Origin of the sequence: Microbacterium sp. Cr-K20 (genome assembly GCF_000708325.1) — a bacterium.
Taxonomy (GTDB): Bacteria; Actinomycetota; Actinomycetes; order Actinomycetales; family Microbacteriaceae; genus Microbacterium.
Genome location: NZ_JARE01000042.1, coordinates 1 through 56,702, shown reverse-complemented (window position 1 = coordinate 56,702; position 56,702 = coordinate 1). Strand labels below are relative to the sequence as shown.

Genomic DNA, 56,702 nt, shown 5'->3' with positions numbered 1-56,702 from the left:
GCGGTGCCGTGGTCGTCGGCGAGCTCGCGCACCAGGTCGAGCGTCTCCACCTGGTAGCGCAGGTCGAGGTGGTTGGTCGGCTCGTCGAGCAGCAGCACCCCGGTCTCCTGCGCCAGCGCGGTCGCCAGCCACACGCGCTGCAGTTCGCCGCCCGAGAGCTGGTCGACGGGGCGCGAGGCCATCGTGCGGAGCCCGGTCAGTTCGAGCGCCCGCGCGACGGCGGCGCGGTCGGCGTCGCTGACGCCCGAGAAACGGCCCCGATGCGGGTGGCGGCCGTACGCCACGACGTCGGAGACCTCGATCCCGGACGGATGCGGCCGCGACTGCGAGAGCATCGCGACGGCCTTGGCGAACTCCTTCGCCGAGAGGGCCGCGGCATCGCGAGTCTCGTCGCCGCCGATGCGCACGCTCCCCGCCTCGATGCGGTGCAGGCGGGCGAGCGCGCGCAGGACGGTCGACTTGCCGCTGCCGTTCGGGCCGATGAGGGTGGTGACCCGTCCGGGTGCCAGGCGCAGCGAGACGTCGTGCACGACGCGGGCTCGACCGTAGCCGAGCACGAGGGATTCGCCCTGCAGGGCGTGGGACGCGGTCGTCGTCATGTCAGCCCCGCATCGCGACGCCGCGGCGCCAGTAGCCCATGAACGCGACCTGCCCGCGGTCGACGCCGAGGTCCTTGACGAGGTGACGGCGCAGGGTGGTGACCACGCCGCTCTCCCCCGCGATCCAGAAGTAGCGCTCGGCCGGCGCATCCGCCCGGTCGATCTCTTCCCCGAGGCCGGAGTAGTCCGGCGTCTCCCAGAGCAGATCTTCGCCGTCGATGTCCTTCACACGGATCTCATCGGCGGCGTCGGCGTCTCCGAGGTAGCCGAGCACGGCCGGGATCAGGCGCAGGCCGTGCGGGTCACCGGCGTCGCGCGGCAGCCAGTGCACCTCGACGCCGGACGGCACGTCGATGCGCAGGATGTCGGCGGGAGAGGGCACCTCGATGAAGGCCACTCCGCGCAGGTCGCGGGGCGCGTCCTCCAGGATGCGGGCGATGGCGGGAGCCGCCGTCTCGTCGCCGGCGAGCACGACCGACGCCGCGGTGCCCGGCGCGAACTCGGCCCCACCGTGCGCATCCACGTCGACGCCGCGACGGGGCCCGACGAGGTAGAGCTCCTGGCCGACCGCCGCCTGGCTCGCCCACAGCGATGCGGGTCCGGTGAGCCCCGGCTCGAGGTGCAGCACGAAGTCGACGTCCACCTCGGTGCCCGCGGCGGGATCGACCCGCAGCTCGCGCACGGAGTAGGTGCGCATCGAGCCGCGCTCCTCCTCCGGCACCGCGAGGAACGACTGCCACCAGTTGTCCGAGGCCCGATCGAGTTCGGGGAGGATGCCGGATGCCGGCGGGAAGACCAGCTTGATGCGGCTGTCGAACACCTCGCCGGGCGTGCCGAAATCGCTCAGGTCGTCGCCACCGAATGTCACGCGCACGAACGAGGGCGAGACGCGGACGACCGCGCGCACCTCGGCGCGGGTGAGGATGTAGGTCGGACGCTCGGTCGCGGTCGTCTCAGCGGACATGATGCCTCCCGATGGGTGTGACCATCGGCTTGCCGGAGACCGGGTCGATGGTGATCTGATTGGCGAGGCCGAAGACCTCTTCGACGAGCTGTGCGGTGACGATGTCCTGCGGGGCGCCCGTCGCGTGCACCCGCCCGTCTTTCATGGCGACCAGCTCGTCGGCGTAGCGTGCCGCGAGGTTGAGGTCGTGCAGCACCATGACGATGGTGGTGCCGCGCGAGACGCTCAGGTCGGTGAGCAGGTCGAGGACCTCGACCTGGTGCGCGACGTCGAGGAAGGTCGTCGGTTCATCGAGCAGCAGGATGTCGGTCTCCTGCGCGAGGGCCATCGCGATCCAGACGCGCTGCCGCTGTCCGCCGGAGAGCTCATCGACGCTGCGGTCGGCCAGGTCGGTGATGCCGGTCGCATCGAGGGCATCGGCCACCACCTCGTAGTCGTGGGTGCTCCACCGCGCGAGCATCTTCTGGTGCGGGTGCCGTCCCCGACCGACCAGATCCGCGACCGCGATGCCCTCGGGCGCGACCGGCGACTGCGGCAGCAGGCCGAGGATGCGAGCGACCTCTTTGGTGGGCCGGGCGTGCACGGACTTGCCGTCGAGCACGACCTGTCCCTCGGTGGGCGAGAGCAGGCGGGCGAGCGAGCGCAGCAGCGTCGACTTGCCGCATCCGTTGGCCCCGACGATCGTCGTGATGCGGCCGGGGGCGATCTGCAGGTCGAGGCCGTCGACGACGGTGCGGTCGCCGTAGGCCAGACTCACGCCTTCGGCGGACAGACTGTGCGAGACGGTCATAGCGAACCCCCGGAGCGGTTGGTGCGGATGAGGAGGTAGATCAGGTACGGAGCGCCGACCACGCCGGTGACGACGCCGACCGGATAGCGGGTGCCGAAGGCGAACTGGCCGATGAGGTCACCGCCGAGCACGAGCACGGCCCCGACGAACGCCGACGGCAGGAGCAGGTTGGCACCCGGCCCCGTGATGCGGGCGGCGATGGGTCCGGCCATGAACGCGACGAAAGCGATAGGACCGGTGGCCGCCGTCGCGAACGCCAGCAGCGCGACGGCGCCGAGGATGAGCAGCAGGCGCGTGGCGTTGACCCGGATCCCGAGGCCGGCCGCGGAGTCGTCGCCGAGCTGAAGGGCGCCGAGCGCGCGGCCCTGCGACAGCATCAGCGGCACGATCACGGCCGCGGCGATCGCCATCGGCAGCACCCGCTCCCACGACGCATTGTTGAGGCTTCCGGTCAGCCACTGCATCGCGGTCTGGATGTCCCAGTTCGCGGCGCGCGACAGCATGTACGAGATGACGCTCTGCAGCATCGCCGCGACACCGATGCCGATCAGGATCAGGCGGGTGCCGGCGAAGCCGCCCTTGATCGAGAGCAGGTAGATCGCGAAGGCCGTGACGACGGCGCCGCCGAGGGCGAGCAGCGACACGACCGGCCCGTTCACCGAGAGCACGACGATGCCGAAGACCGCGGCCGCCCCGGCGCCGTTCGAGATGCCGATGATGTCGGGCGAGGCGAGCGGATTGCGCAGCATCGTCTGGAAGCAGACTCCCGCCATGCCGAAGCCGATCCCGGTGAGCACGGCCAGGATCGCCCGCGGCAGCCGCAGGTCGCCGACGGTGAAAGAGGCCCCGGGGACGGTCTCGCCCAGGATCACGCGGATGACCTCGTCGAGCGGGTAGAACGTGTTGCCGACCATGAGGGCGACCGTGAACAGCACGAGCAGCAGGATGCCGAGCACGATCGTCGCGATCGCGTGGCGGCGGTGGCGCGCGCGACGGCCCGCGACGATGCGCGCGATCCGGGCGGATGCCGGCTCGTCGACGCGGTCGAGGGTGTGTTCGGTGTGCTCGGTCGTGCTCACAGCTCACGCACCTTCTGCCGACGGACGATCCAGATGAAGAACGGGGCGCCGACGATGGCGGTGATGATGCCGACCTGGATCTCCTCCGCCGAGGGCGAGATCACGCGGCCGATGATGTCGCTCGCGGTCAGCAGCGCGGCACCGGCGATGGCCGAGAACGGCAGCAGCCAGCGGTGATCGGTGCCCACCAGCATCCGGCACATGTGCGGGACGATGAGGCCGACGAATCCGATGGGCCCGGCGATGGCCGTCGCCGCTCCCGCGAGGATCACCGCACCGAGCGCCGATATCAGGCGTGTGCGGAACACGTGCTCGCCGAGACCCTTGGCCATGTCGTCGCCGAGCGCGAGCGAGTTCATACCGCGCGAGCACAGGAAGCAGATGAGGGCACCGACCGCGAGGACGGGCGCGGTGAGCGCGATGCGCGGCCACTCCGCCCCGCCGACACCGCCGATCTGCCAGGACTGGAACGTCTGGAGCAGGTCGACGCGGGGCAGCATGACGGCGCTGATCAGCGAGGCGAAGGCCGCCGAGGTGGCGGCACCCGCGAGCGCGAGCTTGAGCGGCGTCGCGCCCCCGCGCCCGAGGGAGCCGACCGTGTAGACGAACACGGCGGCGATCCCGGCTCCGGCGATCGCGAACCCCATCTGCCCGTAGGGGTTGCTGAGGCCGAAGAAGGCGATGCCGCAGACGACCGCGAGCGAGGCGCCGTTCGAGACGCCGAGGATGCCGGGGTCGGCGATGGGGTTGCGCGTCACAGCCTGCATGGTCGCACCGGAGAGGGCGAGCGCGGCACCGACGAGGAGGGCGAGCACGGTGCGCGGGATGCGCTTGACGATCGCGGCCTGGGAGATCGTGTCGGTGTGGCCGCCGAGGGCCGCGACGATGTCGTCGAAGGAGACCGCGCGCACGCCGAACGAGATCGACAGGATGCTGAGGACGACGAGCACCACGACCCCGATGAGCAGCCAGAAGGTGCGCACCAGCGCCGGGTGCCGCAGGTCTGCGGCACCCGGCACGGGGGCGATGACGGTTGCTGAGGTCACTGAGGATTCACTCCGCTGATGCGGATCGAACGGTTACTTCGCGAGCGGTGCAGCCAGCAGTGCGAGGTAGTCGCTGAGGCCCCACGGGATGGACAGCGGCGACGGGTTCGCGGATGCGGCGACCGGCGTCGCGTTGGGGAGGATCGCGATACGCCCCTCGGCGATGGCCGGGATCTTCGACAACAGCGGGTCGGCCTGGAGCTGAGCGATGAGCGCGTCGTCGCCGTAGGTGACGAACAGGTCCACGTCGGCGAACTTCGCGACCTCTTCCGCGCTGACCGTCAGGTCGAACTTCTCGGTGTCTGCGGTGTCTTCCACGATCGACGGGAACGGCAGACCGAGGTTGTCGTGCAGGTACCCGGGACGCGTGTCGATCGCCGTGTAGTAGCCGATCTGGCTCAGGTCGGCCGGGTCGAGGTACGCGAACAGGACCTTCTTGTCCTTCAGGATGCTGTTCGCCTCGAGAGCGGTCTCGGCGTCGGCGTGCAGCTCGTCGATCAGTGCTTCGCCCTCATCCTCGAGGCCGAGTGCCTTCGAGTTCATCTCAATCATGTCGTCGACCGAGGTGCCCCAGGCGACCTCGGGGAACGCGATGACCGGAGCGATCTTGGAGAGGGTGTCGTACTCCTCCTGCGTGAGGCCGGAGTATGCCGCGAGGATCACGTCGGGCTCGGTGTCGGCCACGGCCTCGTAGTCGATGCCGTCGGTCTCGTCGAACAGGACCGGGGTCTCGGCGTCCAGCTCGTCGAGCTTCTCCTCGACCCAGGGCAGCACGCCGTTGTCGTCGTCGTCGCCCCAGCTGGCCTTGCTCATACCCACCGGGACGATGCCGAGCGCCAGCGGCACCTCGTGGTTCGCCCAGGCGATCGTCGCGATGCGCTCGGGCTTCTCCGAGATGGTGGTCTCACCGTAGGCGTGCTCCACCGTGACGGGGAAGGCATCCGCGGAGGCGGGGTTACCGCCGGCGGTTCCGGTCGATTCCGGCGCGGGGGACGCGCAGGCGGAGAGGCCGACGGCGAGTGCAGCGGCCGCGCCGATGGCGAGGATTCGAGAGATGCGCACAGGCGTTCCCTTCGGGTTCGGGGTGAGGGGGCGGCGCGAGAGGTGCGCCCAGCCTTTGGTAAGCCTGGCCTAATCTAACACGGAGGTTAGGGCGACCTCACTTCGAGTCCTGGAACCCCGCGCAGTTGCGGGCACAGAAAAAGCCGGCCGGATCCGTGAGGATCCGGCCGGCTTCAGGAAGTCAGCGCGCGCTCAGAGAGCGCGGATGTTCGCCGCCTGCATGCCCTTGGGGCCACGCTCAGCGTCGAATTCGACCTTCTGGTTCTCGCGGAGCTCCTTGAAACCGGAGCCGGCGATAGCCGAGTAGTGGGCGAAAAGGTCGTCCGAGCCGTCATCGGGAGCGATGAAGCCGAAGCCCTTTTCCGCGTTGAACCATTTCACAGTGCCAGTGGCCATGTGTTTCTACTTTCTGTTGACTTAGCCGTTTACACGGCCTACGCCGAATCGGAACATCCGAGACGCGCGCATTGTCACGCTACCACGGCAGGCTGACCAACAGCACTGTGCGACGGATTCTTCTGCAGAAGTGCCGCCTCGGTGCGTGTGCTCACCCCGAGTTTCCGCAGCACCGCCGACACGTGGACGCTCACGGTCTTGACGCTGATGAACAGTCGCTCACCGATCTGGCGGTTGCTCAGCCCCTCGGCGATGAGCTCGAGCACCTGCTTCTCCCGCGCGGTCAGCGGGTCGGTGCCGATGGAAGGCTCCGCATCGATGCGGAGCCCGAGCCCCGCATCGGTCGCGAAACGGGCGACGGCGGCCTGCAGCTGCGCGTGCCCCAGGGCCGCGGCGATCTCGGCCGCCTCGGCCAGCACGGTCGACGCCGTTGCGCGGTCGCCCGCCTGCACCCGCATCCGCGCCTGCTCGAGCCGGATCACGACGCGGAAGGTGACCGGAACGTCATCGCCGTCGGCACACCGCAGCGCCGCATCGAGCGAGTCGGGATGCGGATCGAGCAGGGCCACGAGGATCGTCGACCAGGCGTCGTCTTGCAGCTGCACGGGCTGCGCGAGCCAGGCGGTGCGAATCGCGTCGGCGGCGTCGGCGACCGCGGACCCCTCTGCACGCAGCTCGGAGAGGAGCGCCCCGCCCTGCAGCATGAGTCGCCGCTGGTGCAGCAGGGCCGGCCGTTCATCGCGGAGCATCTCGAGGATCGTGTCGAGAGCGCCGCGGAGGTCGCCCGCGCTCTCGGCCACCGCGACCGTCATCATCACCCGGTCGTACCAGATCTGCCGCTCCGAGATGCCGGTCTCCTCGAACGCGGGCAACCACGTCTGCAGCAACTCCGCCGCCTCGGCTGACCGGCCGCGCCAGGCCAGCACCCGCACGTGCGTCATGCTCATGTACATGCGGAACACCCGCAGAGTGCCCTGCACGAAGTCGCGCGACAGCATGTCTTCGACCCGGTCGATCTCCCCCAGCTCGAGCAGCGGCACCACCATGTTCTGCGCCATGATCGAGCCCGATGTGCGTTCGACGCGGAGTTCGCGCGCCCGGCGCAGCCCTTCCTCGGCGACCTCGACGGCCTCGCGGTAGCGGCCGAGCAGAGTGAGCAGATCGGAGTAGTTGACGCGGTAGCGCATCTCGGCGTCCGAGCCCGTCGCGAGCTGCCGTGCACGTTCGTATTCGCGCACGCCCGCCTCGACCTCGCCCAGATGCGCGAGCGAGCCGCCGCGCACATTCGCGGCGACGGACAGCTGATCGGAGGAGCCTGCGCCCGCCGCCCTGTGCTCGGCCTCGTCCGCGAGATGGATCGCCTCTTCACGGTCGCCCGCGATCATGCGGCGGCTGGCGAGACGGTTGAGCAGCTCGGCGCGGAAGGCCTCATCGTCGATGTGCTCCTCGGCGATGGCCAGGGCCTGTTGCAGCAGCGGGATCGCCCCGAGGCGCCCGAGGTTGACCAGGTACAGCGCCTTGTTGCGCAGCAGCCGCGCATGCAGACGCGGATCCACCGTTTCGGGGTCGACCTCGGCGAGAGCGAGGTTCGCGACGGCGAGCGCCCGCTCACCATCGCCCGCGTTGCGGAGGATCGAGCCCAGGACGAGAAGCAGATCGAGGCGCTCGATCCGCGCGGCCCCGGCAGCATCGGGGACGAGCGGCCACAGCTCCAGCACGAGCTCGCCGAAGCGGGCGGCGGTCGCGAACGCGTACTGCGACTTCGCGTGGCGCATCGCATCGGCGGCGGCGACGAGCGCCTTCCGGTCGTCTTGCGCGAGCTGCCAGTGGTACGCGAGCGCGGCGGCATCTCCCGAGTCACTGCCCGCGCCCTGCGCCTCGAGCGACTCGGCGTAGGCGCGATGCAGCCGGGCGCGCTCACCCGGGAGCAGATCGTCGTGCACTGCTTCACGAAGGAGGGCGTGCCGGAACCGATAGTCGTCGTCGACCACGACCAGGATGCCGCTGCGCGTCGCCTCGCGGATCGCCTCGTCGAGCTGCTGCTCGGGGCGATCGGCGAGGCGCGTGATCAGCGGATGCGACAGCGGGCGCTCCGCACCGGAGGCGACCTTGACGACGTGCTGCGCATCGTCGCCGAGACGATCGAACCGGGCCAGCAGCAGGTCGCGGAGGCCATCGGGAAGAGAGCCGTTCGCGCATCCCGCGATCTCCTCGACGAAGAACGGCACGCCCTCGGCACGTTCCTGCATGCGCTCGAAGGCGGCTTCGGACAGCGGGCGACCGGTGATCTGCTCGGCCAGCTCCCGCACCGCGGCTTCGTCGAGCCGGGCGAGCGTGAGGCGCTCGAGCAGGCGCGCACGGGTGGCCTCGCCGATGAAGCGGCTCACGGCGTCGCCACGCCGCACGTCGTCGCTCCGGCAGGTGAGGAGCAGCAGGATGCGACCGCGGCCGAGGGCGCGCAGGAGGAACGACAGGATGGCGAGCGTCGACTCGTCGGCCCAGTGCAGGTCTTCCACCACGAGCACCTGCGGAGCCCGTTCTGCGGCCGCCTCGATGAGGGAGGCGATGGCGTCGCGGAGCCGCTCAGGGCTGGTGCGCTCGCGATCGGTCGGAGCATCGACGAGCTCGGGCAGCAGCATCCCCAGCGCCTCGACGCCCACACCGACCGACTCGCGCACCCGTTCGATGCCCATGCGCGTGACGATCGAGCGGAGGATGCCGGTGAGCGGGCCGTAGGGCGTGCGGGAGGCCCCGAGGTCGAGGCACCAGCCCACATGGACGTCGGCGGTGTTCTCGATCTCGGTGGCGAACTCGCGCAGCAGCCGGGACTTGCCGATCCCCGCCTCGCCCTCGACGAGCAGCGCTGCCGGCACGCCCTCGCGCACGCCCTCGAAAAGACGGCGCACCTCGGAGAGCTCGGCCGCACGACCGACCATCTCGGCGCTCGGTGCGGAGGAAGGCATGGTTTCATCGTCCCACCCCCGACCGACACCGGGGGCGCGTTCCGCGACGACGATGCTCACCGTGCGGGTGCCGCCGTCGGCTCGCATCCGGGGCTCGCCCGCTCCGAGGCCGCGTGCCCCACGCCGGGACGCGCGTTCGTGGCACTGCGGCCCGCGTCGCGTGCACCCACAGTGCTGGCCGTCGATCCACGGAAGATGCGCGTCAGCATCCGGCGCACCGCTCCCGGGGAACGGGGCACGATCTGGTCGGCGTGCTCGATGAGCATGCGCCGCCGCGCGGCTGCGCGTTCCATCTCCTCCTGCTGGTAGCCGGTGTACTGCTCGGTGAAAAACGTGTGCTCGAACATGGAGATCTCCTCGGCGGTGTGCGGTATCCCTACACTCCGCTCTGAGGTGCCCCGCCGACATCGGACGGATTCCCTATCTTTCTGCCGCCGACGTCTAGGGATGCCGCCGGCGAGGGATCGCGACGCCTAGGCCTGCCGCGACTCGGCGCGCAGCGGTGACCGCCGGGCCGAGGGGCGGGACTGCGACGGCACGAGGATCGCCAGCACCCGCACGAGCGTGGCCATCCACAGCAGTCCGAGTCCGACGACGACGGCTTCGAGGGCAGTGGCCGAGTACAGGCCGAACGGGACCCACAGCACGACGGCCACCACGATGAGCAGGCCGACGCCGACAGACGTGATCAGCAGCGCGCGGGGAGGAGCCGGGATCGCGGCCACGGTCGCGGCCGCAGACCCGAGGAAAAGGACGAGCGTCGCGACGGCGGCGATGTCGTGCGGAAGGGGCACCCGGTGCAGGGGCAGCAGCCCGACGGCCGCGAGCGCGACACCGGCCGCCGCCCACAGCGCGACCACCACGGCGATGCGGCGCAGAGCGGAGTCGCCGAGCATCCGGTGCAGGTCGCGGCCGATGTACGAGCCGACGGTCGCGATCAGCAGGCCGGCCACGACGAGGGTGCCGTTGAACGCCCATCCCGACCCGAGCTGCGAGAAGTTCTCCTCCCACCAGCGCGGGTCGGCGGAGGTGACCATGGCGAAGAGCGTGCCGATCACGAGGAATCCAAACAGGAGCGCGGACAGGTCGGCGGTGCGCAGCCCGATGCCGGCCCCGAAGGCGAAGCGACCGCCGACGGCCGAAGCGACGCCTGCGAGCAGACCACCGCCGACCGCCGCGAGCTGCAGCCCCTGAAGGCCGACGGCGAGGATCTCGGCCGTGAGCAGCACACCCATCAGCGTGACTGCGCCGAAGGCCACGGTGAGCGCGACGGTCGAGAGGCCGGAGACCACGGCCTGCCAGCGCGGCATCGGCCCGGTCTCCGTGCGACGGTGCATCAGCGTGCTCACGAGGAATGCGGCGGCCGCGACGATCCCGGCGATCGCTGCGACGGGCGCCGCCAACGACCCCGGACCGGTGAGCGGGCGCGCATCGCCACGCAGGAGCAGGATGCCGGCAACGGTGCCGACGACGAAGCAGATCACGGTCGCCCAGACGGCCCTCGTCTCGCCGCGCAGCTTCTCGTCCCGCTCCATGTGCCCATGCAAGCACGCACCTCGGACGCGCGGAAGATCCCGCGCACTCCGCCCGGCAGCTCACGCCTGAGCTGGTCCGTCAGGCGTGCTGCAGAGCCTTGGGGGTGAAGTAGGCGACCTCTCCGGTCTCGTCCTCGATGCCGAAGATGAACTGCCCGGAGGGCGTCGCGCAGATGTCGATGACCTTCCCCCGTGAACGCGGGGTGATGACTTCGTCCCCCGGCTTGAATGTGGTCTTCGTCATGGCGCGAGCGTACAACGATGCCGCGAGGCCCGGATGCCGAAACGGCATCCGGGCCTCGCGTCGGATTCGCGTCAGGCGTCGACGTCGCCGCGCCAGGATCCGGTCTCGACGCCGCGGCCCTCGATGAACTCCTTGAAGTTCTGCAGGTCCTTCTTGACGGCGTGACCGCCGGCGCCGACGAGGGAGCCGAGCTTCTCGAGCAGCCCCTCCGGAGCCCAGTCCAACTGCACCGTCACGCGGGTCGACGTGTCGTCGAGCTTGTGGAACGTCACCACACCCGCGTGCTCGGTCTCGCCGCCGGTACTGTTCCACGCGACCCGCTCATCCGGGTGCTGCTCGGTGATCTCGGCGTCGAACTCGCGGGTCGCGCCGCCGACCTTCACCTTCCAATGCGTGTGCGTGTCGTCGATCTGAGTGATCGACTCGACCTCGTCGAGGAACTTCGGGAAGCTCTCGAACTGCGTCCACTGGTTGTACGCCGTGCGTACGGGGACGTCGACGTCGATGGTCTCGATGATCTGCACCATGTGATGCTCCTCACTTCTCGTCGTTCGTGTTCCTCCATTCAGCCCGGAACGGCGAGGATCGGCGACGGGGTTGACATCCGCATCGCCGGACGACGATCATCCGCGACACCACGGCACTACCGTTGAGGGCATGCGCATCCCCGCCGCGATCCGCGCCTCCCAGCGCTCCCCGCTGCTGCAGGTCGTGAAGTCGGCCGCGGCGACGATCGCCGCGTGGCTCATCGCCGGATGGGTGTTCCCCGCGCAGCTGCCGGTGTTCGCCGCGATCGCCGCGCTCCTGGTCGTGCAGCCCAGCGTGAACCAGTCACTGTCGAAGGCGCTCGAGCGCAGCATCGGTGTGATCGCCGGTGTGGTGATCGCCGTCGCGCTCGGCCTGCTGCTGGGGTCGCCGAGCTGGATCGTGCTGCTCGCGATCGTCGTCGCGATGCTGGTCGCGTGGATCTTCCGGGCCTCCCCCGGCACCGGCAACCAGGTCGCGATCTCGGCGATGCTCGTGCTGGCGCTCGGATCGTCGAGCCCGGAGTACGCGTTCGCGCGCATCGTGGAAACCTTGATCGGGGTGGTGATCGGCATCGTCGTGAACGCACTGATCGTGCCTCCGGTGCTGGTCGCCCCCGCTCGGCGCGATGTCGGACTGCTCGGGCGGGAGCTCGCCGCCAGCCTCGACCGCCTGGCCGTCGCGCTGCCGGAGCCGCAGACGGCCGCACAGCTCCAGGAGCTGATGCTGGAGGTGCGGCTGCTGCGTCCGATGAAGGATGCCGCCGACGCCTCCATCGCCGCGGGCGAGGAGTCGCTCACCCTGAACCCGCGGCGCTCGACCCACCGCAGCGAGCTGAAGGAGATGCGGGAGCTGCTCGAGCGCCTGTCGCCCATCGTGACCCAGACGATCGGCATGACCCGTGCATACTTCGACCACTACGACGACACGATCGGCGAAGAGCCCGCCGTCACCGCGATCGCCGAGCAGCTGCGGCGAGCCGGGCACGACGTGCGCCTGGCCGTGCAGATCGCCGAGGCGTCGCCCGAACCCGACACGATGACTTCCGCGATCCCCGCGCTCACCGCCCCACTCGTGATCCGACCGCCGTCATCGCAGCACTGGATCCTGATCGGCTCGCTCATGGAAGACCTCCGCCGCATCCGGGGCGAACTACTCGACGAGGACTGACCGACTCCGCATACGCTGGTGGCATGTCCGACATGACCGTCGCGGAGGCCCTGGGCGAGCTCGCCGCACTGGAAGATCCGAAGATGCGCGCCGCCAACGAGAAGCGCGGCGACGACCACGGCATCAACCTCAGCCGGATGCGCGCGCTCGCGAAGCGGATCAAGACCGACCAGCCGCTCGCGGAAGAGCTGTGGGCGACCGGCGAGACCCCGGCGCGATTGCTGGCCCTGCTGATCTGCCGCCCCCGCGACTTCAGCGCCGACGAACTCGACGCCATGCTGCGAGAGACCCGTCCGCCGAAGGTCAACGACTGGTTCGTGAACTACGTCGCCAAGAAGACGCCGCTCGCGGAAGAGCTGCGGCTGCGCTGGTTCGACGACGCCGACCCCACGGTGGCCGCGGCCGCCTGGTCGCTCACGACCGTGCGCGTGATGAAGGACGCGGACGGCCTGGACCTGCCACACCTGCTCGACCTGATCGAGCGCGATCTGAAGGATGCGCCGTCGCGCCTGCAGTGGGCGATGAACGAGACCCTCGCCAACATCGGCATCTTCCACCCGGAGTACCGCGCGAGGGCGCTGGAGATCGGGGAGCGCCTGCAGGTCCTCGCGGACTACCCCACCGCGCCCGGCTGCACCTCGCCGTTCGCGCCGCTGTGGATCGGCGAGCTCGTGCGGCGCCGCGAGGGCTGAGCGCGTTCAGGGTTGCAGCACGCTGCCACCCACCCGCCGCGAAGGAGATCTCACGCTCTGAAGGAGAGCATCCGGGATCCGCTCCTTCATTGCGCGAGTTCTCCTTCGGAACGGGCGGGCGCGGCATCCGCCTCGGTGACCGGCAGGCGTGTCCCGCCCCGATTCCGCATTTGAGCAAGTAACGTTATACACTTTATGAGTCGCGGGGGCTCTGGGGTGATCGCATGGGGCGGTCTCTGCCGCGCGCGACACGACCTGGGGAGCATCATGACCACGCAAGACGAACTGAACACACTCATCGCCGACATCGCGCGCGACATCAACGGCTTCATCGGCGCCTCCGTCGTCGATCTGGAGTCCGGGATGCCGCTCGCCTCGAGCTCGGTCCGACCGGACTTCGACCTCGACGTGGCGAGCGCTTACAACAGCGAGATCGTCAAGAACAAGATGCGCACGATCGAGGCGCTCGGCCTCGACGCGACCTTCGAGGACATGCTGCTCACGCTCGACACGCAGCTCCACCTGCTCAAGATGATCACGCCCGAGATGTTCATCTATCTCGCCGCCGACCGCCAGGCGACGAACCTCGCCCTTCTCCGTTCTGCCGTGAACCGCCATGTGGCGGCCCTGAACGCTTGACCAGGGAGGCCGCGCGCAGCGACGGCCTCGAGGAGATCTCGTGGGTGCGTGCCGCGTCGGCGGAGACGCCGATGCGGCGGGCACGCTGGCGGCACGTGAATCTGCCGAACCGTTACCGGCTCATCTTCGCCGGGCCGGTCGGGGCGGGGAAGACGACGGCTGTCCGGGCACTGAGTGACGTCCCGCCGGTCGACACTGACGTTCCCATCTCGGCCGGATCGGCGGAGTACGGCGACGGCGAGAAGACCACCACCACGGTGGGCCTCGACTACGGCGCGTGGAAACCCACGCCCGAGATCGCCGTCACGCTCATCGGGGTTCCCGGGCAAGACCGCTTCGCTCCCGCCCGCCGCAGATCCTCGACGGCAGACACGCGCATCCTGCTCTGGCTTCGTGCCGACCGGCCACACCTCGCCGCCGATGCCGCCACATGGATTCCGCGGTTCGCCGGCGACGGCCAACGAATGGTCATCGCGGTGAGCCACTGTGAGGAAGAGGCGCTGCCCACGGTGCGCCAGGAGCTCACCGAGGTCCTGGCGCGATACGGCATCCCCCCGAACCGCGTTCATGTCGCCGACGCGCGCGATCGCGACAACGTGATGCGAGTCGCCTGCGTGGCCCTTGATCTTCCGGAAGAAGAGTCGTGAACACACACAACCGAACAGACCACCCCCCTCTCTCCCACGACGCTGCACATCGGCACGACGCGACCTACGGGGGCGACCCCGTGCTCATGCATCCGGAGATCGCGGCGCACTGGGAGCTCTGGTCGAGCGTGGTGAGCCAGGCCGCTCTCACCCGACTGCGTCATCTCCAAGAGCGCTTCCCGGAGCTGACGACGGCTGTCCTCTCGACCGCCGACGGCCTGCACATCGCCTCCGTCGGCGCACGGGACGAGACGGGAGAGCGGCTGGCGGCGATCAACGGTTCGCTGTTCGGCGTCGCCAGGGCCGAGGCCGAGATCATCTCCGGGGGAACCGAACCGAGCCTGTCGGCCGTCGTGTCGGTGTCGATCGGTCAGAGCCAGCTCTCGTTGCTCAGCTTCGTCCTGGCGCCCTACGGCCAGCTGCTCCTGTCGGTGTCGGCGGCCGGAGTCCAGGTCGGCACCGTGATCGTGCAGGCGCGCTCGGCGGCGTACGAGCTCATCACCGCGCTCGGGCTCGCCGGAACCCCCGGCTGAGGCATGGGGTCGCTGGCTACGCTGGGGCGATGAGCACGCACATCGCCGCTGAGCCCGGCCAGATCGCCCCCATCGTCCTGTTTCCCGGCGACCCGCTGCGAGCGAAGTGGATCGCCGAGACGTTTCTCGAGAACGCCGAGCTGTACACCGAGACGCGCGGCATGCTGGGCTTCACCGGCACGTGGGAGGGGCACCGCATCTCGGTGCAGGGTTCCGGCATGGGCCAGCCGTCGATGGCGATCTACGCCAACGAGCTGTTCGACTCCTACGACGTGCAGACGATCGTGCGGGTCGGGTCGTGCGGGGCGCTGACCGAGCGCGTCAAGGTGCGCGACATCATCATCGCCAACGGCGCATCCACGGATTCCGGCATCAACCGCGTGCGCTTCCACGGACTCGACTACGCGCCAGTGGCGGACTTCGGCCTCCTGCGCGCGGCCGTGGAGGCGAGCGAGGCGGAAGACCTCGAGTCGACCGTGCACGTCGGGCAGCTGTTCTCGAGCGACCAGTTCTACAGCACCCGCCCCGAGCTCACGGAGCCGTTCGTGCAGCACGGCATCCTGGGCGTCGAGATGGAGGCGGCCGGGCTGTACACCCTCGCGGCCTACTACGGTCGGCGGGCACTCGCCATCTGCACGGTCAGCGACCACATCGTCACGGGCGAGGAGACCACGGCGCAGGAGCGCGAGCAGACCTTCGGCGACATGATCCGCATCGCCCTGCGCGCCGCCACCGCAGTCTGAACCGGTCCGACCCGTCCTCGCGGATGGGATGATCGAGGGACCATGACTTCCTCTCCGCGGCTCGATCCCGCCCTCGTTCCGGACGCCGCGGATCCGGATGCCGTCTACCTCGCCTTCGTCGAGTGGGCGGAGTCGACCGGCATCAGCCTCTATCCCGCGCAGGACGAGGCGGTCATCGAGATCGTCTCCGGCAACAACCTGATCCTCTCGACGCCCACGGGCACCGGCAAGTCGCTCGTGGCGATCGGCGCTCACTTCGCCGCCCTCGTCGCCGGACGCCGCAGCTACTACACCGCTCCCATCAAAGCCCTGGTGAGCGAGAAGTTCTTCGCACTGGTCGATGTGTTCGGCGCCGAGAACGTCGGCATGGTCACGGGTGATTCCTCGGTCAACGCCGACGCCCCGATCATCTGCTGCACGGCCGAGATCCTCGCCAACCTCTCGTTGCGCCAGGGCACGGATGCCGACGTCGGGCAGGTCGTGATGGACGAGTTCCACTTCTACGCCGACCCCGACCGCGGGTGGGCGTGGCAGGTTCCGCTGCTCGAGCTGCCCCAGGCGCAGTTCATCCTGATGTCGGCGACCCTCGGCGACGTCACCGAGCTGGCTGCCGACCTCACCCGCCGCACCGGTCGCGAGACGGCGACGGTCACGGGCGTCGAGCGTCCCGTCCCTCTGCACTTCTTCTACGAGACGACCCCGATCCACGAGACCATCGACGACCTGCTGAACACCGGGCAGGCGCCGATCTACGTCGTGCACTTCTCGCAGGCGGCGGCGATGGAGCGTGCGCAGGCACTGTCGAGCACGAAGGTCGCCACGCGCGAGCAGCGAGACGAGATCGCGGCGCTGATCGCCGAGTTCCGCTTCACGACCGCATTCGGCAAGACGCTCTCACGCTTCCTCCGCGCCGGGATCGGCGTGCACCACGCCGGGATGCTGCCGAAGTATCGGCGCCTCGTCGAGCAGCTCGCCCAACGCGGACTGCTGCGCGTGATCTGCGGCACCGACACCCTCGGCGTCGGCATCAACGTGCCGATCCGCACGGTGCTGCTCACTGCGCTCACCAAGTTCGACGGCACGCGGATGCGGCAGCTGAACGCCCGCGAGTTCCATCAGATCGCCGGACGTGCGGGACGAGCGGGATACGACACCGCCGGCACGGTCGTGGCCCAGGCGCCCGAGCACGAGAGCGAGAACGTCGCTGCGGTGAAGAAGGCCGGCGACGACCCGAAGAAGAAGCGCAAAATCGTCCGCAAGAAGGCGCCAGACGGCTTCGTCTCGTGGGGCGAACCCTCGTTCCGCAAGCTCATCGACGCGGTGCCGGAGACCCTGACCTCGCACATGCAGATCACTAGCGCCATGATGCTGAACGTGATCGCCCGTGGTGGCGACATCTTCGCGAATATGCGCGCGCTCGTATACGACAATCACGAGCCGCGGAAACGCCAGCGCGAGCTCGCGCTCCGAGCCATCGGCATCTACCGCACGCTCCGCGAATCCGGCATCGTCGAGAAGACTCCGGAGGGCGACATCCGCCTGACGGTCGACCTGCAGCCGAACTTCGCGCTCAACCAGCCGCTGTCGCCGTTCGCTCTCGCGGCGTTCGAGCTGCTCGATCCCGATCCGGCCGCCGGCACGGGCACCCGCTCCTACGCGCTCGACATGATCTCGATCGTCGAGGCCACGCTCGACGATCCGCGTGCCGTGCTCAGTCAGCAGGAGTTCCTCGCCCGCGGTGAGGCGGTCGCCGCGATGAAGTCGGAGGGCATCGAGTACGACGAGCGGATGGAGCTGCTCGAGCAGATCACGTATCCGAAGCCGCTCGACGAGCTGCTGACGGCCGCGTTCGAGACGTTCAGCGCCGCTCAGCCGTGGATCCGCGACTTCGAGCTGCATCCCAAATCGGTCGTGCGCGACATGTACGAGCGGGCCATGTCGTTCGGGGAATATGTCGCCTACTACAAGATCGCCCGCTCCGAGGGCGTGGTCCTGCGCTATCTCTCCGACGCCTACCGCGCGGCATCGCAGACCATCCCGGAAGAGCTCAAGGACGAGGATCTGCGCGACCTCATCGAGTGGCTCGGCGAGCTCGTCCGCCAGGTCGACTCCAGCCTGCTCGACGAGTGGGAGGAGCTGATCGCCGGGGTCGACAACGGCCGATTCGATCCGCACGCCCCCGACGAGCCGATCGTCCCGCCCGCGCCGAAGCGCCTCACGAGCAACATCCGCGCCTTCCGCATCCTGGTGCGCAACGAGCTGTTCCGCCGCGTGCAGCTCGCGGCACGAGAAGACGTGACCGCCCTCGCCGAACTCGATCCCGGCTTCGGCGCCGATGCCTGGTCGGACGCGCTCGACGGCTACTACGGCGACCACGACGAGATCCTCACCGGTGGAGATGCACGCAGCTCGAAGCTGCTGATCCTCACCGAGAGCGCCACCTCGTGGGCCGCGCGACAGATCTTCGACGACCCCGCCGGCGACCACGACTGGGGCATCACCGCGACGATCGACCTCGCCGCATCCGACGAAGCGGGTCAGGCCGTCGTCACCGTGACAGGCGTCGACCGGCTGTAGCGCCGGGGTGACGAACCCCGGGCGGCTCTGGCGAAGCCTGTTCCTGCCCGCTCAGAGCTTGTTCGCCGTGAAGCGGCCGCCGAGCAGGGTCGCCGCGACCGGCATCCCGCGCAGCTCATCGACGTCGCAGGCGAAGGGATCGCGCTCGGTCAGTACCAGGTCCGCCCGCTGTCCGACCGAGACGGTGCTGCGCGAGGATGCCGCGAGCGCCACGTCGAGCGGAAGCCGCTGCTCGGGATGCCAGGGGTCACGACCACCCCGGCTGCGAGCTGTCGCGGCGCTGAGCGAGATCCACGGGTCCAGCGGCGCGACCGGAGCGTCGGAGCCGAGCCGCAGCTCGGCACCCGAGCGGTGCATCGACCCGTAGGCGAAGGCACGATCGGTGCGGCCCGCCCAGTGGTGGTCGGCCACGTCGCGGTCGTCCATCGCATGCTCGGGCTGCACACTCGCGATCAGGCCGAGCTGCGCGAACCGGGCGAAGTCCTGCTCCCGCACGAGCTGCGCGTGCTCGATCACGCCGGTCATCCGGAGCTCCTCGAACGTGTCGAGCACCTCGGTGTTCGCCCGGTCGCCGATCGCGTGCACGGCCGCGCCGATCCCGCCCGCCCGGGCCGCCTCGAGCAGCCGACGCAGCTCCGGGATCGGCACGCTCTCCAGACCGCAGGCGTGCGGATGGGCGGGGTCCATGCCGGGGTACGGATCCCAACACCACGCCGTGCGGGTGTTCAGCGAGCCGTCGACGATCACCTTGAGCCGACCGAACTCGACCAGACCCCGCTCGTCGACGATGTCTCCCGTGCGCACCCCTCGCGCGATCACGCCGTCGAGGCGATCGGACCAGACGGCGATCTGGAGGCGAAGGGCATCCACTCCCCGCGCGGTGCGCTCCGGCCAGTCGCGCAGGTTGTCGGCGTTCTCGTACTCGACCACACCGACCACTCCACGGGCCGCGGCATCGTCGGCGGCCTCGCGATACGCCGGGAGGGGCAGCTCACCGGCCTGGTCGAACGAGTGCAGCAGCTGGATCCAAGGCCCCTCGCGCAGCAGACCGGTCTCGTCGAGGCGCAGCCCGAAGGCCGCCTCCGCCGCGCGGTTCATCCATCCGCAGTGCAGGTCGCCGCTCACCAGCACGACCGGGACGTCGGACACGGCCGCGTCGAGCGCGTCGAGCGATGCGGGTTCGGGCCACAGTCCGTCGCGGAACCCGTACCCCATCAGCATCCCGTTACTCAGTGGCGTCCCCTCCGCACGGGCACGGCGCACCACCGCGAGCACCTCGGCCGCGCTGCGGGTCTCGGTGAGGTCGACCCGGCGACGGCGGATCACGTGCTGCGTGAAGTGCACGTGCGAATCCCAGAGGCCGGGGCCGATCCAGCGCCCGTCCGCGTCGACGACCTCGCCGATCGGATCCGCCGTGCCGACCGGGGCGATGTCGGCGATGAGGCCGTCGCGGATGAGGACATCGACGGGGTCGCCGCCACCGTACGGACGGACACCGCGGAGGGTCAGGGGGTCGGTCATGATGCTCCGATCAGGATGAGGAGGAAACGCGGCGGTGGTCTCAGGCCACCGGGACCGGCGCCGTGGCGAAGCCGAAGAGGTCCTTCGGGTCTTCCGGGGCGGCGACCAGGTCGATCTCCACACCCGGGCCGGCCCCGGCGAGGTCGGTGCGCAGGTGCCGCAGAGCCGAGAAATCCTCGATCGCGAAACCGACCGAGTCGAAGATCGTGACCTGGTCCGCCGCCGTGCGACCGGGCGCGGTCCCGTCGAGCACCCGCCAGAACTCAGTCACGGGGAACTCGGGGGCGACGTTCTGGATCTCCCCCTCCACCCGCGTCTGCGGCGTGTACTCGACGAAGACCGGCCCGCGGTCGAGGATGCGCGGATCCAGCTCGGTCTTGCCGGGGCAATCACCGCCGATGGTGTTGATGTGCATGCCGGGGACGACGTCAGCGTCGGCCAGCACCTGCGCGACCGCCTTGTCGGCGGTGCAGGTCGTGACGACGTCCGCACCCGCAGCCGCCTCCGACGACGAGGCGCACACGGTGATGTCGAAACCGAGCGGGGCGAGGTTGCGCACGAATTTGGCGCACGCCGCTGCATCCACGTCGAAGATCCGCAGCCGCGAGATGCCGAGCACCCCGCGGAACGCCAGCGCCTGGAACTCGGCCTGACTGCCCGCGCCGATCATCGCCATGACGGCCGAGCCCGGGCGGGCGAGGCGCCGCGCGACCATCGCCGAGGTCGCCGCCGTGCGCAGGGCGGTGAGCATCGTCATCTCGGCCACGAACACCGGGTAGCCGTTGTGCACGTCGGCGAGCACGCCGAACGCCGTCACGGTCTGGTACCCGCGGCCCGGGTTGAACGGGTGTCCGTTGACGTACTTGAACGCGTACAGGTCGGGGTCGCTGATCGGCATCAGCTCGATCACCCCGAACGGCGTGTGGTTCGCGACCCGTTCGCTCTTGTCGAAGGACTCCCAGCGGAGGAAGTCGGCCTCGATCGTGTCGGCCATCTCGGTCATGATGGTCTCGGCGCCGCGGCGCGAGATCCACTGCACCATGTCGTGCACTCCCACGAACGCGGTCATACCGTCACCTGCTTTCCGTCCAGCGCCTCGCGGTTGACGGCGGCGATCCGATCGGCCAGCCGCGGATTCTCGTACGGGCCCGGCCGCCGCAGAGCGTCGATCACCCGGGAGATGACCTCGGCCGGCTTGTCCTGGTGCATCTTCTCCTTCGCGTCGATGCGGTCGACGCGCAGACGGAACCCCACCGTGCCGTGCACGATGCGCTCCGCATAGGCCGTGTTCTCCACTGTGCGACGCAGCAGGAACGGGTCCGGCAGCGGGCTCTCGAACCAGGCGACGAGGCGGTCGAGCACCGCGAGGTTCTCCTCGTCGGAGAGGATCTCGGGGGTTCCGTGCAGGTGCGCGACGGCGAAGTCCCAGGTCGGTACCGCCGGAGACGCGTCGTACCAGCCCGGTGACACGTAGCCGTGCGGCCCGTAGACGATGACCATCGTCTCGTGCTCTCCCAACCGGTGCAGCCGCTCGTCGGGGCGTCCGAGGTGGCTGAGGAGCACGAGCCCCTCGGCGTCTTCGTCGAGGAGCACCGGGTAGTGGGAGGCGACGAGCCCCTCATCGGGAACGTGGCTGACGATGGTCGCCCACGGGTTCTCGCGCACGAGCGCGCGCACGGTCTCGACGTCGTCGAGGGCGTAGTCGGGGTTGTGCCGCATCTGTCTCTCCTCAGTCCGTGCCGAGCAGGGCGAGCCGCTCGGCGCGGCGCACCTGCTGCGCATCGGGGTCGGGTACCGGAGCTGCGGCGAGCAGTCGACGCGTGTACAGGTCTTCGGGATGCTCCAGCACCCGCGTCCGCGAGCCCGCCTCCACCACCCGTCCGGTCTTCAGCACCATCACGCTGTCGCACAGCTCGTCGATCACGGCGAGGTCGTGGCTGATGAACACGCAGGCGAACCGCAGCCGCGACTGCAGCTCGCGGAAGACGTCCAGCACCTGCGCCTGGACCGACACGTCGAGCGCGCTGGTCGGCTCGTCGGCGATGAGCAGTGCCGGGTCGAGCGACAGCCCGCGGGCGATCGCGACGCGCTGCTTCTGCCCTCCGGAAAGCTCGTGCGGGTAGCGGTCGGCGCGGTCGGCGAGCCCGACCGACTCCAACAGCTCGTCGACTCGCTCGCTCAACGCACGCCCGCGGAGCCCCGTGATGCTGTGCAGCGGCTCTTCGATGCTCTGGCGCGCGGTGTAGCGCGGGTTGAGCGACAGCGCCGGGTTCTGGAACACGACACCGACGCGTCGGCGGGTCTTGCGCCGCTGCGACCGTGACGCGGTGCTCAGGTCGACGCCCTCGATCAGGATCCGGCCCTCGCGCACCGGGGCCGCGCCGATCACGGCGCGACCGATCGTGGACTTGCCGCTCCCCGATTCGCCCACCAGCCCGAGGATCTCGCCCTGCTGCACGCGCAGACTCACGCCGTCGACAGCGCGGAAGGTGCCCCGCAGGCGGTTGCCGTAGGTCACTACGAGGTCGTCGATCTCGAGCACGGCGGCCGCGGCATCCGGCGCGGCGGCCGGCCCGCGCGATCCGATCCTCGGCACCGCATCGAGCAGTTGACGGGTGTACCCAGCCGACGGCGCGAGCAGCACGCTGCGCGCCGAGCCTTCCTCTACGAGTGCTCCGTGGCGCATGACCACCACGCGGTCGGCCAGGTCGGCCACGACGCCCATGTCGTGCGTGATCAGGAGGATCGCCCGACCTTCGCGCCGCCCGAGCCGGGAGAGCACGTCGAGCACCTCGGCCTGCACCGTCACGTCGAGCGCCGTCGTCGGCTCGTCCGCGATGAGGAGCTGCGGGTCGGACGCCAGCGCCATCGCGATGCCGACACGTTGGCACTGCCCGCCGGAGAGCTCGTGCGGGTACTGCTTCATGCGCCGGGCGGGGTCGGGGATGTCGACCAGCTCGAGCAGTTCGATCGCCCGGCGGCGGGCCGCCCGAGTGCTCAGCGAGCGATCGTGGGCCCGGACCGCCTCGACCACCTGGAACCCGATCGTGAAGACCGGATTCAGCGAGGCGACCGGGTCCTGCGAGATCAGCGCGATCTCGGCACCGCGCACGTGGCGCAGCTCCCGCGGTGCGAGCCCGAGCAGCTCACGCCCGTGCAGCTGCACCGAGCCGGTGGCCCGTGCGCCGTCGGGCAGCAGGCCGATGACCGACAGCGCCGTGACCGACTTCCCCGACCCGGATTCGCCGACGATCGCGACGACCTCGCCGGGAGCGACGTCGAGGTCGAGGCCGTGCACGATCTCGACGCGATCGCGGGTGCCGAACGTCACACGCAGGTCGCGCACCCGCAGAACGGATTCAGTGGCATCCATCGATCACGCTTCGTCCTCGCCCGCGTCGCGAGCGCGCTTGTGCTCGTGCCAGTCGGCGAGCATCTTGTGGTGGTAGTCCTGCACCCATTCCAGGTAGTCGCGGCCGTTGCGCAGACGCACGGCGGCGTCGGTCTCGTTCGGGCTCAGCCAGCGCAGGGCCGTGTCGAGGGAGCGGATCTGCCTGTCGAAGTAGCGGCGCTCGTTGGCCAGGAAGCTGCCCCACGGGTCCTCCTCGGCCATGAAGTAGTGGTTCCGGTCGCCGGGCAAGGAATGGCGACGGATGAAGTTCGTGTCGATCAGCCGCCGGGTTGCCATGGACACGGCTCCCGTGCTGGCGCCGAGTGCCGCGGCGAGGTCGGACGACGAGATGTAGGGGCGATCCATGATCATCAAGTAGCCCAGCACCCGCCCGTCCATGCGGGAGGTGCCGGCCATCTCCCAGATGAGCGAGATCTCCTCGGCGAACTGGCGGCGGTACTCCTCGCGCTGTGCGGCGGCGTTGTCCTCGGTCATGGTCTCTCCCCTTTCGGCGGCGTTCCGATCAGCATGCCATTCACCGTCGCTCCCTCGGATCGAAGACGCTGCGCAGCTCCTCGCCGATCGCGACGATCGCGAGCACGGTCAGGGCGAGCATCACGCTCGGCAGCACCAGCACGTGCGGCGCCGCCTGGAACACCCGCGATCCGGCAGCGATCTGCAGTCCCCACGAGATCGCCGGCGCGGAGAGTCCGACGCCGAGATAGGTGAGGGTGCTCTCGGCGACGATGACCGCGCCGATCGTGAGGGTCGCCAGCAGGAGCACCGGCTGCACGGCGTTCGGCAGCACGTAGCGCGAGACGATCCGTCCGGTGCTCAGCCCCATCGTGCGCGCCGCGAGCACGTGGTCGGCCTTGGCCACCGAACGCACCGAGCCGCGCATCAGCCGCGCCATCATCGGCCAACCGAAGATCCCCAGCACGAGGCCGACGGTCAGGACGTTGCGCGCGCCGAGCATGTTGAGCACGACGATCGCAGCGAGCAGGAACGGGAAACCGAGGAACACCTCGGTCACGCGGGAGACGACCCAATCGGCGGCCGAGCCGCCCATACCGGCCAGCGTGCCCAGCACGAGGGCGACAGCCAGGGCGATCGCGGTCGCCAGGAAGCCGACCGCGAGCGAGCTCTGCGCGCCGTATACGGCATTGGCCCAGATGTCGCAGCCCTGCAGGTCGAACCCGAACGGATGCCCTTCACGCGCGGTCTTCGCGCTGTCGGCGAGGTCGCAGGCCCGGGGGTCGCCGTTGCCGAAGAGTGCCGCGAAGGGCGCAGGAGCGACGGCGAACGCCGCCACGACCAGGAGCACGACTGCGGCCATCCAGAACAGCGGCCGCCGCACCAGCATCCGCCAAGCGCCGTCGCGTCGCGTGGCGACCGGGAGGCTCGTGGTCTTCGGCACCGTGATCTTCGCGGTGCCCGGAGTCGGGTTCAGGGGGTCAGCCACGACGGATCCTCGGGTCGAGCAGCGCGTGGAGGGCGTCCACGATCAGCGAGGTGAGCAGGAAGATGATGATCAGCGCGGTGGAGATGCCGACGACCAGCGTCGCCTCGTGATCGCGGATCGCGAGGAACAGCAGGTTGCCGACGCCGGGAAGGTTGAAGATGCCCTCGATCACGACGGCGCCACCGAGCAGGAATCCGAGGTCGGTGGCGAGGAACGTGGCGGTGGGGATCAGGGAGTTGCGCATCACGTGCAGTCCGATGACGCGGGATTCCCCGATGCCTTTCGCCCTGGCGGTGCGCACGTAGTCGGCGTCGAGGTTCTCGACCATCGATCCGCGCACCAGTCGCGAGACGGACGCCAGCCCGAACAGCGCGATCACGAGCGACGGAAGCAGGTAGGCGATCGGCCACCCCTCTCGGATGCCGGCGACCGGCAGCCAGTCCAGGCGCACGCCGAACACGATCTGCGCGGTGATGCCGAGCACGAAGACGGGGATGCAGCTGAGACCGATCGAGATCACCAGCAGCCCCCGGTCGATCACGGTGCCGCGCTTCAGGGCCGAGACGATGCCGACCGCGAGCCCGAGCACGATCTGGATCGTCCAGGCCGTCAGGGCGAGGGTGATCGTCACACCCCACCGCGAGGCCAGCTGATCGGCAACGGGACGGCCTCGCAGGTCCACGCCGAGGTCGCCGGAGAGCAGGTTGCCGATGTAGTTCGTGTACTGCGCCCACAGCGGCTGATCGAGCAGATAGCGGGCGTTGAGCGCATCGATCACGGACTGCGGCAGCTGCCGGTCCCCCGCGAGCGCGCGGATCGGGTCGCCGGGCAGGCTGAAGACCGTGAAGTAGATGATGAACGTCACTCCGAAGAAGACGATCGCGAAGCCCGCCAGCCGCTGCAGCAGCTTCAGTCCGAGACCCACCGGCCGGCCCCCTCGAGCTGGGCGTGAGCGGCGAGGATCGCCCCGTACTGCACGCCGACCACGGCCCTCAGCGGCAGCGGGATCGACGTCCCGGCCTGGAGCGCCTCCTCCAGCCAACCGTCGAACAGCTCCTGCGCCTCGACCGCGACTCGGCGCACTTCGGGTGCTGCCGTGCCCGCGTCGACCTCGGCACGCAGAGCGCGGGCGAGCATCCCACCCCAGCGCAGTCGGTGCAGGCGTACGACACCGGACAGCGCCTCGAGCTCGGAGGCCGTGGCCGGACGGTCGGCCTCCTGATCCGCCCGCGCGAGGTGCTCGCTGCCCGCGGCGCCCGCGGCAGGCGCGAAGACTCGGGCCGCCCGCAGCAGCGGGGTGTCGATTCGCAGGTGCGGCTCCACCCGCGCGATGAGGGTGGTGAGGGCGGTGCCCGCGGCCTGGAGACGCTCGCCCGACTCCCGCAGCGCGTCGGGATAGCGGGTCGCGGTCTCGCTCGTGTCGTCGGCGAAGGGATCGCTGAACTGTGGGAGCTCGGCGATCAGCGACAGCGTGCCGTATTTCTGCGCATACGAGGTCGACGCGTCACCGGCCGAGCCGGGCGGGTAGGGGTCGAGGCCATACGCCTCGGTCCAGTCATAGGCGTCCTGAAGGGTGCCCATCTCGTAGATGGCCGGGGCGAGCACGGTGAAGTGCGCCCCCTCCGCCTCGCCGGTGTGCAGCGGGACGCCGAGCGCCGCAGGCAACGCGTGCAGCAACGGGTACAGCGCGGGAAGCGGACGTGAGAGGTAGAAGTACGCGCCACCCCCCTCGCTGTTGTGCAGCGGCACGTAGAGGTGCGGCCGGGCGATGTCGATCGCACGAGCAAGCGCCTGCGTCTCGGGCATCATCGCGTCGAAGTAGGCCTTCTTGTACGAGAAGGGGAACGTCCACTCCACCTGTTCGTCGGGGGCCGGACGGAAGAACTCCCGGGCGTAACGCTCGCGGTCGGCGGGCTCGGCGAACCACCCCTCGTTGAGCCGCATCCCGTCCGGATCGGCGCACGGCACGATGTGCCAAGTGGTGTCGAGCTGTTCACGGAAGCCGGCATCCGACGTGAGCTGCTCGACGAGGTGCAGGATCGTCAGCGAGCCGATGGGCTCGTTCGGGTGCACTCCACCCACGACCAGCGCCGAGCGCGCACCCTCGCCGATCGAGTAGAAGCTGATCGGTTCGCCGAGGCGGCTGGTGCCGATCCGCTGCACCCGGATGACGTCGGGGTGGATCGAGCGGAGCTCCTCCAGCTGTCGGTTCAGCTCGTCGACGGTCGGGAAAGCGGTGTGGTCGGGCGCCCCGCCGGCACGACGGAGGATGTCCTCCACCGTGCCGGCGGTCGCTGCCGCGGGGGTTTCGTGCACGAGGTGTGGTTCTCTCTGGGTCGGGTCAGGATGCCGCGGACAGGACGACCTTGTTCAGATCGACGCTCCCCGACACCGTGGAGAGCTCGGCGATGCGATCCGAGGTGACGTACAGGTAGCGGTTGCCGAACAGCGGAACGGTCGGGAAGTCCTCGAGAATGCGCTCCTGCACCTTGACGTACCCCTCGCTGGACTCTTCGAACGTGTCGGCCGCGTTCGCCTCCTGCAGCAGGGCGTCGACCTCGGGGTTCGAGTAGCCGCCGGCGCCGAAGTTCCCCTCGCCGCTGGCCGTGTACACGGCAGTCAGCGTGTTCTGCTGGCTCGGGTACAGCGCACCCCAGCGGGCCCGGTAGGGACCGTTGACCTCGTGCGCCTCGACGCTCGCGACGAAGGCCGCGAAGTCGGCCGACGGTGTCGCGACCACGCTCTCGATGCTGAGGTTCTGGCGCAACTGATTGGCGATCGCCCCGAACAGGTCCTCCTGACCCCAGTTCGCGATGTAGTGCACCTCCAGCTCGCCCTCGAAGCCGCCCGCCTCGGCGAGCAGCGCCTGCGCGGCATCCGGGTCGAACTCGCAGTACTCGCCGCACACGCCCTCGGGGTCGCCCGGCATGCTCGGCGCGGTGAGGGACGTCGCAGGCACTTGCGAGCCGCCGAAGATGGCGTCGTTGATGGCGGACCGATCGATCGCCATCGAGATGGCCTGACGGACGCGGGGGTCCGCGAAGCGAGGGTCGCTCAGGTCGAATCCGAGGAAGTCCACACCGGGCGCATCCAGCTCGTAGACGTGCTCGCCGAAGTCGGTGCGGGCCTGACCCACCTGGGATCCGGCGATCGCGACGATGTCGATCTCCCCGGCCAGCGCGTCCGTGTAGGCGGTCGCGGTGTCGAGGTAGGGCACGAAGGTGACGGAGCCGATGGTGGGCTCGGTGCCGGCGTAGTCCTCATAGGCCACCGCGTCGATCGGGTCGGTCTCGGACCAGCCGTCCACGAGCGCGAACGGTCCATTGCCGACCGGGGCCTTCTCCCAGGCCGCCATGTCTTCCAGCGCTTCGGACGGGAGGGGGTAGAGACCGGTCTGGCCTGCGGTGAGCTGCAGGGGGAACTGCCGGTCGGGGGCGTCGAGCTCGACCGTGAAGGTGAGGTCGTCGACGACCGTGAGACCGGAGAGCTCGGTCGCGGTCGGCTCGGCCCCCTCGCCCGGGTTGAGGTCGGTGTACCCGGCCACCCCGGCGAGCTGCGCGCCGTTGACCCAAGCATTCGGGCCGTAGGCGGCATGGTTCCAGGTGTCGACGTAGTCCTGCGCGGTGACGGGCGTGCCGTCGTGGAAGGTCCAGCCTTCGCGGAGCTTGACCGTCCAGAGCGTCGCGTCGTCCGACTCGACCGACTCCGCGGCGACGTAGGTGATCTCGCCCTCGTCGTCGATCGCGGTGAGCGGCGAGAACATCGCGATCACGATGTTGTACGAGCTGAACTGGTTGGCCGGGACCAGGCTGTCGGGCTTCTCCACGGCGAAGCGGATCGGCTCGGCGTCGGCCGGATCGTCCGCATCCGTCGGCGACGCGGAACAACCCGCGAGCGACAGTGCGAGGACCGCCGAGGCGGCGATCATCAGTCTTGCAGTGCTGCGCATAACTCCTCCTTGAGCCACACCTGACGGGACCGCGACGGGTGTGGGCTGGGTCGTTCCTGCGCGGGTGTCGCAGGGGCTTGTCCAGCACGCTAGATCGCGGACGTTCAACAATCAATGAAACTTCAGTAAAAATTGAAAGTTGTAATAGGAGTGAAACAGGAGGGAATCATGCGCGCAACAACGGCCCCGTTCCGTTACCGAAACGTGACGGCTGCCTGTCGCCGGCCCGACGCACGATGGCCCGGACCGCACGCATCGCACGCAAGGTCCGGGCCCCCGCACGGCGCTCAGGCGAAGGCGTCGGGGTACAGCGCCTGCGCGATCCTGTGGACGACCGAGATGTTCCCGAGCGTGCCGGGGAAGGTGTCCGAGGTGGAGATGGCGATCAGCCGCTCCTCCTGCACCGCCGGCATATCCGGGAACGTCGCAGTGAGGTACGCGCGCGCGGCGGCCTCGTGCGCGGGGTCGGTCGCGGCGAAGACGAGTGCGTCCGGGGCCGCGGCCGCGAGCGCCTCCGGGGTGATCTCGGCGGCGAAGAAGTCGGCGAAGGCCGGGTCCTCCGGGGTGAACACGGCCTCGGCGCCCGCACGCCGCAGGATGTCGTACTCGATGCCCGCGCCGATCGCGGTCAGAGTCGTGCCGTCGACGTACACCTGCGCCACGCGCAGCCGCTCGTCGACCTCCTCGACAGCCGCATCGACCTCGGCGAGGTCGGCCTCCGCGTCCTCGATGAGCGCCGCAGCCTCCTGCTCGACGTCGAAGATCGCGCCGAGGTTCTCGAGGTCGACGAAGAGGTCGTCGACGGTTCCCTCCATGCGCCGATCGAAGCAGCCGCCGGTGGCGACGTAGGCGGCGACCCCCGCCTCTTCGAGCTGCTCGAGGCTCGCGAAGCCCTGCTCCGCGGTGAACTCGTAGGTCGTCGGCGAGTACACGAAGTCGGGCTCGGCGGCGAGCAGGGTCTCGCGGTTCGGCGGGGTGTCGGCACCGAGCACCGGGATCCCTTCCGCGAGGGCGGCGACGTCGTCCGGCAAGGCCTGCACGGTCGCCTGCGCCTGCCCGACGAGACGATCCGCCAGGCCGAGGCGCAGCAGCAGCTCGGTCTGCGACGGGTGCAGGCCGACCACGGCGGACGGAGGCTCCGGCACGACGACGCTCCGTCCGCAGTTCTCGATCGTGACGGCCGTATCCGCCGATTGCGTGGGCGCGGCCGCGGTGACGCCTGTGCCACAGCCGGTCAGGCCGAGGAGGGTCGCCCCTCCGAGCGCCGTCACGAGAATGCGGGCGGATCGATTTCGGGATGTCATTCGGTTCTCCTCGGTGATGCCGACGGGCGGGTCCCGTCGAAGGGGGTTCGGGGGTGGAATGTCATTGCACGGGCGCCGGTGCCCTCTTCGCGGGCAACGCGGGCGGTCACGCGGAACACGTCGCTCACCAGCTCCGGGGTCAGCACGGTGTCCGCCGCCCCGAAGGCGACCAGCCGCCCCTCGTCGAGCACGGCGATGTCATCGCAGAACGACGCCGCGATGTTCAGGTCATGCAGCGCGGCGACCACCGTTTTTCCCAGGCCGGAGACGACGCGCATCAGGTCGAGCTGGTGGGCGATGTCGAGGTGGTTGGTCGGCTCGTCGAGGATGAGGATCTCGCCGTCCTGCGCGAGAGCCCGCGCCAGCATCACCCGCTGCCGCTGCCCGCCGGAGAGCTGACGCATCAGCCGGTCGCCGAGGTCGGCGACATCCGCCGCACGGAGGGACTCATCGACGATGCGATGGTCGTCGGGCGAATCACGCGTGAACGGTGGACGATGCGGGGCGCGGCCGACGAGCACGGTCTCGCGCACCGTGAGGTCGAACTCGGACGGCGCGTCCTGCAGCATCACCGAGACGGTCCGGGCCAGCGCCCTCGGAGCGAACCCCGCCACGTCGGCGCCGTCGACGGTGACGTGTCCGCGCAGGGGCCGTCGTCCGGAGAAGAGCGTGCGCAGCAGAGTCGACTTGCCGCTGCCGTTGGGGCCGACGAGACCGACGATCCTGCCGATGCCGATCGTCAGGTCGACCCCGTGGAGCACGGTTCGGTTCCCGCGCGCGACGTCGACGCCGTGGAAGGCGATGGTCATCGGTCGATCCCCGCCTTCTCGCCGCCTCGGCGCATCAGCCACAGGAAGAACGGTGCGCCGACGAATGCGGTCAGGATGCCGAGGGGGATCTCCGACGGGGCCGCCACCGTGCGCGCCAGCAGGTCGGCGACCATCAGGAAGAGCATCCCCGCGAGAACGGTGATCGGGAGCATCCGACGGTGGTCCGAGCCGACGAGGATCCGAGCGACGTGCGGCACGACGAGCCCGACGAAGCCGATCCCTCCGCTCACAGCGACGATCGCCCCGGTGAGCAGCGACGCGATGACGAGGAGCAGCGCACGCAGCCGCGTCGTGCGCACGCCGACGGCGAGTGCCGACTCGTCGCCGGCGAGGAGCGCGTTCATCTGCCGAGCGAGGCCGAACACCGCGACGCCGGCGATGATGAGCGCGATCGCCGGGATCAGCAGTGACGACATGGTCGCCGCCGACACGCTTCCGAGCAGGAAGAACATCACGCTCACGACGTTCTGCGCGTCGGTGGTGATGGTGAGGTAGCTCGTCACCGCGCTCAGGAGTGAACCGAGCGCCACCCCGGCGAGGATCATCCTGGTCGGGGAGAGTTCCCCCCGGCGCCGGGCGAGGAGGGCCACGAGGACGCACGCGACCACGGCTCCGAGGAAGGCGGCACCACTCATCGTGAGTCCGGCGAGGGCGACCCCTCCGGAGACGATGACGAGCACGGCACCGACGCTCGCCCCCGAGGAGACACCGAGGATGTAGGGCTCGGCGAGCGGGTTGCGGACGACGACCTGCATGATCGCCCCGGCCAGCGCGAGTCCGGCACCGGCGAGCCCGGCGAGGAGGGCACGGGGCAGGCGGAACTGCCACACCGCCTGGTCCTGCAGCGTCGACAGACTGCCGTCCGACATCCACGGCATCCCGGGAACGAGGTGTCCGATCACGATGCGCGCCGCCTCGTCCACACTCACGGCGACCGGTCCGGTTGCGGCGGAGACGACGAGCACGAGAAGGGTCGCGGCGATCAGCGCGAGAACCAGGGTCGTCGGCGCGACGGTCGACCACGACTGCCGCGAAGGACGGCTGCTCCGCGCGACCGGCGCGGGCGGTGATGCACGGTCGAGGTCGCCGGCGAGCGCGGCGGAGGACGAAGGAGGCATGAGCAGCATGCTAGTAGATATTGAGAATCGTTATCATCTAGGGTCGAAGTCGTCCCTGAACATCCACCCGCCGGAGGCCCGCCGTGATGATCGTGCCCGAGCTGTGGCGAGAGGCCCGAGCCTTCCCCCGCGAGTTGGCCACAAGCACCGTCCTGCTCCTTCTCGTCTTCGCCACCCATCTCGTGCAGGCCGGAGCGCTGGCGGTGTCGCTGGCGGCGTTCGTCGGCGGCGATGTGCGCACAGCGCTCCTCGGCGGGGCGGTGATCCTCGCCGTGAGCGTCATCCGCATCCTCCTGTCACTGGCGAAGGCGGGCTCTGCCGCCGCGCTGGGCGGCCGAGTGCGCGAGCATCTTCGCGGTCGGGCGATCACCACGGCGCTCACGCCCGCCCGGCTGCACGACCCCGCGGTGCGCGACGGGTCGGTGCAGGCGACTCTGGGAGAGGGGATCGACGGCACCGACGCGTACGTGTCGAAGTACGTCCCCGCGGTCGTGCTGCTGGCGGTCGGCAGTGTGGCGGCTGTCGGACTGCTGGCTGCTGTCTCGCTGCCGGCGGCCGCCTGCGTGACGGTCGGGATTCTCGTGGCCGTGCTCGGCCCGATGGCGTGGCAGCGGATGCTCGCAGGTCGTGGCGTAGACCACTGGGACACCTATGAGGCACTCGGCGATGACCTGCTCGAGTCATTGCGCGGCATGGCCACGCTACGCACCCTGGGCGATGTCACCGGGACGCGCGAGCGGCTGCGCGAGCGGTCGGAGGCCCTGCGGCGCGCGACCGAGCGGGTGATGCGATCGTCTCTGGCGACGACCGCCGTGACCGACTTCGCCGTGCAGGCCGGGTACGTCGCGGCCGTCTTCGTGGCGGTCTGGGATGTGATGACAGGCGCCGCGCCCCGGGGCGAGGTCTACGCGATCCTGCTGCTGTCGTCCGAGGCGTTCCGCCCCGTGCGTGACCTCTCGCGGCACTGGCACGCGGGGTTCCTCGGCCTGACCGCCGTGCCGGGTCTCGTCGCACTGGGCGCGTTCGGGCCCCGCGGATCGCGTGCAGATGCGGACGCAGATGCGGATGCGGATGCCGGCGCGATGAGCGAGGTCTCCGGCGTCGCAACCACCCCCCGGGTGCTGCGGGTGTCGAACCTCACGTATCGCTACCCGGGTGCCGACCACGACGTGCTGCTCGGCATCGACCTCCAGGTGGAGGTGGGCGCGGTGCATGCGATCGTCGGTGCGTCGGGGTCGGGCAAGTCGACCCTGTTCGATCTCCTGCTCGGATTCCTCACGCCCACCACGGGCACGATCGACTTGGACGGGCTCCCGCTGCGAGCGAGCGACATCGCCGTGGTCTCGCAGCGACCCGTGCTCTTCTCCGGGACCATCCGGCAGAACGTGAACCTCGTCGGAGCCGACGACCACGAGGTGGAGGCCGCGTGCGCCGCCGCCGGCATCCTGGCCGAGATCCGCGCGATACCCGGTGGCTTCGACGCGCCGGTCTCCGAGGCCGGGACGAGCCTCTCCGGCGGGCAGCGGCAGCGGCTGGCACTGGCCAGGGCGCTCCTGGCGCAGCGACCCGTGCTCCTGGTCGACGAACCGACGAGCGCACTCGACGACCGCGGAGCGCAGACGGTCGCGGAGACGCTGGAGCGGGTCGCCGCCGAGCGGATCGTCCTCATGATCAGCCACCGGACCGAAGCTCTCGAGCGCGTGACGTCGGTGCGCCGACTCGATGCCGGGATGCTGCAGGAGGTACGGACGTGACGGCTGCAGGGACCACGGCCGTGTTCACCGCCCTCCTCCCCCCACTGCGGCCCGAGTGGCGGCGGATCGCCGGAATCTACGTGCTCAGCACGACGAGCACGCTGGCATTGGCCGCCATCGCGGTGCTGTCGGCACTCGGGGTCGGCCAGGCCGTCGCGCTCGGCGTCTGGCCGACCGCGGCATGGTGGGCGGGGCTCGTGGTGCTGGTGCTGCTGCGCGCCGTGCTCACGTGGCGGGAGATGGACGTGTCGCATGCGCTCGCGTACCGGGTTCTCGCGCGGCTTCGCGGGGCGCTCTTCGACGCGTACGCCCGGAGTGTCCCCGGTCGTCGGCGAGAGCACTCCGGTCGCGCGGCCTCCGTGGCGATGACCGACATCGAGAAGCTGGAGTTCTTCTACGCCCACACCATCGCCCAGATCGGCGCCTCGCTCACGCTGTTCCTCGTCGCCCTGATCGGAACCGCGTGGGTCATGCCCACCGCGTCGGCGGTCGTCCTGCTCGGCGGCGCGCTCGTCGCGTCCACCGCGCTGTGGGGCGCCCGTCCGGTACGCCGGCTCGGGGCCGCGGAACAGGCGGAGCGCGAAGAGCAGGCGGAGCGTCTGGTCGACGCACTCGGTGCGATGCGCGAGATCCTCGCCTACGGACTGCGGGCGAGGATCGTGCGCGACACGGTGGCCCGCACGCGTCGCGCCGCCCGCACCTCGCTCCGCAGGGCGCTGCTCGGCGAGGCCGTCGACGGCGCCCGCGAACTCGTGCTCACCGCGGTCGTCATCGGAATCCTGCTGGCGGCCGTCGTCGCGAGCGGAGGAGCCGATGCGCGCACGCCGAGCCCGCAGATCGCCGGGATGCTTCCCGCCGTCATCGCCCTCGGCATCGCGGGAGTGGCCGCCATCGGCGAGGCGAGCCACACCCTCACCGAGCTGCACCCGCTCACCGCGAGTGCCCGGCGCGTGACAGCGGCGCTCACCCGTCCGGCAGTCGTGACGATGGCCCTCGAGCCGCACCCGCTCCCGCACGGTCCGCTCGGCATCCGCTTCGACGCGGTCTCCTTCTCGTATGACGACGAGACGGACGCGCTGCGTGCCTGGTCGATGGAGCTCGCTCCGGGAGAGCACGTCGGTCTCGCCGGAGCATCAGGTGCCGGTAAGAGCACGGTGATCGCCCTGGCCGCGCGCCTCTGGGATCCCTCGTCCGGCAGCATCTCCCTGGTCGACGCCGACGGCGGTCGGCATCCCCTTCCCGAGATCGCCGACGAGGATCTCCGCCGCGCCGTCGCTTTCGTGGAGCAGGATGCGCGACTGTTCCACGGGACGGTCAGGGACAACCTGCTCCGCGGCGCAGAGTACCGCGAAGACACCGCTCTCCAGGAAGCCCTCGCGCGGGTGGGCGTCGACGACGGCATCGGGCTCGACGACCGGATCGGCGAGCACGGAGTCCGCCTCTCCGGGGGGCAGCGTGCACGGCTGGCCCTCGCCAGAGCGCTGGTACGGGACCCGCGGATCCTCGTCGTCGATGAGGTCACCGCGAGCCTCGACCCCGACACCGAGGCGCGGATCTCGGACGTGCTCGCGGAGTTCGACGGCACACTGCTCGTCGCCTCGCATCGGAGGGAGACGCTGGAGCGGCTGCCCCGCGTCGTCCGACTCCGCGTCAGGCCTGCATGACCGCGAGCACGTTCCCGGCCGGGTCGCGGAACCACGCGATGTCCGGGCCCTGCCCGTTGCCGCGGACGATGCCACGCGCATCGGAGGGGAACTCCTCGTCGCTGTAGATCTTGGTCTGCACGCCGCGCGCGATGAGCTCGTCCACCGCGGCGTCGACATCCGCGACCGGGAAGTTCAGGATCGTGAAGCTCGCCGGCGTGTGGTTCGGCTTCGCGTACACGAGGATCGACCCGCCGCTCGGCAGCCGCAGGTCGAGGAACCCCATCGCGTTGACCTCGACGTCGAGGCCGAGGGTCGTGCCGTAGAACTCTTTCGCCGCGTCGATGTCGTCGACGCTGAAACCGCTGAATGCGTTGTCCGCTGTGAAGGCCGCCATGACTCCATGGTCCGCCGTCGCCCGGCGGTTGTCGAGGGGGTCATCGCCGGACGCGGGTCGTGAGCCGATCGGTCACCCGCAGCGGATCGAACAGTGCCCCGAGACCGCAGCGCACCAGCAGCGCGTGAACCGCCAGGCACACGGCGATCACCACCGCCGTCAGCACAAGAGGTCCGACGGTCTCGAGCACCGGTGTCGTCCGCCACCCGGCCGCCCGCAACCCGGCATCGATCAGCGCGAGCGGCATCATGTGCAGCACGTAGATCGGCAGGGTCCGTCGGCCGATCCACCGCAGCGGCCGCGCGACGACCTCGACATGCCGGTCGATGAGCACGCTGAGCGACACCCCGAATGCCACCGCGACCAGGCAGAGCAGCGGCCAGGTTCCGGGCACGAGGCGGATGCCGAGCACGGAGACGACGGCGAGTGCCCCCGCGTACCCGGCGGCGAGCGCGAGCAGCACACCGACCCCGCTCCTCGCCGCGAAGCGTTCGACGATGGCCCGCAGCCGCAACCCGATGAGGAAGAAGAACAGGTTCTGCACCAGCTGCCACAGGTTGCCGAGATCGGGAAGGAGACCCGCACCGGCGACGGCGGCGATCACGAACGCCATCGACAGCACGGCGAGGGTCGGGAGCCCGCGCGTCAGCCGCCCGACCGCGAGATACACCGCGAGCGCGAGCAGGTACCAGAGGTTCGTCGGACTGATGGTGAGCTGCGCGAGCAGCTCCCACCCGCTGGTCGCCCGCGCCGTGTCGAACTCCGGTGCGAGCGCGAGCACGGCCGTCTGGATCAGCACCCACACGAGGTAGAGCAGTGCGAGCCGGCCGGCCCGACGTCGCCAGGAGGCACCGTCCCCGGCGAGCACCGCCCGCGCCGCGAACATCCCGGAGACCAGGAAGAACAGCGGGATGCGCAGCGGCAGGAGCTGGGCGTTGAGCATCACCCAGGCATCCGTCACCGCTCCCGCGCCGGGGATGCCGACCACGACCTTCGTGACCACGTGCCAGAGCACGACGAGCAGGATGCAGATGCCCTTCGCGACATCCGGCCATCCGACCCGGGGCGCGGGCGCGGGCGCGGTCACGAGGCCGCGCGCACGAGTCGCGAGACCAGGTCGACGTAGGTCACACCCGCCGCGGCGAACATCCGCGGCACCTGCGAGGCGGCGGTGAGCCCCGGCATCGTGTTGACCTCGTTCAGCGCCGGCCCCCGCTCGGTGAGGAAGAAGTCCATGCGCGCGACGCCGTCGCACCCGAGGGCATCGAACACGGCGATCGCCGCCCGCTTGAGCGCAGCCGTCTCGGCGGCATCCAGCTGCGCCGGCACCGTGAACCGCGCGCTGCCGTCGTACTTCGTGGCCGTGTCGAACAGCCCGGTCGCGTGGATCTCCAGCGGCGGCGCCGCCCACCGGATGCCCCCCTTCTCGCGCAGCACCGCCACGTCGATCTCGCGCCCCCGCACGACCTCCTCGACGAGGATGCGCCGATCGAAGCGCGCGGCCTCCCGCAGCGCCGCGAGCAGCTGCCCCTCCTCCGTGACGAGGCCGACACCGTGACTCGAACCGGCCGACACCGGCTTGACGACGACCTCCCCCTCGAACTCCACGTCACCGATGTCGTCGGCGGCGACGAGTCGGCCGCGGGCGGTGCCGAGACCCACGGCATCCGCGACGAGCTTGGTCGTCCACTTGTCCATGCCGATGGCTCCCGCCCGCAGCCCCGATCCGACGACCCGCACTCCGGCGAGCGCGCACAGCGCCGCGAGCGCGCCGTCCTCCCCGAGAGCGCCGTGCACGGCCGGGAACACCACATCCGTGCGGGTGAGCAGCGGCAGCGCGAGCGCGAGCGACTCTGCCGCCGATCCCCCGTTCGGCCGTCCCTCCACGCGCCAGATCCCGTCGCGGTCGATCGTCACGCACGTGACGTCGTGATCGCCCATCCGCAGCGCCGCGGCCACCGCCGCCGCGGAAGCCAGGGAGACCTCGTGCTCGGGGTTCTGTCCGCCCCCGATGACCAGCACCTTCGTCGTCATGCCACGCTCCTCTGCACTCGTGCGCCGATGCCGGTCACGATGGTGTGCGGGATGCTGCCCGCCCACCGCGCCCACTCCTGCACCGATGGCACGGCCCCACCCTCCGGCCCGAACACGGTCGCGACCACCCCGCGCGGGAACAGCACCGATCCCGTGTCGACGACGATCTGGTCCATCGAGACCCTCCCCACGATCGGATGCCGCGCCCCGCCGATCTCCACCCCGGCGCCGGGCGCGAGCTCGCGCGGAATGCCGTCGGCGTATCCGACCCCGACCACGCTGAGGTGCGTCTCCCGGTCGGTCGTGTGCGCACCGCCGTAGCCGACCGCGGTCCCCGCCGGCACGAGCGCACTGTGCACGACGGGCGCGGTCCACCGCGACGCCCCGGCGAGCACGGTGGTCTCCGAGGGGTCGATCCCGACCAGCCCCGCGCCGACCCGCACCAGGTCGAAGTGCGTCGCCGGGTCGGTCAGCGCGCCGGAGGTCGCGGCGAGATGCACGACCACCGGGCCGAAACCCGCGCGCAGCACGGCATCCCTCCCCTGCCGCAGACGCAGCACCGCCGCCGCGTTCGCCGCCGGATCGGCCTCGTCCGCCCGCGGCAGATGCCCCATCACCCCGCCGACCTCCACCCGCCCCCGCCCCGTGCGCGCGAGTCGGAGCAGCTCCGGCCACTCCTCCAGCGGCGCTCCCCCACGAGCCATGCCGGTGTCGAGCTGCAGGTGCACGCGCACCGGATCCGCGGCATCCGCGATCAGCTGCCGCAGCTCTTCGACCGAGCCGACCGCGATGTCGACGCGGTGCTCGGCTGCGGCGGCAGCGTCGACGCCGGAGGGGTTCAACCAGGAGAGGATCGGCACCGTGAGCCCGGCGTCGCGGAGTGCGACGGCTTCTGCGACATCCGTGACCCCCAGCCACTCGGCGCCGGCATCCACCGCGGCCCGCGCGACGGTGACGGCACCGTGCCCGTAGCCGTCGGCCTTGACCACGGCCATGATGCGGGCGGTCGTCGCGGCGCGCACCCGCCGCAGGTTCTCGGCGACGGCATCCGGAATCGTCTGCAGGGTGGGTGCGTGCAGGCGCGAGAGGGTCACGCGCTCGGGGGAAAGAGTGGTCATCGCTGCATCCTCGGGTCGGCGGTCGGGTCGGCGAGCATCTCGGGACAGCCGTCGTCGGCGGCATCCGGACGCAGTTCGTAGTGCCAGGTCTCGTTGGCGTAGATCTGGCAGAGCCCGTAACGCCACCCCCACTGGACGAGCCAGTCGAGCGCGGGCAGCGGGCCGAGGTCGACGGCGTCACCCGTCACGTGCTCCGAAGTCTCGGGCGTGGCCACCCAGCGCCGCGCCTCGGCCTCGGAGCCGTACTGCACGATCGCGTCCTGCAGCATCCGCTCCTGCAGTGCCGGGGTGCGCCATCCGCTGTTCACCCGGAACGTGATGCCGTCGCCCTCGGCATCCGCTGCCGCACGCTGCAGCGCCGCGAGCAGGGCGGGATCGAGGTTGCCGACCGCCACCCGGTCGACGTCGAACACGGTCGGCTGGTCGCCATCGCGGATCACGCCGTCGGCCTCGCTCGGGGCGATGACCGAGCCCGTGCCGGCGCCGGCGGTTCCGCCCTCGGCGGGCCGGTCGGTCGGCACGGGGAGAGTGCCGGGGCGGGCGGCATCGGCGAAGGCCACGGACAGCGACTGCTGCACCGCGAACGCGACGATCACGGCGAGAGCGAGGGCGACAGCAGCGACGGCGAACCGACGACGGCGCGCTCTCGGAGTACGGGAGGTGGTGCGGGTGTTCATGCTTCCAGTGAAGAAGCACGCCGGTTGCGAGGGCGTATGCGCTTTTCCATATGCTCCCGATATGTCGCACTGCGTAGGATCTCAGCCATGCGTGTGCTGATCGTCGAGGACGAGCCCTACCTCGCCGAGGCGGTCCGCGATGGGCTGCGCCTGGAGGCGATCGCAGCCGACATCGCCGGCGACGGCGACTCCGCGTTGGAGCTGCTGAGCATCAACTCCTACGACCTCGCCGTGCTCGACCGCGACGTGCCCGGACCGTCGGGCGACGACATCGCCCGGTGGATCGTGGCCTCCGGCAGCGGCATCCCGATCCTGATGCTGACCGCCGCCGACCGGCTCGACGACAAGGCGAGCGGCTTCGAGATCGGCGCCGACGACTACCTGACCAAGCCGTTCGAGCTGCGGGAGCTGGTGCTGCGCCTGCGCGCCCTCGACCGCCGCCGTCAGCGCAGCCGCCCGCCGGTGCTCGAGGTCGCCGGGCTGCGGTTGGACCCGTTCCGCCGCGAGGTCTACCGCGACGACCGCTACGTCGCGCTCACCCGCAAGCAGTTCGCCGTGCTGGAGGTGCTGGTCGACGCGGAGGGCGGGGTGGTCAGCGCCGAAGAGCTGCTGGAGCGGGCCTGGGACGAGAACGCCGACCCGTTCACGAACGCCGTGCGCATCACGGTGTCGTCGCTGCGCAAGCGACTGGGCGAGCCGTGGCTGATCCTCACGGTGCCGGGTGTCGGGTACCGCATCGGGACGGATGCCGATGCCTAGGCGCCGCGGGATGAGCGCCCGCCTCAAACTCACGCTGAGCTACGCGGTGATCGTGGTGGTGTCGGGAGGTCTGCTCCTCGCCGCGGTCGGGTTGTTCCTGCTGCGCTACGTGCCGGACACCGTCGACTTCTTCCCCAACCGCGGCGACCTCAGCCGGGCGTTCGTGCCGGTGGCCTCGATGGTCATGCTGGTGCTGCTCGCGTTCGGTCTCGGCGCCGGGTGGCTGCTGGCCGGACGGATGCTGGCGCCGCTCGACCGCATCGGCGACGCCGCCCGGCTCGCCGCGCAGGGATCCCTGTCACACCGCGTGTCGCTCGCCGGCCCCCGCGACGAGTTCCGCGACCTGGCCGATGTCTTCGACTCGATGCTCGAACAGCTCGAGGCGCACGTCGCCGAGCAGCAGCGGTTCGCCGCGAACGCCTCGCACGAGCTGCGGACCCCGCTCGCGATCTCGCAGACACTGCTCGAGGTCGCCGAAGCCGATCCGGACCGCGATGTCGATGCCCTGATCGCGCGGCTGCGTGAGGTGAACACCCGGGCGATCGAGCTCACCGAGGCGCTGCTGCTGCTGAGCCGCGCCGACCGCAGGACGTTCCCGCGCGAGATCGTCGACCTCTCCCTGCTCGCCGAAGGGGCGGTGGAGGCGCTGCTGCCGCTCGCCGACCGCCGAGGAGTGGCCGTCGAGGTGGGCGGCGCACCCGCGTCGGTACTCGGGTCGGCGGCGCTGCTGCCGCAGTTGGTCACGAACCTCGTGCTCAACGCGATCGTGCACAACCTGCCCGCCGGAGGGGCTGTGGCCGTGCGCACGCACTCGATGCCGCAGGCGGTAGCGCTGGTGGTCGAGAACACCGGCGAGGTGCTGCCGGCGCCTCTCGTGGCGACCCTCGTCGAGCCGTTCCAGCGCGGCGCCGAGCGCACCCGCGGCGACGACCATGCCGGGGCGGGACTGGGTCTCGCGATCGTCGACCGCATCACCCAGGCGCACGGAGGCACCCTGGTGCTCACCCCGCGCCCGGACGGCGGTCTGATCGTGACGGTGTGGCTGCCGCATCCGTACCCGGCGGCGCCTCCCGCCTGACCGACGGCGGTTCCGGCATCCGTCCGCCCCGCCGTCCCGCCGTTCATCTGTCGGGACTTTTCACGGATGTCGGACCGGAAACCGCGTTCCGGTCCGACATCCGGACATTCTCCCGACAAGTGGACGGGGGCCGGACCGGACGGATGCTGCGACCGGCGGATGCCGGACCCTGGCCGGGTCAGGCCACGCGGGGGTCGCGCGTCGCGGCGAGCTCGCGGCCGAAGGTGCGGGCGTCGGCCTCGGCGTTCTCCTTGAGCTCGCGCGCCGTGTCGGTGAACGCGTCGAGCGCCGGGTTCACGCCGACGAGGGTGAAGGGACGCTGCACGACGCGCAGGTCGAGGCCCCAGACGTCTTCGAGCACGCGGCGCAGCCAGCCGGTCGAGTGGTCCCAGCCCTCCTTGGGCGAGCCCTCTGCGTAGTTGCCGCCGAGCACGGTGACGAGCGTCGCGGGCTTGCCGTTCAGCGCGGTGCCCGTCGGGTCGATGCGCGGGTCGGTGTAGGCCAGGTCGAACCAGGTCTTGAAGTGCTGCGAGACGCCGTAGTTGTACAGCGGCACGGCGAACAGCAGGGCGTCGGCGCCGATCAGCTCGTCGGCGAACGAGGTCGCGAGCGCACGGGCATCGTTCTGAGCGGAGGTGCGCTGGGCCTCGTCGACGAAGCCGCCGGTGACGGCATCCGCCCAGGCGGTCGCGGGCACGGGGTCGCTCGCCAGGTCGCGGCGGGTGACGGTCGAGTCGGGGTGGGATGCGGTCCACTCGGCCTCGACGAGGTCGGCGAGCGCGCGGCTGGCGGACGACGCGGGAAGGATGCTGGCATCCAGGCGGAACAGGGACATGGGCCTACCTCTCGTTTTCGTAGTCGCTAGGTTTTTATTAGCGACACCGGTTAACGTAGCACGGGTAGGATGTGTGCATGGCCGAGGTCGAGGAAGAACGTCAGGTGTGCGACGCCGCCGTCACACTGGCCTTCAGCGTGCTCGGCAAACGGTGGAACGGCATGATCGTCTCGTCACTCGGCGGCGGCCCTTCGACCTTCGTCGCCCTGCGCCGCTCCGTCGCCGGCATCAGCGACACCGTGCTCTCCGACCGCCTGGCAGAACTCTCCGACGCCGGTCTCGTCGCGCGCACGGTCGACGCCGGGCCGCCGATCACGGTGTCGTACGCCCTCACCTCCAGCGGCGAGGGACTGCTGCCGATCCTCGACCAGCTCGGCCGCTGGGCATCCGCCAACCTCGCCGAGCGCGCGCACTGACGCGGCACGTCCGCAGCACTATCCCCACCTCCGGCTCGCGCCCACTGACACGGCATCCGCCCCTCACCTGCATGACCGAACGACGGATGCATGCGAAGACACCGAGGAATCCTCATGCATCCGGGTTTTCCTCATGCATGTGGACGCCCGACCGCCGTCACCAGGGGCTGGGCTCGTAGTCCTTCAGGAACACGCCGTGCACGTCTTCGCCGGCCTCGCCGCGCACGATCGGGTCGTACACGCGGGCGGCACCGTCGACGAGGTCGAGCGGGGCGTGGAACCCCTCTTCGGCCAGGCGCACCTTCGTGTAGTGCGGGCGCTCGTCGGTGATCCAGCCGGTGTCGACGGCGGTCATCAGGATGCCGTCCTTCTCGAGCATCTCGCCGGCGCTGGTGCGGGTGAGCATGTTGAGCGCGGCCTTGGCCATGTTCGTGTGCGGGTGCCCGGGGCCCTTGTAGCGGCGGGAGAACTGCCCCTCCATGGCCGACACGTTCACCACATACTTGCGGTGCGAATCGGATGCCGCCATCGACGCACGCAGACGACTGATGAGCAGGAACGGCGCCGTCGTGTTGGCCAGCTGCACCTCGAGCATCTCGAGCGGATCGACCTGCTCGATCGACTGCACCCAGCTGTTGACGCGGTTCACGTCGGGCACGAGTCCGCCGGCGTCGATCGCGGTACCGTCGGCGTGCTTCTCGAGCGACGACGACCCGGGAGCCATCGCGAGCCGCGCGAGGTCTTCGGCCGTGAGCGCCTGACCGCCCTGCTCCGCGACCGTGCCACCGAGGGCCGCGACCGAGAGGAGCGGATGCGCGTCGACCGACGCCTGCAGCGCCTGCGGGTGCGGGTCGGCGGTGTGCCCGAAGGTCTCCATCTCGGGAAGCGGTCCGTCGGGCAGCGGCTGCAGCTCGGCATCCGCCAGCAGCGAGTACGCACCCGGCGAGCGGCGCACGGTCTGCGCGGCGTTGTTGATGAGGATGTCGAGCGGACCCTGAGCCGCGACCGAGTCGGCGAGGCCGATCACCTGGGCGGGGTCGCGCAGGTCGATACCGACGACGCGCAGGCGGTGCAGCCAGTCGCCTGAGTCGGGCAGGGCCGAGAAGCGGCGAACGGCGTCGCGCGGGAACCGGGTCGTGATGGTGGTGTGCGCGCCGTCGCGCAGCAGCCGCAGCGCGATGTGCATGCCGATCTTGGCGCGGCCGCCCGTGAGCAGGGCGCGCTTGCCCGTGAGGTCGGTGCGGGCGTTGCGCTTGCCGTGGCTGAAGCGGGCGCAGTCCGGGCAGAGCTGGTGATAGAAGGCGTCGACCTGCGTGTACGGCTGCTTGCAGATGTAGCAGTTGCGGGGCTTGAGCAGCTCGCCGGCGATGGGGGCGTCCACCACGCTGGTGGCGAGGTCGTGACCGCGGGTCTCGTCGTCGATGCGGTCGGGCGCCCCGGTGGCGGTGCGGGCGACGACGGCCTTGTCGGCCTCGGCGATCGCGTCGCGGATCTCCTTGCGGCGCACGCGCTTGACGGCCTTGAACATCGCCGCGGTCGCGTGGCGCACGGCGACGAAGTCCGGGTGCTCGTTGTCGATCTGATGCAGTTCGGCCAGCACGCGAAGAGTCGTGGCGAGATCGTCGGGGTCGACGCCCGGTCCGAGGTCGGGTGCAGCGTCGGAGGGGGCGTCGGTCATTGTGCTGATTTTACGCGAGCGTCCTGGGCATCCGCCCCGCCGCCCCCCCGTGCCGCCCCCCGTGCCGCACGCCCCGCGTTGCCGAGTGCACGGCTTGTCGCCGAGTGCACCGGCTGTCGACGCAGGCAAGCCGTGCACTCGCCAGCATCCCGTGCACTCGGCATGACGCGAGGCGGCGGAAGACGCGGCGCGACATGATGCGACGCGCACGCGGAATGCGCCGCGTCAGACGAGGGCGCGCTGGCGACGGAGCGCGGTCAGCACGGCGCCGTTCGCCCCGGCCCACTCGCCGAGCGTGGCCGGCACGATGGGCGGAACCCGGTGGAACGAGGCGCGCTCGCCGACGTAGCGCGCCGCGAGCGTCACGAGCTGATGCGGCGCCTGCGCGAGGCCGCCGCCGATCACGATGCACCCCGGATCGACGAGGGCGCACAGGGTGAGGATCGCCTCTGCGAGCGCCGACGACGCCCGTTCCACGATCGCGGTGGCCACGGCATCGCCGCTGCTGCTCGCCGCCAGCAGCCCCTCCGGACCGCCCTTTCCGCCGACCGCGGCCCACGCCCGCCGCAGGGCGGGCGCGCCGATGATGGTTTCCAGGCAGCCGCGGCGTCCGCACGAGCAGATGCTGCCGTCGGGTTCGATCGTGATGTGTCCGAGTTCGCCGGCTGAGCCGTGCGCTCCGGGGACGACCTGTCCGTGCGCCACGTGTGCGCCCGCGATCCCGGTGCCCAGCGCGAGCACGAAGACGTCGTCCACACCGGCGCCCGCGCCCCACGAGGCCTCGGCGACCGCGGCGGCGTGACCGTCGTTGATGACGTCGACCGGGATGCCGAGTTCCGCGCTGAGCTGTGCGCCGAGCGGGCGGCCGTCGAGCGCGGGGATGTTGGTCGAGCGCACGACCACTCCTTCCGCCTCGTCGACCAATCCGGGGATCGACAGCACCACGCGTTCGAGGTCGGCATCACCCCGGAGCGAGTTCGCGATGGCGGCGAGCCCGTCCACGGGTGCGTCCTTGGGCGTCGCGTGACGGCCGCGGGCGAGGGGCGTCGGCGGTGCGTCCAGCGAGATGCGCGCCGGCGCGAGCAGGTGCTTGACGCTCGATCCGCCGACGTCGAGCCCGAGCACGACAGGGCCCGCACCGTGCACAAGGGTCGATCGGGTCGGCTCTCCCCCGGTCACGGGGCCATCACCCGGGCGGCCGCACGGGCCTCCCGCCGCAGCGCCTGCTTGTCGGGATCGGGAACCGGTACCGAGGCCAGCAGCCGTCGGCTGTACGGATGCTGCGGAGCCAGGAGCACGTCGTCGGCGGAGCCCGTCTCGACGATCTCGCCCTTGAGCATCACGGCGACCCGGTCGGAGATCTCGTGCACCACGGCGAGGTCGTGGCTGATGAAGAGGCACGCGAAGTGCATCTTCTCCTGCAGGGTGCGCAGCACCTCGAGCACGGCCGCCTGCACCGAGACGTCGAGCGCCGAGGTGGGCTCGTCGGCGATGATCAGCTCCGGTTCCAGAGCGATGGCGCGGGCGAGACCGATGCGCTGACGCTGCCCTCCGGAGAGCTCGTGCGGGTAGCGCGAGGCGTAGTTCGTGGGCAGCTCGACGGCGTCGAGCAGCTCGGCCACGCGGGTGCGGCGTGTGCTCGCCGAAGTCGGGAAGCGTCGACGCTGCACGAGCAGGGGCTCGGCGATGGCCTCTCCGACCGTCATGCGCGGATCGAGGCTGGAACCCGGGTCCTGGAAGATCGCGCCGACGCGACCGCGCAGCGCGCGCTCCCGACGCCCGGAGACGCCACCGCGTCCGACCTTCTCGCCGAACAGGGTGATCCCACCGCTCGACAGGGGCAGGAGTCCCAGTGCCGCGCGCCCGAGAGTCGACTTGCCCGATCCGGATTCGCCGACGAGGCCCAGGATCTCGCCCGGGGCGATGCGCAGGCTCACGCCGTCGAGCGCGAGGAACGGTCGTCCGCCACGGCGGTAGGTGACGCTCGCGGCATCCAGCTCGAGCACCGCGGCGGGAACCTCGGTCTCGGGCTCCCGTTCGATCACGCTCGCGAGGTCGGGCAGCGACGGCACGGCGCTGAGCAGCTTCTTCGTGTAGTCCTCGCGCGGCGCGGTGAGCACCGTGCGGGTGTCGCCCACCTCGACCATGGTGCCGCGGAACATCACCGCGACCCGGTCGGCGATGTCGGCGACGACGCCCATGTTGTGTGTGACGAGCAGGAACGCGGTCCCCGACTCGGCCGCGAGACCGCGGATCAGGTCGAGGATCTCGGCCTGCACGGTCACGTCGAGTGCGGTCGTCGGCTCGTCGGCGATGATCAGCTGCGGCTCGCAGGCGAGGGCGATCGCGATGACCACGCGCTGACGCTGCCCACCGGACAGCTCGTGCGGGTAGCTCTTCGCCCGACGGGCGGGCTCGGGGATGCCCACGCGCCGGAGCATCTCGACCGCACGCTCCCACGCCTCCGCCTTGGAGATGGCGCGGTGGTTGAGAATGGCCTCGGTGATCTGGTCGCCGATCCGCATGCTCGGGTTGAGCGCGGTCATCGGCTCCTGGAACACCATCGAGATCTCGGCGCCGCGCACGGCGTTCATCTCGGCTTCCGCGAGCGGCAGGAGCTCGCGCCCGGCGAGCCGGATCGACCCGGTGACCGTGGCCGAGCGCGGCAGCAGCTTCAGGATGGCCATGGCCGTGACGGACTTGCCCGAACCAGACTCGCCCACCAGCGCCAGCACTTCGCCGGGGCGAACCTCGAGGTCGATGCCCTTCACGGCCTCGACCGACGCGTCTTCGGTGCGGAACGTGACCGTGAGGTCGGAGATCTCCAGCAGTGCGTCGCTCATGCGGCACGCCCCTTCACGTCGAAGAAGTCGCGCAGGCCGTCGCCGATGCTGTTGAAGGCGCAGACGGTCAGCACGATGCAGAACCCGGCGGGGAAGATCAACCACCAGGCACCCGCGTACGTGTAGGTGATGCCGCTGGTGAGCATGGCGCCCCAGTCGGTCGCCGGCTTCTGCAGCCCCATCCCGAGGAACGAGATGTAGGCGACGAGCAGGATGGCGTCGGCGACCTGGAAGGTGGCGTTCACGACGATCGTGCCGACGGTGTTGGGGACGATGTGCTTGAGCACGGCGCGGGAGTGCGTGCCACCCATCGCCCGCAGGGCCAGCACATATTCGCGCGACTTCAGCGAGATCGATTCGGCGCGCACGAGACGAGCCGGGACGAGCCAGGAGACCAGGCCGATCACGCAGATCATCAGCGGGACGCTCGGGCGCAGGATCGCCGAGAGGATCAGCAGCAGGAAGGTCGCGGGGATCGCGATGCCGGCGTCGACGACGCGCATCATCACGGTGTCGACGGCGCCGCCGACGTAGCCGGCGATCGCTCCCCAGAGGGTGCCGATGACGGTGGCGAGGATGCCGGCGGCGAGGCCGATCAGGATCGAGATCTGCCCGCCGACCATGAGCCGTCCGAGCACGTCGTAGCCGACGTCGTCGGTGCCGAGCGGGTGGCCGGGGCTCCCCGGCGGCAGCATCGTGCTGCGCAGGTCGGTGTGGATCTGATCCGTCGGGTGGATCAGCGGACCCAGGAAGCAGAAGAGCAGGAACAGCACGATGGTCACGATGCCGAAGACCGCGAGCTTGTTCTGCAGGAAGCGGCGCGTGCCCCGCTGACGCGGGGTCAGCGTGCGCATCACGATGGTCGTGGTGCTCACGAGAGCTCCTCTCGGGTGCGCGGATCGAGCAGCGCCTGGATGATGTCGGCGAGGAGCGATCCGATGACCGTCGCGAGCGCGATCACCAGGATGCAGCCGATCAGCACGGGGTAGTCGGAGGTCTGCGCCGAGGTCCAGAACAGCAGGCCCATGCCGGGGTAGTTGAAGAGCGATTCGACGACGATCATGCCGCCGAACATGACCGGCAGGTAGTAGCCGAGCATGGCGATCACGGGGGTCAGGGAGTTGCGCACCACGTGGCGGGTGATCACCACGGGCACCGAGGTGCCCTTCGCCCTGGCGGTGCGGACGTAGTCCTCGGAGAGGTTGTCGATCGTGGCGGAGCGCATGTACCGCGAGAACGTCGCGATGATGCCGAGCGCCGCGGTGAGCACCGGCAGCACGAGGCCGGCTGGGTTCGCCAGCACGTCGCCGACGGTCTCACCCTGCGGCGCCTGGGCGGGCACGAGCCGCAGCCACTGGGCGAACACGATCACGAGGATCAGGCCGAGGAAGAACGACGGCGTCGAGTAGACGATGAAGTTCCAGGTGGTCAGCGCGTAGTCCGCGGCCTTGCCGCGGCGCACGGCCTGGAAGATGCCCATCGGGATCGCGATGATCAGTGCGAAGAGCATCGAGATGAGGGCCAGGATCAGCGTCTTCGGAAGACGCTGGCCGATGGCATCCGCCACCGGTCGGTTCAGTTTGAACGAGTCGCCCAGGTCTCCCTGCACGAGCTGCAGCAGGAAGTTGAAGTACTGCTGCCACAGGGGCAGATCGAAGCCGTTCTCCTTGTTGAAGGCGTCGATCTGCTCCTGCGATGCCTGCATGCCGAGGATGCCGGCGGCCGGCCCCTGCGGCATCGCGAGGTGGAGCAGCGCGAACACGATCAGCGTCACGATGAGGATGACGATCCCGCCCTGGCCGACCCGTCGCAACAGGTACCACCAGAACCGCGGGCCGCCGGCCCTCTCCTTCTTCTGCTGCGCGTTCTGCGCTGCTTCCACCACGCTCATGTCACCTGCTCGTTACTTGGTCCAGGACCAACGCTGGGGAAGGAACGACGCGCCCGGGTCCTGGTGGGCGATGTCGAGTCCGTCACGGACGACGGAGACCTGGTACACCGGGTTCGGCATCCACATGACCGGGAGGTCGGTGGCGAGGTACTCGGAGTACTTCTTCGCGATCTCGGGGTCGGTCGAGAAGGCCATCGCCTGGACGAGCTCCTCGGCCTCGGGGTTGTCGTACTGTCCGGCGTTCCACTTGGTGTCCTTCGCGAAGACGCGCTCACCCGTGGCGTACGGCGGGAAGTACCAGCTGCCCGCGGTGCCGAAGAAGACGAGCTCCCACGTGCACGAGCTGCCGGTCTTGCACTCCTGTGCCTGCGTGAGGACGGTGTCGAGCGGCTTGGAGTCGATCGTCATCTTGACGCCGATCTTGCCGAGCGACGACTGGATCTCCGCCATCATGTTGTCGGTCTCCTGCGAGCCGTTCTGCGTGGTGACGACGATCTCCGCCTTGTCACCCGCGGCGATGCCCTCGCCGCACTGGCCCTCGGCCGCGCCGGCTTCGGCGCACTCGAGCGTGCCGTCGGATCCCTTGACCCAGCCGTTGTCGGTGAACAGCTTCTCGGCCTTCTTCAGGTCGAACGGGTACGGGTTGTCCTTCTGCACGTCGGACAGTCCGCTGGAGTCCGCGGTCTGCGGGATGGGACCGTAGTCGGGAGTCGCGGCACCGTGCCAGACGACCTCGGAGATGGTCTCCTGGTCGATGGCGTGCTGCAGTGCCTGGCGCACGTAGAGCTGCTTGTAGAAGGAGCCCTTCTCCGGGTTGGCGAAGTTGTACGGCATGTACGTGATCGACCAGCCGGCCCACGGCTCGATGCTGTAGCCGAGGTCGGTGAACTGCTTCTCGTTCGTGAGCTGCGAGCTCGTGACGTAGCCGTAGTCGACGTCACCCGAGCGCACGACGTTCATCTCGGCGTCGGCCGACGTGAACGGCAGGAACTCGACGTTCTCGATGCTCGGCTTGTCCTCGCCGGTGTACTCCTTGTTGGCGGTGAGTTCCACCAGGCCCGAGTCCGACCAGCTCTTGACCGTGTAGGGACCGGCGACGGTCTTCCACAGGTCGTTGGTGGCGTAGGTCTTCATGTCCTCGGCCTCGGAGAAGAGGTAGTCGAGCACCGCGGTCGCACCGGCCTGGTCGCGGTCATGGTCGCCGATCTCGCCGTCAGCGCTGGTCTTGTCCCAGACGTGCTGCGGCATCGGGTAGATGAGGCTGAGCTGGTTGCCGAGGAGGAACTCCTCGTTGTAGACCTTGTCCATCGTCAGCGAGAACGTCTTGTCGTCGATGGTGGTGAACTCGGTGATGTTGTCGGGCATCAGGCCGGCGGAGTAACCACCGGTCTTCTCGCCGTTGAAGCGCACCAGGTTGTACCAGAACTCCACGTCGCGCGAGGTGACGGGCTCGCCGTCCGACCAGTCGAGGTCGTTCAGCGTGATGGTGATGGTCTTGCGGTCCTCGGAGAATTCGTAGGACTTGGCGGCGGAGGCCAGCTCGTCCCAGCCCATCTCGCCGTCGACGCCGTTGTACTCGAACAGGCGCGGCCACATGGTCGCCTTGATGGCGCTGTTGTGCGTGGCCATCTTGTCGGGCGACGAGATCGGCAGGATCCAGTTGGGTCCGGTGCCGACCTGCAGCGCGAAGCTGACGGTGTCCTTCTCGCCCGAGCCGGTGTCGCCCGTGGCGCCGGCCTGGCAGGCGGTGAGGGCGAGCGTCGCGACGGCGAGCGCACCCAGGGGGGCGAGCAGCCGGCGGCGCAGCGACTGAGATCGCATGTAAACCTCCTTGTTCAACGCCTCGCAACCAAGGCGTTCGTCCGATTTATGACGTACTTTGAATCATGCCCGAACTAAGTTCAGGGCAGAAGACGGTCTTGTTACGTTTAAGTAACTAACTTTCTTCGATTGCGGCGAAAAGCGGCGGAAGCGTGTCAGCCGACCATCTCGGCCGCGAGATCCGGCACCTCATCGAACGCGTCGAACGGATGCATCGGGCGCTGGATGCGGTGGTGACCGAGCCGCTCGAGGTCCTGATCCACCCCGCCCGGAGTGAGAGCGAGCGTCCAGCCGCGCATGATCGCGTACAGCTCGGGCTCGAGGTAGCCGATCTTGGTGACGACGATCTGCGCGGCGACCGGGTCGAGTCCGATCGAGGCGAAGTCGGAAACGTCGTGGTACGCCTTGCGGAACTCCGTGACGATCACGTGCAGGCCACCGACGCGGATGACCGCGATACCGCCGGCATCCACATCGCCCTCGTGCAGGCTGTGCAGCACGCCCTCGACGAGGACCGGTCCGTGCGGGCCGCTGTCGACGCGCGCGCCGACCTCGACCGACACCCGCTCGCCCACGGCGTGACCGCGCAGGACGTCGAGCGCCCCCTTGTCGAAAACCGAGCCGCACAGCGTGACCGGGGCGTCGTCGGCGGTGAGCTCGGGCTTCTGCAGCAGCTGCGCGAGGGTCCAGGTGACGTCGCCCGTGCCGCCGGCGCCAGGATTGTCGCCCGAGTCGCTGATGAAGTACGGGGTGTCGGTGGCGGCGAGGCCGGCCGCGACACCCTCGTCGAGGGTTCCGGGAGGGCCCACGAACTCGAAGTCGTCGCGCACATCCCAGAACGCGCGACCGAGCTCCTCCGCCGCACGCGCGGTCGCCGCGTCGTCGGTGCCGGTCACGACCACGGTCGCGTGGCAGCGCGGCTCGTCGGCCCAGGCATAGCCGATCCAGATCGCGGCGTCGGTGACGCCGGGGCGCGCCTCGATCTCGGGGATGCGGGCGTACAGGCTCTTCGCCGGCTCCACGCGGGTGCTGGTCTTCTCACCGGGGAGCAGGATGGGCACGCGCACCCAGGCGCGGCGCGGGGTGACGCCGCTCTCGAGCGCCTCGACGAGGTTGCGGATCGCGCGGTCGCGGGTCTCCCACGTGTCTTCGTGCGGAGCCAGGCGGTAGCAGGTGATGATGTCGACGTTCTCGATCAGGGTGCGCGACACGTTGCCGTGCAGGTCCATCGACGCCGACACCACGACGTCGGCGCCGATCACCTCGCGGATCGCGGTGATCAGGTCGCCCTCGGCGTCGTCCATGCCTTCGACGCTCATCGCCCCGTGGATGTCGAAGAACAGGCCGTCGAGCTTCTCGCCGTCGGCCACGAGGGCCCGCAGCCCGTCGCAGATGCGCGCCTTGATGCTGTCGTAGACCTCGCGCAGCACGGCGCCGCCGGGGATCGATCGGGCGTAGTAGACCGGCAGCCACGCGGCGCGGTCACGCATGTCGCCGTCGCGCAGGGAGTCGTAGCGGGTGATGAGCTCTTCACCCTCCACGCGCAGGAAGTCGCGCTCACCGGCGCGGTGCGGCGAGAAGGTGCTGGACTCGATGGCCATGCCGGCGATGGCGATGCGCGGGAGCGGGGACGTCTCGGTCATACTCCGAGTCTAGATCGGACCTCGAACCAAAATCAGCATCTTGTTCCGCATGGTCGCGAACTTGAGCCGATAATCGAAGCTACTACGCGGCGGTCGTGCGCAGTTCCTCGTCGATCCTGGCCGGGTCGAGCATCCGCTCCAGCAGCTCCCAGGCCACACCGCGCGCACCGGCGAGCGCGCCGGCTCGGCTCACGCCGATCTCGAGAGCATCCGTCGACATGGGCAGGCAGAGGGTGAAGAGCGCCTGTCGCACGCCGGCGACGAACGCGTCGGCCGTGGCCAGTCGCCCCCCGAGCGCGAGAGCCTGCGGGTTGAAGAAGTTGATGATCGTGGCGAGCACCTCGCCCGTGCGCGCGCCGGCCTCGCGCAGCGCGGAGGTGGCTTTGGGGTGAGCGTCCTGCGCGAGCGCGAGCACGTCGTCGAGGGTCTCCACCGCGACGCCGGACTCGCGCAGCGCATCGACGATCGCCGCACCGCTGGCGACCACGTCGAGGCAGCCGACCCGACCGCACGAGCAGATGATGGGCGGGGCGTTGTGCAGGGCGACGTGGCTGATGTCGCCGGCGACCCCGCGGTACCCGCGGTAGACGGCACCGTCGAGGATGATGCCGCAGCCGATGCCGCTGCCCGCCTTCACGAAGACCAGCTGCTCCTGCTCGCCACCGCGTTCGATGAACTCGCCGACGGCCATGGCGTTCGCGTCGTTGTCGATGAGGAACGGGAGCCCGGTGACCGAGCCGAGCACCTCGCCCACGTCGACGCCGTTCCAACCGGGCATGCGCATGGGCGCCAGCAGGCGCGAGGTGCGCGAGTCGACGGGGCCGGGCAAGCTCATGGCGATGCCCTCGACCGTGAGGCCGCCGTTGTCCTTCGCGAGCGTGCGCGCGCACTCCCACACCTGGTTCACGACGCTCTCGACCCCGTCGAGGAGCGACACCTGCGCGACGGTCGAGGCGACGACCTCGGCACGACGGTCGAACAGCGCCACCGTGGCGTGCTGCTCGCCGAGCTCGACTCCGGCGACCACACTCCCGCCCGCTTTCACCGTGAGCACGCGGGGGCGACGGCCGCCGCGCGACTCGCCCTCGCCGTTCTCCTCGATGTAGCCGTGGGCGATCAACTCTTCGACGCGCAGCGCGACTGTCGAGGGCGAGAGCCCGGTCAGGCGGGCGAGGTCGGCGCGGGACTGGGCCGCCCCGGTGCGCACCAGCCGGAAGATCTCACCCTCGGAATGTACGGTCTGGGTAGCCGGCGCCACGGTGTCCTCGAATCATCTTGTTTCGGTAGTCAAACAAAGATAGCCCCAGGACTGGAGGAGTGTCACCCCCTGCGCGTCACGCGCCGACGCCCGGTTCGACTCCCGGTTCGCCTCCCGCCCCCGCCGAGTGCACGGGATGCTGCCCCGTGCACGGGATCTTGACGCGAACGCGCCGTGCACTCGGCACGAAGCCGTGCACTCGACTCGGCGAAGGGGTGGGGGCGGTGCGGACCGCCCAGGGCGCAGACTGGACGCATGACCGAACCCGACCCGTACCTGCTCGGCCCCGGACTCCTGCCGACGCCCTTCACCGCCGCCGAGATCCGCGATGCCATCGGATCGGGGAAGCTGATCCGGCTGCTCCTGGAGGGGCCCGACGGCCCGCTGGGCGAACACGTCAACCGCTTCCGCGACACGGACGACGAGGGCGCGACCCTCGACCGCTGGGCCGCCGCAGACCCGAAGGCAGTCGTCTCGAACCGGGTGACCTGGGCCGAGCTGCAGGGACATGCCGCCTTCGATGCGGGGACGACGAGCGTGTCGACCGTCACACTGTCGACACCCCTCGGGCAGCTCACCTGCCGCCGGTACGACACCGACGACGGCGTCTTCTGGTTCTCGATCGATCACCCCGGGATGCCGGTGCAGTACGAGTCCGACGGCATGCGGACGACGGTGCTGAGTATCGAGTCGGACTGAATCCGGCACGAAAGGAGGGCGGGCCCGTGCGTACGGACCCGCCCTCCTGATCTCCCTCAGTGTCCGGCGGCGCCGACCACCACGAACTCGTTCGGCACGACGTCGAGGGTCGCCTCGGCCGACACCTCACCGGTGTGCAGGTCGACCGCGAGGATGCGGTCCTTCGCCGGCTCGGTCACGTAGGCGATGTCGCCGACCACGTGCAGGCCCGGGTGCGGCTGCTGCCACTCGGTCGGGCTCTCCCACGGATCGATCACATCCCAGGTGTCGACGAGCTCGCCTGACTCGTCGAGCAGTGACAGGCTGCCGTCGGCCCCGAGCACCACGACGTTGTCGTGCCCGTCGCGCCCGACTCCGCGCCAGGTGTACTCCACACCTTCGGGGAGGTCGACGATCGACATCGTCTGCGTCGCGGTGTCGATGCGCGCGAGCTGCGACAGCAGGTAGCCCTCCTGGTCGGGGTCGGTCTTGTAATCGCCGAAGGCGATCGCGCTGGTGTCGCTCACGTACGCGTTGCCGGTGCGACCGAACTCGTCGGGGGCGTCGATCTTGGTGAACGCGCCGCCGTCGAAGAGCAGCACGCCGTCTTCGCAGCCGAACATCACGACCTCGCCCTTGAGCGCGCCCTCGCCGTGCACGCTCGGGCACTGCTCGTTTCGCGTGAGCTCGGTACCGTCGGCCGCGAGGTGACGGACTCCGCTGCGCGCGTCGGCCGTGCCGATCGTCGAGAGGATGCTGCCGTCGGCGAGCTCGAGCGCCACACCGTGGTGGGCGGCCTCCGAGGTGATCGTGTCCACCTCGGGAAGCGTGCCGGTGCCGACGGCATCCGTGTCGAAGATCCGCACCTCGCCGGTGCCGTCGTCGAACAGAGCCGTGCGTCCGGCATGCGGGACCGCGTGTCCGGCGGCTTCGGCGTCGAACAACTCGCCGGTGAACTCGACGGTGCCGGATGCCAGGCCGGAGTCGAGCACGTGGAACCCGTCTTCCGCGGTGACGAAGACGTGCCCGTCGTGGTCGCCGGCGCCGTTGACGCGCAGGAAGCCGCCGAGCTCGACCTGCCCGATGGTGTCGAGGGTCTCGCCGTCGAGCACGAGCACACCGCCGTCGTAGGTCACGGCGATGCGGGTGTCGCCTTCGTGGTGGTCTTCCGGTGCGGCGCCTGCGGTGTTCTCGGCGGCGGGCCCGGGGGTCGCACATCCGGCGAGCGCCACGGCGGCGATCACGCCGAGGGCGCCGATCGCGAGGCGGCTGCGGGGTCGGGACATGGATCGTCTCTCTTTCTTCTGGGTGGGTGCGCGGGATGCGCGGTGACGACCGGAGTCGTCGAGGGCTCAGCCGACCTGCTGCACGAACCAGGGGTCGAGGTCGGCGAAGGTCCGAGTGACGGTGCCGTCGCCGTGGTCGATCTCGTACACGACGCCGGTCGCGGGGTCGGTCACGTAGGCGTGCCGGGCATCGACGAGCAGCTGCACGCGGTCGCGCAGGGCGGGGTCGGCGACGGATGCCGCCAGCAGCGGTTCCGTGCGGGCCAGCACCGCGCCGTCCGCGGCGAGCACGCGGACGCGACCGTCGGCATCGATCGCGACCGTGCGACTGTCGTCGTCGCCGAGGGCAGCAGCCTGCAACAGCGGCACATCGGAGGGCAGCAGCATCCACTGCCGCTGCCGCACGTCGAGTAGCCAGGCACCCTGCTCGCCCGCGACTCCGGCGAGGTCGGGGCGGTCGGCGCGGCCGGAGAGGCTGCTCGTCGGGGTGGCGTTCACGGGGTACGGGATGGTCTCGGCGGCGATGGTGCCGCCGACCTCGCGGGTGAAGAGCACGGCTCCCTCAGCGCAGGAGAAGACGGCGCCGACGCGGGTGAGGTCGGCGTCAGAGGGGTCGGTGCACGGGACTGCCACACCCGGGACGCGGTCGCCGGCGGGGTCGAGCAGCTCGATCGTGGCACCGGCGGTCGGCACGAGCAGGTGTTCGGCGAGGAACGCCACGGGGCCGGAGGTGTCGGCAGTCACGTGCGGGGCGACTTCGAGCCCCTCGCCGAGGGCGTCGTGGGCGAGCAGGACCAGTTCTCCGCCCGCGAAGGCGACGGTCGCCCGCTGCTCCCCGGCGACGACCGTGACGTCTCCCTCGCCCTCGAGGATTCCGAGCGTCTGCGGGGCGCCCCGGAAGGAGTGCGTGTGATCGCCGTGCGGCACGGTCCAGCGCGCGGAGTCGAACACCTCGACCGCGGTGCCGCCCTCCGTATCGTGCGCGCGGTAGACGAGACGGCCGTCCCCGAAGAGGCCGGCGATGCCGCTGCGGCCTGGCGCGAGGGTCGAGCGCTCTTCGGTGGCGAGGTCGAGGAGCGTGAGCTCGCCGCGCCCGTCGGCGATCACGAGCGCG

Annotated in this window: 53 protein-coding genes (1 of these 53 running past the window's edge); 13 read left to right on the top strand and 40 right to left on the bottom strand. The window is 70.1% G+C overall.

Annotation, left to right across the window (positions count from 1 at the left end; all coding sequences use genetic code 11):
- From GZ67_RS0106690 to GZ67_RS0106635, 12 genes are all read right to left on the bottom strand, one after another.
- Positions 1 to 599, bottom strand: partial view of an ABC transporter ATP-binding protein gene (locus GZ67_RS0106690; RefSeq protein WP_029261441.1) — the 5' portion only. It extends 238 nt beyond the left edge of the window; 599 of the gene's 837 nt are visible here — the first part of the coding sequence; the start codon lies at positions 597 to 599; its stop codon lies beyond the left edge, outside the window.
- A 1-nt stretch (position 600) separates the two neighbouring features.
- A complete protein-coding gene (locus GZ67_RS0106685; RefSeq protein WP_029261440.1) occupies positions 601 to 1,563 on the bottom strand; it encodes a siderophore-interacting protein in 963 nt (320 codons plus the stop codon).
- Complete coding sequence (locus tag GZ67_RS0106680) at positions 1,553 to 2,353, bottom strand: ABC transporter ATP-binding protein (RefSeq protein ID WP_029261439.1); 801 nt, start codon at positions 2,351 to 2,353, stop codon at positions 1,553 to 1,555. The genes GZ67_RS0106685 and GZ67_RS0106680 overlap by 11 nt, the downstream gene beginning before the upstream one ends.
- The gene (locus GZ67_RS0106675) at positions 2,350 to 3,432 is read right to left on the bottom strand and encodes a FecCD family ABC transporter permease (RefSeq protein ID WP_029261438.1); all 1,083 of its coding nucleotides are present in this window, start codon (positions 3,430 to 3,432) and stop codon (positions 2,350 to 2,352) included. The genes GZ67_RS0106680 and GZ67_RS0106675 overlap by 4 nt, the downstream gene beginning before the upstream one ends.
- A complete protein-coding gene (locus tag GZ67_RS0106670) occupies positions 3,429 to 4,478 on the bottom strand; it encodes a FecCD family ABC transporter permease (protein WP_029261437.1) in 1,050 nt (349 codons plus the stop codon). Before GZ67_RS0106670 ends, GZ67_RS0106675 begins: the two co-directional genes overlap by 4 nt.
- Before the next feature lie 33 nt (positions 4,479 to 4,511).
- Positions 4,512 to 5,540: an iron-siderophore ABC transporter substrate-binding protein gene (locus tag GZ67_RS0106665; protein ID WP_029261436.1), complete on the bottom strand. Its 1,029-nt coding sequence runs from the start codon at positions 5,538 to 5,540 to the stop codon at positions 4,512 to 4,514.
- Between the two features lie 192 nt (positions 5,541 to 5,732).
- Positions 5,733 to 5,936 (bottom strand): cold-shock protein, encoded by a 204-nt coding sequence (locus GZ67_RS0106660; RefSeq protein WP_017831237.1) that lies wholly within the window; start codon positions 5,934 to 5,936, stop codon positions 5,733 to 5,735.
- A gap of 74 nt (positions 5,937 to 6,010) precedes the next feature.
- Positions 6,011 to 8,899, bottom strand: a complete 2,889-nt coding sequence (locus tag GZ67_RS21140) for a helix-turn-helix transcriptional regulator (protein WP_168380841.1) — start codon at positions 8,897 to 8,899, stop codon at positions 6,011 to 6,013.
- A gap of 56 nt (positions 8,900 to 8,955) precedes the next feature.
- On the bottom strand, positions 8,956 to 9,246 hold the full coding sequence (locus tag GZ67_RS20770) for a hypothetical protein (protein ID WP_029261435.1): 291 nt from the start codon (positions 9,244 to 9,246) through the stop codon (positions 8,956 to 8,958).
- Between the two features lie 126 nt (positions 9,247 to 9,372).
- Positions 9,373 to 10,434: a DUF998 domain-containing protein gene (locus tag GZ67_RS0106645; protein ID WP_051662394.1), complete on the bottom strand. Its 1,062-nt coding sequence runs from the start codon at positions 10,432 to 10,434 to the stop codon at positions 9,373 to 9,375.
- A gap of 79 nt (positions 10,435 to 10,513) precedes the next feature.
- Entirely contained in the window at positions 10,514 to 10,678 is a 165-nt protein-coding gene (locus GZ67_RS20765) for a hypothetical protein (protein ID WP_168380842.1), read from the bottom strand.
- Positions 10,679 to 10,749: 71 nt separating this feature from the next.
- Complete coding sequence (locus GZ67_RS0106635) at positions 10,750 to 11,205, bottom strand: SRPBCC family protein (RefSeq protein WP_029261433.1); 456 nt, start codon at positions 11,203 to 11,205, stop codon at positions 10,750 to 10,752.
- Positions 11,206 to 11,335: 130 nt separating this feature from the next.
- Between GZ67_RS0106635 and GZ67_RS0106630 the strand changes: the two genes are divergently transcribed.
- From GZ67_RS0106630 to GZ67_RS0106600, 7 genes are all read left to right on the top strand, one after another.
- Positions 11,336 to 12,373, top strand: a complete 1,038-nt coding sequence (locus GZ67_RS0106630; RefSeq protein WP_029261432.1) for an FUSC family protein — start codon at positions 11,336 to 11,338, stop codon at positions 12,371 to 12,373.
- Between the two features lie 23 nt (positions 12,374 to 12,396).
- Positions 12,397 to 13,065, top strand: a complete 669-nt coding sequence (locus GZ67_RS0106625; protein WP_029261431.1) for a DNA alkylation repair protein — start codon at positions 12,397 to 12,399, stop codon at positions 13,063 to 13,065.
- A gap of 267 nt (positions 13,066 to 13,332) precedes the next feature.
- Positions 13,333 to 13,704 carry a hypothetical protein gene (locus tag GZ67_RS0106620; protein ID WP_029261430.1) on the top strand — a complete coding sequence of 124 codons (372 nt, stop codon included), beginning with the start codon at positions 13,333 to 13,335 and terminating at the stop codon, positions 13,702 to 13,704.
- Positions 13,701 to 14,351: a hypothetical protein gene (locus GZ67_RS20100; protein WP_051662393.1), complete on the top strand. Its 651-nt coding sequence runs from the start codon at positions 13,701 to 13,703 to the stop codon at positions 14,349 to 14,351. The genes GZ67_RS0106620 and GZ67_RS20100 overlap by 4 nt, the downstream gene beginning before the upstream one ends.
- Positions 14,348 to 14,884: a roadblock/LC7 domain-containing protein gene (locus GZ67_RS0106610; protein WP_051662392.1), complete on the top strand. Its 537-nt coding sequence runs from the start codon at positions 14,348 to 14,350 to the stop codon at positions 14,882 to 14,884. Before GZ67_RS20100 ends, GZ67_RS0106610 begins: the two co-directional genes overlap by 4 nt.
- Positions 14,885 to 14,913: 29 nt before the next feature.
- Positions 14,914 to 15,627, top strand: a complete 714-nt coding sequence (gene deoD, locus GZ67_RS0106605; protein ID WP_029261427.1) for a purine-nucleoside phosphorylase — start codon at positions 14,914 to 14,916, stop codon at positions 15,625 to 15,627.
- 42 nt (positions 15,628 to 15,669) lie between these two features.
- On the top strand, positions 15,670 to 18,204 hold the full coding sequence (locus GZ67_RS0106600) for a DEAD/DEAH box helicase (RefSeq protein WP_029261426.1): 2,535 nt from the start codon (positions 15,670 to 15,672) through the stop codon (positions 18,202 to 18,204).
- 51 nt (positions 18,205 to 18,255) lie between these two features.
- Here the strand turns inward: GZ67_RS0106600 and GZ67_RS0106595 are convergent, their stop codons facing one another.
- The 12 genes from GZ67_RS0106595 to GZ67_RS0106540 all read right to left on the bottom strand — a co-directional run bounded on the left by GZ67_RS0106595 (position 18,256) and on the right by GZ67_RS0106540 (position 31,779).
- Positions 18,256 to 19,725: an amidohydrolase gene (locus tag GZ67_RS0106595; RefSeq protein ID WP_029261425.1), complete on the bottom strand. Its 1,470-nt coding sequence runs from the start codon at positions 19,723 to 19,725 to the stop codon at positions 18,256 to 18,258.
- A 40-nt stretch (positions 19,726 to 19,765) separates the two neighbouring features.
- Positions 19,766 to 20,794, bottom strand: a complete 1,029-nt coding sequence (locus GZ67_RS0106590) for an ornithine cyclodeaminase (RefSeq protein WP_029261424.1) — start codon at positions 20,792 to 20,794, stop codon at positions 19,766 to 19,768.
- Positions 20,791 to 21,444 (bottom strand): FMN-binding negative transcriptional regulator, encoded by a 654-nt coding sequence (locus GZ67_RS0106585; protein ID WP_029261423.1) that lies wholly within the window; start codon positions 21,442 to 21,444, stop codon positions 20,791 to 20,793. The genes GZ67_RS0106590 and GZ67_RS0106585 overlap by 4 nt, the downstream gene beginning before the upstream one ends.
- A gap of 10 nt (positions 21,445 to 21,454) precedes the next feature.
- The gene (locus GZ67_RS0106580; RefSeq protein WP_029261422.1) at positions 21,455 to 23,098 is read right to left on the bottom strand and encodes a dipeptide ABC transporter ATP-binding protein; all 1,644 of its coding nucleotides are present in this window, start codon (positions 23,096 to 23,098) and stop codon (positions 21,455 to 21,457) included.
- A gap of 3 nt (positions 23,099 to 23,101) precedes the next feature.
- Positions 23,102 to 23,611 carry a GbsR/MarR family transcriptional regulator gene (locus GZ67_RS0106575; RefSeq protein ID WP_051662391.1) on the bottom strand — a complete coding sequence of 170 codons (510 nt, stop codon included), beginning with the start codon at positions 23,609 to 23,611 and terminating at the stop codon, positions 23,102 to 23,104.
- Between the two features lie 40 nt (positions 23,612 to 23,651).
- Positions 23,652 to 24,578 (bottom strand): ABC transporter permease, encoded by a 927-nt coding sequence (locus GZ67_RS0106570; protein ID WP_231481716.1) that lies wholly within the window; start codon positions 24,576 to 24,578, stop codon positions 23,652 to 23,654.
- Complete coding sequence (locus GZ67_RS0106565; RefSeq protein ID WP_036303179.1) at positions 24,571 to 25,503, bottom strand: ABC transporter permease; 933 nt, start codon at positions 25,501 to 25,503, stop codon at positions 24,571 to 24,573. The genes GZ67_RS0106570 and GZ67_RS0106565 overlap by 8 nt, the downstream gene beginning before the upstream one ends.
- Positions 25,488 to 26,894, bottom strand: a complete 1,407-nt coding sequence (locus GZ67_RS0106560) for a M14 family zinc carboxypeptidase (protein ID WP_081859910.1) — start codon at positions 26,892 to 26,894, stop codon at positions 25,488 to 25,490. Before GZ67_RS0106560 ends, GZ67_RS0106565 begins: the two co-directional genes overlap by 16 nt.
- Positions 26,895 to 26,919: 25 nt before the next feature.
- Positions 26,920 to 28,527 (bottom strand): peptide ABC transporter substrate-binding protein, encoded by a 1,608-nt coding sequence (locus GZ67_RS0106555; RefSeq protein WP_029261417.1) that lies wholly within the window; start codon positions 28,525 to 28,527, stop codon positions 26,920 to 26,922.
- Between the two features lie 287 nt (positions 28,528 to 28,814).
- Positions 28,815 to 29,831 (bottom strand): ABC transporter substrate-binding protein, encoded by a 1,017-nt coding sequence (locus GZ67_RS0106550; RefSeq protein WP_029261416.1) that lies wholly within the window; start codon positions 29,829 to 29,831, stop codon positions 28,815 to 28,817.
- Positions 29,828 to 30,640: an ABC transporter ATP-binding protein gene (locus GZ67_RS0106545; protein ID WP_029261415.1), complete on the bottom strand. Its 813-nt coding sequence runs from the start codon at positions 30,638 to 30,640 to the stop codon at positions 29,828 to 29,830. The genes GZ67_RS0106550 and GZ67_RS0106545 overlap by 4 nt, the downstream gene beginning before the upstream one ends.
- Positions 30,637 to 31,779, bottom strand: a complete 1,143-nt coding sequence (locus tag GZ67_RS0106540) for a FecCD family ABC transporter permease (RefSeq protein ID WP_081859914.1) — start codon at positions 31,777 to 31,779, stop codon at positions 30,637 to 30,639. The genes GZ67_RS0106545 and GZ67_RS0106540 overlap by 4 nt, the downstream gene beginning before the upstream one ends.
- 86 nt (positions 31,780 to 31,865) lie before the next feature.
- Here GZ67_RS0106540 and GZ67_RS21135 point away from each other — a divergent pair, with 86 nt between their 5' ends.
- Both GZ67_RS21135 and GZ67_RS0106530 read left to right on the top strand, forming a co-directional pair.
- Positions 31,866 to 33,533 (top strand): ATP-binding cassette domain-containing protein, encoded by a 1,668-nt coding sequence (locus GZ67_RS21135; protein ID WP_081859909.1) that lies wholly within the window; start codon positions 31,866 to 31,868, stop codon positions 33,531 to 33,533.
- Entirely contained in the window at positions 33,530 to 35,197 is a 1,668-nt protein-coding gene (locus tag GZ67_RS0106530) for an ATP-binding cassette domain-containing protein (RefSeq protein WP_081859908.1), read from the top strand. The genes GZ67_RS21135 and GZ67_RS0106530 overlap by 4 nt, the downstream gene beginning before the upstream one ends.
- On the opposite strand, the gene GZ67_RS0106525 is transcribed toward GZ67_RS0106530, so the two are convergent.
- From GZ67_RS0106525 to GZ67_RS0106505, 5 genes are read right to left on the bottom strand one after another with little or no spacing between them, the layout of a single operon-like run.
- Entirely contained in the window at positions 35,184 to 35,573 is a 390-nt protein-coding gene (locus GZ67_RS0106525) for a VOC family protein (RefSeq protein WP_029261411.1), read from the bottom strand. The two genes, GZ67_RS0106530 and GZ67_RS0106525, sit on opposite strands and share 14 nt — an antisense overlap.
- Before the next feature lie 40 nt (positions 35,574 to 35,613).
- On the bottom strand, positions 35,614 to 36,660 hold the full coding sequence (locus GZ67_RS0106520; RefSeq protein WP_051662389.1) for an acyltransferase family protein: 1,047 nt from the start codon (positions 36,658 to 36,660) through the stop codon (positions 35,614 to 35,616).
- Positions 36,657 to 37,607 carry a D-alanine--D-alanine ligase family protein gene (locus GZ67_RS0106515; protein ID WP_029261409.1) on the bottom strand — a complete coding sequence of 317 codons (951 nt, stop codon included), beginning with the start codon at positions 37,605 to 37,607 and terminating at the stop codon, positions 36,657 to 36,659. Before GZ67_RS0106515 ends, GZ67_RS0106520 begins: the two co-directional genes overlap by 4 nt.
- A complete protein-coding gene (alr, locus tag GZ67_RS0106510) occupies positions 37,604 to 38,725 on the bottom strand; it encodes an alanine racemase (protein WP_029261408.1) in 1,122 nt (373 codons plus the stop codon). The genes GZ67_RS0106515 and alr overlap by 4 nt, the downstream gene beginning before the upstream one ends.
- Complete coding sequence (locus tag GZ67_RS0106505; RefSeq protein WP_029261407.1) at positions 38,722 to 39,402, bottom strand: M15 family metallopeptidase; 681 nt, start codon at positions 39,400 to 39,402, stop codon at positions 38,722 to 38,724. Before GZ67_RS0106505 ends, alr begins: the two co-directional genes overlap by 4 nt.
- Before the next feature lie 87 nt (positions 39,403 to 39,489).
- On the opposite strand from GZ67_RS0106505, the gene GZ67_RS0106500 reads away from it, so the two are divergent.
- Positions 39,490 to 40,161 carry a response regulator transcription factor gene (locus GZ67_RS0106500; RefSeq protein ID WP_029261406.1) on the top strand — a complete coding sequence of 224 codons (672 nt, stop codon included), beginning with the start codon at positions 39,490 to 39,492 and terminating at the stop codon, positions 40,159 to 40,161.
- Positions 40,162 to 40,171: 10 nt separating this feature from the next.
- Positions 40,172 to 41,239, top strand: coding sequence for a sensor histidine kinase (locus tag GZ67_RS0106495; RefSeq protein WP_029261405.1), 1,068 nt, complete (start codon positions 40,172 to 40,174; stop codon positions 41,237 to 41,239).
- 178 nt (positions 41,240 to 41,417) lie between these two features.
- On the opposite strand, the gene GZ67_RS0106490 is transcribed toward GZ67_RS0106495, so the two are convergent.
- Positions 41,418 to 42,074: an FMN-dependent NADH-azoreductase gene (locus GZ67_RS0106490; protein ID WP_029261404.1), complete on the bottom strand. Its 657-nt coding sequence runs from the start codon at positions 42,072 to 42,074 to the stop codon at positions 41,418 to 41,420.
- A 77-nt stretch (positions 42,075 to 42,151) separates the two neighbouring features.
- Here GZ67_RS0106490 and GZ67_RS0106485 point away from each other — a divergent pair, with 77 nt between their 5' ends.
- Complete coding sequence (locus GZ67_RS0106485; protein WP_029261403.1) at positions 42,152 to 42,490, top strand: winged helix-turn-helix transcriptional regulator; 339 nt, start codon at positions 42,152 to 42,154, stop codon at positions 42,488 to 42,490.
- Positions 42,491 to 42,647: 157 nt separating this feature from the next.
- On the opposite strand, the gene GZ67_RS0106480 is transcribed toward GZ67_RS0106485, so the two are convergent.
- The 8 genes from GZ67_RS0106480 to GZ67_RS0106445 form a co-directional block, all read right to left on the bottom strand.
- The gene (locus GZ67_RS0106480; protein ID WP_029261402.1) at positions 42,648 to 44,168 is read right to left on the bottom strand and encodes an SDR family NAD(P)-dependent oxidoreductase; all 1,521 of its coding nucleotides are present in this window, start codon (positions 44,166 to 44,168) and stop codon (positions 42,648 to 42,650) included.
- Between the two features lie 225 nt (positions 44,169 to 44,393).
- On the bottom strand, positions 44,394 to 45,347 hold the full coding sequence (locus GZ67_RS0106475) for an ROK family protein (protein ID WP_081859907.1): 954 nt from the start codon (positions 45,345 to 45,347) through the stop codon (positions 44,394 to 44,396).
- Positions 45,344 to 47,011, bottom strand: a complete 1,668-nt coding sequence (locus GZ67_RS0106470) for an ABC transporter ATP-binding protein (protein WP_029261400.1) — start codon at positions 47,009 to 47,011, stop codon at positions 45,344 to 45,346. The genes GZ67_RS0106475 and GZ67_RS0106470 overlap by 4 nt, the downstream gene beginning before the upstream one ends.
- A complete protein-coding gene (locus GZ67_RS0106465; protein WP_231481714.1) occupies positions 47,008 to 47,886 on the bottom strand; it encodes an ABC transporter permease in 879 nt (292 codons plus the stop codon). The genes GZ67_RS0106470 and GZ67_RS0106465 overlap by 4 nt, the downstream gene beginning before the upstream one ends.
- Positions 47,883 to 48,902, bottom strand: coding sequence for an ABC transporter permease (locus tag GZ67_RS0106460; protein ID WP_081859906.1), 1,020 nt, complete (start codon positions 48,900 to 48,902; stop codon positions 47,883 to 47,885). The genes GZ67_RS0106465 and GZ67_RS0106460 overlap by 4 nt, the downstream gene beginning before the upstream one ends.
- A 12-nt stretch (positions 48,903 to 48,914) precedes the next feature.
- Entirely contained in the window at positions 48,915 to 50,723 is a 1,809-nt protein-coding gene (locus GZ67_RS0106455; RefSeq protein ID WP_029261397.1) for a peptide ABC transporter substrate-binding protein, read from the bottom strand.
- A 155-nt stretch (positions 50,724 to 50,878) separates the two neighbouring features.
- Positions 50,879 to 52,366, bottom strand: a complete 1,488-nt coding sequence (locus GZ67_RS0106450) for a M81 family metallopeptidase (RefSeq protein WP_029261396.1) — start codon at positions 52,364 to 52,366, stop codon at positions 50,879 to 50,881.
- 82 nt (positions 52,367 to 52,448) lie between these two features.
- The gene (locus GZ67_RS0106445) at positions 52,449 to 53,624 is read right to left on the bottom strand and encodes an ROK family transcriptional regulator (protein WP_029261395.1); all 1,176 of its coding nucleotides are present in this window, start codon (positions 53,622 to 53,624) and stop codon (positions 52,449 to 52,451) included.
- Positions 53,625 to 53,879: 255 nt separating this feature from the next.
- On the opposite strand from GZ67_RS0106445, the gene GZ67_RS0106440 reads away from it, so the two are divergent.
- Positions 53,880 to 54,323, top strand: a complete 444-nt coding sequence (locus tag GZ67_RS0106440) for a hypothetical protein (RefSeq protein WP_029261394.1) — start codon at positions 53,880 to 53,882, stop codon at positions 54,321 to 54,323.
- A gap of 56 nt (positions 54,324 to 54,379) precedes the next feature.
- On the opposite strand, the gene GZ67_RS0106435 is transcribed toward GZ67_RS0106440, so the two are convergent.
- Positions 54,380 to 55,588: a hypothetical protein gene (locus tag GZ67_RS0106435; RefSeq protein WP_029261393.1), complete on the bottom strand. Its 1,209-nt coding sequence runs from the start codon at positions 55,586 to 55,588 to the stop codon at positions 54,380 to 54,382.
- A 66-nt stretch (positions 55,589 to 55,654) separates the two neighbouring features.
- On the bottom strand, positions 55,655 to 56,702 hold a 1,048-nt coding region (locus GZ67_RS20760), incomplete at its 5' end, for a hypothetical protein (RefSeq protein WP_051662387.1).

Excerpts from the sequence above, each read along its gene's own strand:
- GZ67_RS0106685 (WP_029261440.1), bottom strand. The coding sequence starts at position 1,563 with ATGTCCGCTGAGACGACCGCGACCGAGCGTCCGACCTACATCCTCACC.
- GZ67_RS0106680 (WP_029261439.1), bottom strand. The coding sequence starts at position 2,353 with ATGACCGTCTCGCACAGTCTGTCCGCCGAAGGCGTGAGTCTGGCCTAC.
- GZ67_RS0106660 (WP_017831237.1), bottom strand. The coding sequence starts at position 5,936 with ATGGCCACTGGCACTGTGAAATGGTTCAACGCGGAAAAGGGCTTCGGC.
- GZ67_RS21140 (WP_168380841.1), bottom strand. The coding sequence starts at position 8,899 with ATGCCTTCCTCCGCACCGAGCGCCGAGATGGTCGGTCGTGCGGCCGAG.
- GZ67_RS20770 (WP_029261435.1), bottom strand. The coding sequence starts at position 9,246 with ATGTTCGAGCACACGTTTTTCACCGAGCAGTACACCGGCTACCAGCAG.
- GZ67_RS0106645 (WP_051662394.1), bottom strand. The coding sequence starts at position 10,434 with ATGGAGCGGGACGAGAAGCTGCGCGGCGAGACGAGGGCCGTCTGGGCG.
- GZ67_RS20765 (WP_168380842.1), bottom strand. The coding sequence starts at position 10,678 with ATGACGAAGACCACATTCAAGCCGGGGGACGAAGTCATCACCCCGCGT.
- GZ67_RS0106635 (WP_029261433.1), bottom strand. The coding sequence starts at position 11,205 with ATGGTGCAGATCATCGAGACCATCGACGTCGACGTCCCCGTACGCACG.
- GZ67_RS0106630 (WP_029261432.1), top strand. The coding sequence starts at position 11,336 with ATGCGCATCCCCGCCGCGATCCGCGCCTCCCAGCGCTCCCCGCTGCTG.
- GZ67_RS0106625 (WP_029261431.1), top strand. The coding sequence starts at position 12,397 with ATGTCCGACATGACCGTCGCGGAGGCCCTGGGCGAGCTCGCCGCACTG.
- GZ67_RS0106620 (WP_029261430.1), top strand. The coding sequence starts at position 13,333 with ATGACCACGCAAGACGAACTGAACACACTCATCGCCGACATCGCGCGC.
- deoD (WP_029261427.1), top strand. The coding sequence starts at position 14,914 with ATGAGCACGCACATCGCCGCTGAGCCCGGCCAGATCGCCCCCATCGTC.
- GZ67_RS0106600 (WP_029261426.1), top strand. The coding sequence starts at position 15,670 with ATGACTTCCTCTCCGCGGCTCGATCCCGCCCTCGTTCCGGACGCCGCG.
- GZ67_RS0106595 (WP_029261425.1), bottom strand. The coding sequence starts at position 19,725 with ATGACCGACCCCCTGACCCTCCGCGGTGTCCGTCCGTACGGTGGCGGC.
- GZ67_RS0106590 (WP_029261424.1), bottom strand. The coding sequence starts at position 20,794 with ATGACCGCGTTCGTGGGAGTGCACGACATGGTGCAGTGGATCTCGCGC.
- GZ67_RS0106585 (WP_029261423.1), bottom strand. The coding sequence starts at position 21,444 with ATGCGGCACAACCCCGACTACGCCCTCGACGACGTCGAGACCGTGCGC.
- GZ67_RS0106580 (WP_029261422.1), bottom strand. The coding sequence starts at position 23,098 with ATGGATGCCACTGAATCCGTTCTGCGGGTGCGCGACCTGCGTGTGACG.
- GZ67_RS0106575 (WP_051662391.1), bottom strand. The coding sequence starts at position 23,611 with ATGACCGAGGACAACGCCGCCGCACAGCGCGAGGAGTACCGCCGCCAG.
- GZ67_RS0106555 (WP_029261417.1), bottom strand. The coding sequence starts at position 28,527 with ATGCGCAGCACTGCAAGACTGATGATCGCCGCCTCGGCGGTCCTCGCA.
- GZ67_RS0106550 (WP_029261416.1), bottom strand. The coding sequence starts at position 29,831 with ATGACATCCCGAAATCGATCCGCCCGCATTCTCGTGACGGCGCTCGGA.
- GZ67_RS0106545 (WP_029261415.1), bottom strand. The coding sequence starts at position 30,640 with ATGACCATCGCCTTCCACGGCGTCGACGTCGCGCGCGGGAACCGAACC.
- GZ67_RS0106540 (WP_081859914.1), bottom strand. The coding sequence starts at position 31,779 with ATGCCTCCTTCGTCCTCCGCCGCGCTCGCCGGCGACCTCGACCGTGCA.
- GZ67_RS21135 (WP_081859909.1), top strand. The coding sequence starts at position 31,866 with ATGATCGTGCCCGAGCTGTGGCGAGAGGCCCGAGCCTTCCCCCGCGAG.
- GZ67_RS0106525 (WP_029261411.1), bottom strand. The coding sequence starts at position 35,573 with ATGGCGGCCTTCACAGCGGACAACGCATTCAGCGGTTTCAGCGTCGAC.
- GZ67_RS0106515 (WP_029261409.1), bottom strand. The coding sequence starts at position 37,607 with ATGACGACGAAGGTGCTGGTCATCGGGGGCGGACAGAACCCCGAGCAC.
- alr (WP_029261408.1), bottom strand. The coding sequence starts at position 38,725 with ATGACCACTCTTTCCCCCGAGCGCGTGACCCTCTCGCGCCTGCACGCA.
- GZ67_RS0106505 (WP_029261407.1), bottom strand. The coding sequence starts at position 39,402 with ATGAACACCCGCACCACCTCCCGTACTCCGAGAGCGCGCCGTCGTCGG.
- GZ67_RS0106500 (WP_029261406.1), top strand. The coding sequence starts at position 39,490 with ATGCGTGTGCTGATCGTCGAGGACGAGCCCTACCTCGCCGAGGCGGTC.
- GZ67_RS0106495 (WP_029261405.1), top strand. The coding sequence starts at position 40,172 with ATGAGCGCCCGCCTCAAACTCACGCTGAGCTACGCGGTGATCGTGGTG.
- GZ67_RS0106490 (WP_029261404.1), bottom strand. The coding sequence starts at position 42,074 with ATGTCCCTGTTCCGCCTGGATGCCAGCATCCTTCCCGCGTCGTCCGCC.
- GZ67_RS0106485 (WP_029261403.1), top strand. The coding sequence starts at position 42,152 with ATGGCCGAGGTCGAGGAAGAACGTCAGGTGTGCGACGCCGCCGTCACA.
- GZ67_RS0106480 (WP_029261402.1), bottom strand. The coding sequence starts at position 44,168 with ATGACCGACGCCCCCTCCGACGCTGCACCCGACCTCGGACCGGGCGTC.
- GZ67_RS0106470 (WP_029261400.1), bottom strand. The coding sequence starts at position 47,011 with ATGAGCGACGCACTGCTGGAGATCTCCGACCTCACGGTCACGTTCCGC.
- GZ67_RS0106460 (WP_081859906.1), bottom strand. The coding sequence starts at position 48,902 with ATGAGCGTGGTGGAAGCAGCGCAGAACGCGCAGCAGAAGAAGGAGAGG.
- GZ67_RS0106455 (WP_029261397.1), bottom strand. The coding sequence starts at position 50,723 with ATGCGATCTCAGTCGCTGCGCCGCCGGCTGCTCGCCCCCCTGGGTGCG.
- GZ67_RS0106450 (WP_029261396.1), bottom strand. The coding sequence starts at position 52,366 with ATGACCGAGACGTCCCCGCTCCCGCGCATCGCCATCGCCGGCATGGCC.
- GZ67_RS0106440 (WP_029261394.1), top strand. The coding sequence starts at position 53,880 with ATGACCGAACCCGACCCGTACCTGCTCGGCCCCGGACTCCTGCCGACG.
- GZ67_RS0106435 (WP_029261393.1), bottom strand. The coding sequence starts at position 55,588 with ATGTCCCGACCCCGCAGCCGCCTCGCGATCGGCGCCCTCGGCGTGATC.